A 56,415-nucleotide genomic window follows, 5' to 3' on the forward strand; every position below is an offset into this window, starting at 1 on the left:
CGGCGAGCGCGGTGAGCGAGAGCGACTGCCGCCACACCGCGTCGTAGGTCGGGTCGCCCTTGCCGTACAGGCCCTCGGGGAGCGCGGTGGCACCGGCGCCGGGGGTGGGGGTGTCGGCGAGCGCCGGGGCGGCGGCGGTGCCGGTGAGCAGCGCGGCGGTCAGGGCGGCAGCGCCCAGGCGGGCGGCGGTGAGCATGGTGGGAGGTGTGCCTTTCGGTGAGCGGTGTCGGCCTGGACAGGCCGTTCCGTAGCCCTCGACGGTGCCCGGCGGTGGTCCGCCCGGCTGGGCCGCTCGCCTCTCCCCGGGCGCTCCGACTCGCCCGGCAGTCGTGGTGCCGGGCTCACGGTTGCGGGGTCAGTGCCGGATTCGCACCGGCTTTCCCCGGAGGAGAAACGGGATGGAATTGTCCTGCATGCCGACTTTAGCCGCCGCGCCGGGCGGGGTGGATCCGGCGGGGCGAGAACACGTTCCAGTCCTGGAGGGGGTGGAGGGGGCGTGGGGGGAGAGCGGGCGGAGAACGAGGAGGCGGCGGAGGGGGAGCGTGAAGGGAGGGTGTGCGGAGGGGCATGAGGGTGGAGGGGGCGGGTGGAGCGGGGGCCGCCCCGGGGCGGGGCGCCGAGCCCTCAGGGCAGGGTGAGCAGCCGGGCCGCCGTGTGCAGGTCGGCGCGGACCTCGGCGATCGAGGCGCGGCCGGAGAGCCAGGCGACGAGCGCGGCGTGCCAGGTGTGCTCGATCACCCGGACGGCCGCGCGCTGGGCCTCGGTCGGTGGTTCGGACTGGCCGATGGCATCCAGGATCAGCCGGCCGGTGGCGACCGAGACCTGGTCGACCTCGGCGCTCACGGAGCGGTCGGCGAAGGAGAGCGCGCGGACCATGGCCTCGGCGAGCAGCGGTTCGCGCTGGAGGGCGTGGAACGCCCGGGTGAGCGCCTCGGCGACCCGCGGGGCGGGTTCGCGCTCGGCCGGCGGGTGCCGTCGGACCTGCTCCTGGAGGCCGCGCAACTGCTCCAGCATGACCGCCACCAGCAGGTGCACCTTGGACGGGAAGTACCGGTACAGCGTGCCGAGCGCCACCTGGGCGCCCTCCGCGACCTCCCGCATCTGGACCGCCTCGTACCCGCCGCGGGCCGCCAGCGCGGTCGCGGTGCGCAGGATCCGGCGGCGCCGTTCGGCCTGCCGGGCGGTGAGCGGCGGTGTCGGGCCGGCGGCGGTCGCGGGCACGTCGGAGACCGGTGCGGCAGGCGGCGCACCGGGCGGCGTGACGGTCGGCGGGGCGGGGGCGGCGGGGGCGGTGGACGTGGGCGGAGGCATGGCGGACGACGGCAAGGGGGCTCCCGGGGCGCGAGAGTGACGGGCTGCTCCGGCGGTGCCCGGCGGCTCCGGGCGGTGTCCGGGCAGTGCCCGGGCGTCCGCTTCCACGGCCGCTCGGGCGACTGTTCGGGCGGGCTGCTCGGGCATGGTGCTCGGGCGTGGCGTGAATCACCAGCCCTGGCTCCTGAGTGGAAGCTACGGGCCGGTATCTTCGAGGTCTCTCATTGTTCACCTGGTTTCCGGCGAACTCCACACCACACTGAAACCTGATCTACTTTAGCGACCGGCAGCACCGACAGCAGCAGAGACGAGGGCCGACGATGACCGCGCAACCGCTGCGGATTGCCCTGCTCTCGTACCGGGGCGACCCGTTCTGCGGTGGCCAGGGCGTGTACGTGCGGCACCTGTCCCGCGAACTGGCCCGCCTAGGCCACCACGTCGACGTGATCGGCGCCCAGCCGTACCCCGTGCTGGACGAGGTCGAGGGACCCGGTTCGGTCCGCCTGGTCGAGCTGCCCAGCCTGGACCTGTACCGGACGGACGACCCGTTCCGCACCCCGGCGCTGGACGAGTACCGGGGACCGGTGGACCTCCTGGAGTACGCCACCATGCGCACCGGCGGGTTCCCCGAGCCGCTGACCTTCTCGCTGCGCGCCCGCCAGTACCTGGCCCGGCACCGCGGCCGCTACGACGTCGTGCACGACAACCAGACGCTCGGCTACGGCCTGCTCGGGCTGGCCCGGCACGGCTTCCCGCTGGTCACCACGATCCACCACCCGATCACCGTCGACCGACGGGTCGAGCTGGAGGCGGCCACCAGCAGGATCAGGCGGCTGTCGCTGCGCCGCTGGTACGCCTTCACCCGGATGCAGCGCCGGGTCGCCGCCAGGCTGGACCACATCATCACCGTCTCCGGCACCTCGAAGCGTGAGATCGCCGAGCACCTGGGTGCCGCGCCGGGCGCCGTCTCGGTGGTGCCGATCGGCGCCGACACCCGCCTCTGGTCCCCGTCGGCGACGGTGGACCGGGTGCCCGGGCGGATCGTCACCACCTCCAGCGCCGACGTGCCGCTGAAGGGCCTGGTGCACCTGGTCGAGGCGCTGGGCAAGGTCCGCACCGAGCGGGACGCGCACCTGGTCGTGGTCGGCAAGCCGCAGAAGGGGGGCGGGCCGATCGCCGAGGCGGTGCGCCGGTTCGGGCTGGAGCGGCACATCGAGTTCCGGCACGGCCTGACCGACCGGGAGCTGGTCGACCTCTACCGCTCGGCCGAGGTGGCCTGCGTGCCGTCGCTGTACGAGGGCTTCTCGCTGCCCGCCGCCGAGGCGATGGCCACCGGCACGCCGCTGGTCGCGACCACGGGCGGGGCGATCCCCGAGGTGGCCGGCCCGGACGGCGAGACCTGCCTCGCGGTGCCGCCGGGCGACGCGGGCGCGCTGGCGGCGGCGCTCGGGCGGCTGCTGGACGATCCGGCGCTGCGCGCCTCGCTCGGTGCGGCCGGACGCGAGCGGGTGCTCGCACGGTTCACCTGGGAGCGCGCCGCCGAGCTGACCGTCGAGGGTTACCGGGCGGCCATCGCCACCGGGGCCGGCCGGAACGCCCGGTCCGGTCCGGGCTGGCGCTACGTCGCCTGACGGGCGGCCGTCGGGCGGGTCCGCCGGGCCGCCGGTCCGGCGGCGGGTCGGTCTCCGTCGGTGAGCCGGTCCGTCGGTGAGACGGTCCGGGGGTGGGCCGATCGGCCGGTGGGTTCGCCCGACGGCCGCCCGGTTCGTGCAACGCGATATCTCTGACTCGGCGTCAGAAACGTTTCCTACCAAGGAATGGGAGCCCGCAGTGCTGACCGTTGATTTCTCGCGCTTCCCGCTCGCCCCCGGCGACCGGGTGCTCGACCTGGGCTGCGGCGGGGGGCGGCATGCGTTCGAGTGCTACCGGCGCGGTGCCAACGTGATCGCCCTCGACCAGAACGCCGAGGAGATCGCCGAGGTCAGGAAGTGGTTCGCCGCCATGGAGCAGGCCGGCGAGGCCCCCGAGGGCGCGTCCGCGGTCGCGGTGGAGGGCAACGCGCTGGCCCTGCCCTTCGAGGACGAGTACTTCGACAAGATCATCATCTCCGAGGTGATGGAGCACATCCCGGACGACAAGGGCGTGCTCAACGAGATGTTCCGGGTGCTCAAGCCCGGCGGTCTGCTCGCCGTCACGGTGCCGCGCTGGCTCCCCGAGAAGATCTGCTGGGCGCTGTCCGACGAGTACCACGAGGTCGAGGGCGGCCACATCCGGATCTACCGGGGCGACGAACTGCTCGGCAGGCTCAAGGACGCCGGCCTGGAGCCGTACGGGACCCACCACGCGCACGCGCTGCACTCGCCGTACTGGTGGATCAAGTGCGCGGTCGGCGTGGGCAACGACAAGGCGCTGCCGGTCAAGGCCTACCACCAGCTGCTCGTCTGGGACATCGTCGGCACCCCGGTGATCAGCACCCTCACCAAGGCCGCCGAGCGGGCGCTCAACCCGGTCATCGGCAAGAGCTTCGTCGCCTACGCCTCCAAGCCCCGCCGGTCCGGCGTGACCGCCTCCGCCGCTGCGGGCGCGAACACGGACACGGGCGCGGGCGCGGCGGGCGGCTCGGAGTGACCGCCGCCGTCCCCGAGGTCCTGCTGCTCGACGGCGTGCTCGACGCCGAGCAGGCCGCCGGCACCGTCCGCAGCATCCTCGCCGAGCAGCAACCCGACGGCGCCATACCGTGGTTCACCGGCCACCACCTCGACCCGTGGGACCACACCGAGGCCGCGATGGCCCTGGACACCGCGGGCGAGCACGCCGCCGCCGAGGCCGCCTACCGCTGGCTGGCCGCCCGCCAGAACCCGGACGGCTCCTGGTACGCCGCCTACGCGTACGGCCAGGGCGCCGGGGGTGCGGAGACCGCCGCCGGCGGCTTCGCGGACGGGGAGGTGTGCAACGCCGCCAAGGAGACCAACTTCTGCGCCTACGTGGCCGTCGGCGTCTGGCACCACCACCTCTCCACCGGTGACGACGCCTTCCTGGACTGGATCTGGCCCACCGTCCGGCGGGCCCTCGACTTCATCGTCGCCCGGCGGCTTCCCGGCGGCCCGATCTCCTGGCGGCTCGACGAGCACGGTGAGGCCGCAGGCGAGGCGCTGCTCACCGGTTCGTCCAGCATCCTGCACGCGCTCCGCTGCGGGCTGGCCGTCGCCGACTACCTGGAGGAGCCGCAGCCCGACTGGGAGCTCGCGGCCGGCCGGCTCCGGCACGCCATCTCCCACCACCCCGAGCGGTTCCTCGACAAGGACCGCTACTCGATGGACTGGTACTACCCCGTCCTCGGCACCGCGCTGCGCGGCCCGGCCGCGCTGGAGCGGATCGAGCGGGACTGGGACCGGTTCGTCGTGCCCGGCCTCGGTGTGCGCTGCGTCAGCGACCGCCCCTGGGTGACCGGCGGCGAGAGTGCCGAACTGGCCATGGCCCTCTGGGCGATCGGCGAGTCCGACCGCGCGGTGGACATCCTGCGCTGGATCCAGAAGCACCTGCGGCACACCGACGGCTCGTACTGGACCGGGTACGTCTTCGAGGACGACGCGATCTGGCCGGAGGAGCGCACCACCTGGACGGCGGGCGCGCTGCTGCTGACGGTCGCGGCGCTGGGCGGGGACCCGGCGACGGTGGCGGTGTTCGGTGGTGACGACCTGCCGACCGGGCTGGTGGTCCAGGACTGCTGCTGAGCCCTGAGCCCCTCGGGGCCGGGGCCTGAGTCGGGCCGGGGCCCGGCCGGTGCTCGGACCGACGACATGCCGAAGGGGCGGGACCGGATCGCGCCGGTCCCGCCCCTTTCGGTGTCGTGCGGGGTGTTCCCGTGTCGCACGCGGGGCGTGCGGCCGGGTCAGCCGCGCTGGATGCCGGCGGTGTCGACCAGCAGGCCCTGGGTGCCGTCCTGGAGCTGGGCGACCAGCGCGGTGCCGCGCTGCTCGACCGCCAGGTACCAGGTGCCCGGGACGAGGTCGCCGACCGGAGCGCCGACCGGGTTGTCCTTCGGGGCCAGCTGGCGCGGCGCCGGGACGGCGAACCAGAACGGCGCGAAGTCGGACGCGGGCGCCTGCTGGGCGGCGGCCTGCGCCGGCCGGGCCTGCTCGGTCTGCGCCGCGTGCTGGGCGGCGAGGTCCTGCGGCTGACCGGCCTGGGACTGGCCCGGAAGCGGCTGGCCGGGCTGGCCCGCCTGCGCGGCCGGGTAGCCGTAGCCGCCGGGCTGGCCGCCGAACGCCGGAGCCTGCGCCTGGTTCGGGTCCTGGCCGGGGCCCGGGTAGCCGTAGTGGCCGACCGGCTGGCCGGGCTGGCCCGCCTGCGGGGCCGGGTAGCCGCCGCCCGGGTAGGGCTGCACGGCCGGCTTGTCGCTGACCAGCGGGGTCTTGAGCACCGGGATCAGCTGACCCCCGGCGGCCGCACCGGCCAGCACGATCAGCGCGATGACGGCGAGCCAGGCACCGAAGCCGTGGCCGATGCCCTCCAGGCCGCCACCGAGGGACCAGAGCGCAGCCCAGAGCGCCGCCACCGAGAAGGCGATGCCCCACTGGTCCAGCCGCAGGCCGAGGATCTGGCGGTTGGCGGCGGCCTGGCCCTGGAAGCGCTGCACCAGGATCAGGGCGGCGGCCACGAGGCCGAGCAGGAAGACCGAGGGCAGGACGGGGAACAGGACGCTGTCCCAGGCGTTCGTCGAGGTGTCGCCGCAGTACTTGCCCTTGCACTCGACGGTCCAGTAGGGCAGGAAGGATGCGATGAAGAGCAGGACGGCCGCACCTGCGACGGCGGCGTCTCCCTTGGTGAGAGCGCGCAGATTCACTAACGTTCCCCTCGTTGGTGTGTCGTGGTCGGCGGGTTTCGTGTCGGCGCCCGACGCGGTCGGCTGACCGGCCGGAAAACCCCGAACGGACCAGAAGCCTAGGGCCAACCGCCCGGCGGGTGCACGGCGGGCTCGGCAATGGGGCGAAGTCGTTGCAAACTGCGCGGTTCCGACCCCTGCCGTCCACCGGCCCGCCCACCGGCTGTCGACTCCTCAGGACGCCTGTTGTGCGGCGTACCTCACAGTGTGCTCCACGGCGCGTTCTCGGGGAGCTGCCTGCCGGGTCGCCGCCGCGCTGTTCGCGGCGTCGCCTACCGGGTGGTCAGAAACGTCGTCAACGCGTCGGCGATCCCCTGGGCGGCCTGCTGGCGCCACTGAGGGTCCGTCATTCGACGGGCGTCCGTCGGGTTGCGCATGTTACCGCACTCGATGAACACCTTGGGTACGGTCGACAGATTGAGCCCGCCGAGATCCGAACGGGTGTCCAGCCCCTGGCTCGCCGTGTAGTCGGCGTAGGGCTCGCCGGTGGCGGCGCGGAAGCCGTCGCGCAGCAGGAGGCCGAGCCGGTGCGAGGGGGCGACGATCGCCGAGGTGTCCGCCCGGCCGGCGACCACCTTGGCGGGCATGATCACGTGGAACCCGCTGCCGCTCGCCGGGCCGCCGTCGCCGTGCACCGAGACGGCCGCGTCGGCGTGGGCGGTGGTGCCGGCCCTGGCGCGCTCGTCGATGCACGGTCCCCACGGGCGGTCGCCGTCGTGGACCAGCACCACCGTCGCACCCCGTGCGGCGAGGATCGCACGCGCCCGGCGGACCACGTCGAGGGAGTACTCGGCCTCGGTGTAGCCGGCGTTGGTGGAGGTGCCGGTGGTGTCGCACTCCTTGCGGGCGTTGCCGATGTCGACCTGCCGGTTGATCTCGGCGGTGTGCGAGAAGTTGCCGGAGTTGTGGCCGGGGTCGAGCAGGACGGTGCGGCCGGCGAGGGCGGTGGAGGAGACGGGGGCGGCGCCCGCCGCGGGGGTGGTGGGGGCGACGGTGGTGGCCGGGGCCGTCGCCGGGGCGTCGGTGACGGCCGGGGTCGTCGCGGGGGCGCCCGTCGCCGGGGCGAACGGAGTGGCGCCGGACGCGTCGGGAGCGGGTGGTGCGGCGCCGGCCGGTGCCGGGGCGGCGGTCGCCGGGGCGGTCGGGGCCGAGGCGTGCGTGCCGCGGTCGGGGGAGCCGACCGCCTGCCAGCCCAGCCAGCCGGCCAGACCGAGGGGGCCCAGCACGCCGATCACGGTGACGGTGCGCAGCAGGGCGGAGCGCCTGCGGGGCCCGGTCTGCCCGGTCGGTTGAGCCGGTTCAGCCGGTTCGGTCGGTCGAGCCGGCCCGGCAGGGTCGGACGGCCCGGTGGGCGGAGCCGGGTCGGTGGGCGGAGCCGGGTCGGTGGGGCCGGACGGGCCGTGGGCGGTGCGGGTCACGGGTGGTTCTGGTCCTGTTCCTGTGCCGTACGGGGTGGTTCAGATCCGGTCCTGGGTCCGGACGGTCAGGCCGAACTGGTCGGCGATCGTCTTCCACTTCGCCACGAAGTCCTTCTTCGCCTGGGTGGCCCGCGGGTTGAGCTCGTCCGCGCGCTTCTTGTCGGCGGTGTTCGGGGCCGTGCCCGAGCAGCCCTGGGTGGCGACCGCCCGGGCCCAGCTCGCGTACGCCCGGTCGACGTCCGCGGACAGCTGCCAGGCGGACGTCAGCGACTGCACCGCCTCCGCGCCGCCGGGCAGGTCGGTGAAGCTCAACGCGGCCAGCTTGGTGAGGAGTTGGTCGCGCTGCTTGGCGCCGTTGTCGAACACCTGGGTGGCGGCGTCGATGTCGGGCTTGGACGGGCAGCTGCTCACCTTCGCGACCGCACTGCCGATCGGCGCCTTCGCGCCCTCGCCCTGGGTCAGCAGCTCGTCCAGCGCCTTGGCCTGCGGCTGGGCGTTCGGGCCGCCCCCGGCGGTCGGGCTGGGGGTCGCGCTCGCGCTCGCCGAGGGGGTGTCGGTCGGGGTCGGTGCGCCGGTGCCGCCGGTGGGCGCCGGGGCCGGCTGGGGGGCCCCGGACGGGGCGGCGCCGTCGGCGGTGGCGGAGGTCGGGGACGGGGCGGCCCGGTCGGTCGTGGAACCGTCGTCCCTGATGGCCCAGAGGATGCCGCCGCCCAGCGCCAGGACGAAGAGCAGGGCGAAGGCGATCAGCAGCGGCGCGCGCTTGCCGCCGCGGTCGTCCTCGTCGTCGACGTCCTCGTAGCCGGTCGGGTAGTCCGGCGGGGGGTAGCCCGGCTGCGCGTAGTTCGGCGCGTAGTCCGGCTGCGGGTGGTGCTGCGGGTGGCCCTGCGGCGGTTGGCCAGGGTACGGAGCGGCGCCGGGGCCCTGGCCGTACGGCGGCGGGGGCGGCTGCTGCCCGGGCTGCTGCGGCTGCTGGTACGGCGTGCCGTACGGCGGCACGGACCGGGGTGGGGCCGGCTGGGGCGGGACCGGCAGGGGGATGCGGGCCGTCGGGGCGTCGTAGCCGGGCGCGGGGTCCGGGGCGGCGGCCAGGTACGGGCGGGCGCCCAGCGGCGGTCCCTGGTCGCCGACGGCGCCGGCGGAGGGCTGCTGCTGCGGGGCGGCGGGCGGCTGGGGGTGGCCGGCCGGAGCGACGGGGCCGGTGGGCGGTCCTGTCGGCGGCGTGGGGGGCGGGCCGGCGGGTGCGGCCTGCTGCTGAGGTCCGCGCACCCAACCGCCGGCGCCACCGCGGGCGGTCGGGTCCCAGACCGCCGGAGCGGTGTTCTGCTGGTCCGTCATTGCGCTAGCCCCCACGGTCTGCCCGGATGCTCTGCTGTGTCGTGCGGCCGTGCCGCGGTCGCGGGCGCCCGCGACCGCGCGGACACCGTACCGTCCGCGCCCCCGCCCGACAGCCCCGGCACGACGTTAGAGCATCCGTGATCGGCCGTGGGACGGCTCGGCCGATTCCCGGCCGCGCCGCGGGTTCCCCGCCCGGGCTCCCCGCCCGCGTTCCGGTCCGCGTTCCCCGGGCCCTCCGGCCGCACCCGCCAGGTCCGCCCGCAGATCAGGGCGGGCGACTCAGGCGGCGGCGCGGCGCAGCACCCGCAGCGATCCCGTCACCGAGACCTCCTCGAACCCTTCGGCGAGTGCCCGCAGGTACACCCGGTAAGGGGCCTGGCCGCCGTCGGCCGGGTCCGGGAAGACGTCGTGCACCACCAACAGGCCCTCGGGCGCCAGGTGGGGCGCCCAGCCCTCGTAGTCGCCGGTGGCGTGCTCGTCGGTGTGGCCGCCGTCGATGAAGACCAGGCCGAGCCGCCCGCCCCAGAGGGCCGCGATCTGCGGGGAGCGCCCGACCAGGGCCACCACGTGGTCCTCCAGGCCCGCCGCGTGCAGGGTCCTGCGGAAGCGGGGGAGGGTGTCCATCCGGCCGACCTCCGGGTCGACCAGGGTCGGGTCGTGGTACTCCCAGCCGGGCTGCTGTTCCTCGGAGCCCCGGTGGTGGTCGACGGTCAGGGCGACCGTGCCGGTCTCCCGGGCGGCGGCGGCCAGCAGGACGGCCGAACGGCCGCAGTAGGTGCCGATCTCCAGCACCGGCAGGCCGGTGCGGCGGGCGGCGGTCACGGCGGCGGCGTACAGCGCGAGGCCCTCGTCCACCGGCATGAACCCGGTCGCGCCCTCGAACGCGGTCAGCACCTCGGGCCGGGGGCGCGCGGTCTCCAGGAGGTCGGACATGGTGCTGCTCCTCGGCGGGGTGGGGGGTGGCGGGGGTCCTGCTCGCCGTCGGACCCTACTGGACGGTACGGCGCCGGCCGGCCCCGGGACCCCGCGCGCCACCGGGTGGAACGTGTTCCACTCCGCCCCGGCGCGTCGTGCCAGAATCGGCCCGACCGTCGATCCGAGGAGAACCGGAGCAGCCGCATGCGCGCAGCCGTCCTGCACAAGACCGGCCAGGACACCCTGGACGTCCGCGACGACGTGGTGGCGGTCGGTTTCGGCCCCGGCAAGGTGAGGGTCCGGCTCCGGGCGGCCAGCCTCTGCCACTCGGACCTGTCGGCGATGAGCGGGGTGCTGCCGCACCCGGCACCGTTCGTGCCGGGTCACGAGGGCACGGGAGACGTGGTCGAGGTCGGCGAGGGGGTGACGGACGTCGCCGTCGGCGACCGCGTGGTGCTCTGCTGGATGGCGCCGTGCGGCCGCTGCGCCCACTGCGAGCGCGGCCGGGGCCACCTGTGCGTGGCCAGCCTGCGGCGCCTCGGTGCGCCCGGTTTCCGCTTCGGCGCGGAGGGCGGGTTCGTGGAGGCGTCCGGCTTCTACGGCACCGGCACCTTCGCGGAGGAGGTGGTGGTCGACCGGGACGCGGTCGTCCCCGTGCCGGCCGACCTGCCGTACGAGCCGGCCGCGCTGATCGGCTGCGGTGTGACCACCGGCATCGGCGCCGCCGTCCACACCGCCCGGGTCGAGCCCGGCGCGTCGGTCGCGGTGATCGGCGCGGGCGGGGTGGGCGTCTCGGCGGTGCAGGGCGCGCGGGTCTGCGGTGCCGGCCGGATCGCGGTGGTCGACCCGGTGGCCTCGCGCCGGGAGCGGGCCCTGGCCTTCGGTGCCACCGAGGCGCTCGCCCCCGAGGAGCTCAAGGCGGCGGCGAAGGCCCTGCCGGGCGGCGGGTTCGACTACGTCTTCGAGGCCGTCGGCCGCTCGGCCACCGTCCGGGCGGGGTACGACGCGGCTCGGCGCGGCGGCGCCGTGGTGGTGATCGGTGCCGGGGCCCAGGACGATCTGGCGAAGTTCAGCATGGGGGAGCTGTTCTTCAACGAGAAGCGGCTGCTGCCCTCGCTGTACGGCGGGGCACCGGTGCCGCGCACCGTCGCCCTGGTGGTGGAGCTGTGGCGGGCCGGGCGGATCGACCTGGCGGGGATGATCACGCACCGGGTGGGGCTGGCGGACGTCAACGAGGCGCTCGCGCAGATGCGGGGCGGCGAGGCGCTGCGGACGATCGTGACGCTGGACTGACCCTCCGGCGGGTGGCCCCGCCGGATGCGGCCCAGGGCCCGCCGGAGTGTCCGGCGGGCCCTGGCGCGCGTGGTGCGGGTGCGAGTGGTGCGAGTCGCACGGGGGCGCGGGGTCGGTGCGGGTCAGCCCCGGCCTGCGGCGGCGCGGTGCCGGCCGTGCGGGTCGGCCTCGGGCACGTCGTCGGAGGCGGAGCGGCCGCGGTGGCGACCGTGCGACGCGGCGCCCTCGGCCGTGGTCTCGTCGGCGTCGGTCCCGTTGGCCAAGGGTCCGGTGGTGTCGGTGAGGGTGGACATCAGAATCGTCTTTTCCGTGCGGAGGTGAGGGTGTTTCGGCGCCCGGCCGTCACCGCCGGCGCGGTCGGGGCCCGGTCGGGCACTCGACCCGGGCGGCGGCGCCGGGGCGTCTCCGGGCACGCACGGCCGGTGATCGCGGCCCGTGCCCCGGTCACCTTAACCGCCGGAGCGGGCGAGATCCTAGCGAGGTCACGACGAGCACCGCACCGGCTCCACGGCCCCGGACGGCCGTGCCTGAGCGCGGGTCGGACGGCGGGACGGTCGGAGCGGGGACGTGTCCCGGACCGGAGCCGGGGACCTGTCCCGGACCGGACCGGGGACCTATCCCGGACGGCCGGTGCGCAGGAACGCGGCGAGCAGCTCGTGCAGCACCGCGCCGCCCTCCTCGGCCAGGACCTCGTGACCTGCGCCGGCCGCCTCCACATACCGGAAGTCGGTCCCCTCGGTGCGTCCGATCCGCAGCAACTCGTGGCGCAGCGACCTCGATTGGCTGACCGGCGCCACCTCGTCCCGGTCGCCGTGCACGATCAGCAACGGGGCGCCGATCCGGTGGGCGAGCTGGAGCACGTCACGCGGCCCGCGGGCGTCCGCGATCGGTTCTCCGCCGCCCAGCCGGGTGGTCAACGCCCTTACCGGGGTGGCGGCTTCGGCCAGCAGCCGGGCTCCGGACAGGAACGGCGCGACGACCGCGCAGCGGGCCACGTGCTCGGCCGGAGCGTGCGCCGCCGCCAACAGGGCCAGGAAGGCCCCGTAACTGACCCCGAACAGGGCCGGCGGCTCCAGACCGAGCGCGGCGCGCTGCCCCGCGATGCCCTCCAGCAGGGACAGGACGTCGTCGAGGTCCGGGCCGCCCCAGGCGCCCCGGATGGCCATCGCGTGCGCCAACCCGTAGCCGGTGGAGCCGCGTTGGTTCGGCGCCAGCACCGCCAGCCCTTCGGCGGCCATCCGCTGCAGCGCCGGGTCGAACTCCAGTCGCCACGCGTCCGCCGGGCCGCCGTGCAGCGCGAGTACCAGGTGCGGGCTGCTCAGCCAGCCGTCCCCGCCGTACACCACGGCCTCCAACGGTCCGGCCGGGCCCGCCAGTTCGAGGCTCTGCGCGGGGTGCCAGCGCCCGCCCTCGCCCGGCGGGGTGGAGCCGTCCAGGCGCCAGCCCGGCTGCGGGGTCCGCGGGCCGGGGCGCGGGGCGCCGGGGTACCAGGGCAGGACGGTGTCCCGCCACGGCCCGGGCAGACCGGTGCCGAGCGGTGCCAACTGCAGGGGCAGCGGCGTCGCACCGGACGCGGCGGGCGCCGGGCCGTGCGCCAGCAGCGCGTCCACGTCCAGGGTGGCGAGCGCCGTCGGGTGGTCGGGCGCCGAGTACGGCATCCGCAGCCCCGCCGCCGACCAGTGGCCGACCGCGCCGAGCCGCCCCGGCGGGACCGGCAGTTGCTCCAGCCGCCCGGCGGCCGGCTGCCACAGCGCGAGCGAGGAACCGGCGCCGTGGTCGACCTGGAGCACCACCCGGGCCCCGCCCGCGGTCGGACGCAGCGCCACCGGGCGCAGGAGCATGCCCGCGACGTGCAGGCACTCCGGGAACCTCAGCGGCGCGTCGCCGCCCAGCACGCCCCAGCCGATCCGGTCGGTCCCGGGCGCGTCGCTGCGCACCATCGCGAACCGGCTGTCCGGGTCGAACAGCACCAGCCGGTCGTTGCTCCGCTCGCCGATCTCCAGCAGCGGGGTGACCGCTCCCGTGCGCAGGTCCAGCACCACGGTGCGGACCAGGCCGCCGCCCACCCGGTCGAGCGCCAGCAGGGCGCCGGTGTGGTCCAGCCAGACCCCGCCGCCGTGCAGCCCCGGGAACTCGGCGACCTGGTGCGGCGCCGAGCCGTCGGCCCGGACCAGCCAGACCGTGGTGGCCGGGCGGGTGTCGGTGCCCAACGCCAGGGCGACCGGGGCCCGGGGGCCGGTCGGGGCGCCGGCCGGCAGCGGCAGGAGGCGCAGCCCGGGTGCCCGCAGGGTGGCCAACGGCCTTTCGGCGGTGACGAGTCGGCCGTCCTGGTCGGTGGTGTGGGACAGCGTCACCAGGTCGTGCCGGTCGCCGTCGTGCCGGCAGACCAGCACCGAGCCGTCCGGCGGCGCGACCAGCTGCGACCGGGGGTCCTCCGAGCGGTTGCCGGGCAGCCGGAGCCCGGCCGCCGAGGCGGGGCCGTCCGGGGGCAGGCGCCAACTCTCCACGTACCAGCCGCCGTCGGCGGCGGACGCGAGACAGGCGGCGTGGCTGCCGTCGGTCGCGAAGGTGAAGCCGAGCCGGCGCAGCGCCTGCGTCGCGGTCCGGGTGGCCACGTTCATGTCGTCCTCGCCTCCGCCGGTTCGACCGTGTGCCCGTCCGCCGGCCCGTCCGCCGGCCCGTTCGTCTGCCCGTCCGCCGTTCGGCCCGAGGTCGCGGTAGTGGTCGCGGACGGGAGCGGTGCCGGGTCCGTCCAGAGCCGGGGCCCGCCGTACCGCAGCCGCAGCAGGAAGGCCAGCGCGCCCGCCGTGCCGGTGCCGTACGCCGCGGCGCACCCGGTGCCGGTCTCGTCCGGCAGGACCAGCAGGCCGTCCCGCAGGGCCGGACGGGCCGCGAGCAGTGCGCCCACCTCGTGGGCGGAGGAGAGGAACTCCGGATCGCCGGTGGCTTCGGCGAGGTCGAGCAGGTACTCGCCGTCGCCGGCCAGGCCGTGGCAGGCGGTGATGCCGCCGTGCCACCGCGCTGCGGCCGCCGCCCGTCCGGCGGCCAGGGCCAGCCGGTGGGCGTCGGGATCCCCGGTGGCCCGCCAGAGCCGGAGCAGGAAGGTGCCCGCGCCGGAGGATCCGCTGCACCAGTGCGCCAGCCGGACGTGCTCGGGATCGTCGGCGCTCTGCGGCCACCACGCGGTCTCCCCGGAGCCGGCCCGGTCGAGGCGGGCGGTCGCGGCGAGCGTGCGTCCGGCGGCCGTGGCGCCGTCGAGCAGCGCGCCGTCGCCGGTGGCCTCGGCGGCTGCCAGCAGGAAGGCGCCGACGCCCGCGACGCCGTGGGCGAAGCCGAGGTGGGTGACGCCGGCGAGCACGGAGTCGAAGTCCTCCGGCACCGGCCACACCGTGCCGTACGGGGCCTGCCGAGCGGTCGCCAGCAGCCCGTGTCCGCAGCGGGCGGCCCGGTCGAGGAACGCCGCGGTGTCCGGTGCGAGGCCGTCCCGCGGCCCGCCGACCGGGGGCCCGCCGACCGGGGGCCCGCCGACCGGGGGCCCGCCGACCGTCGGGTGGGGCGGCACCCCGGTGGCGAAGCGGAGTTGGAGGTAGCCGGCCCCGGCCGCGCCGTGGCAGACGTCGGGGTTGGGCCACGTGACGGGTATCCGCGCGGCCAGCTCCGCCGCCCGCCCGGCCAGGGCGCGGTCGTCCAGCGCGTCGGCGGCGTCCAGCAGCGCCCAGGCGGCGCCGGACCGGCCGAAGTGCAGGCCGGGCAGCACCACCGGCTCGGCGGCGCAGCGGCGTTCGACCCACTCGGCGGCCGTCCGTGCGGTCGTCCGGGCCACGGTCCGGACCTCGGCCGGTAGCCCGTGGGTCGCGGCCGCCCGGGCCAGGACGGCCAGCACGCCCGCCGCACCGTGCTGGACGTTGCACGGATCCGACCGTTCCCCGGCCGGTACCACCGGCCAGAGGCGGTCGCGCCGCAGCGGCGTCGCGGTGGCGGCGAGGTGGCGCAGGCCGTCGTGGAGCACCCGGTCGACGGCGGCGCCGCCGTCGGGGTCGGCCTCGTCCCCGCCCGGTCCTGGCAGGTGCGGTCGGGCGGCGGGCAGGGCGGTACCGGTGCCGGTGCCGATGCCGGTGTCGCCGCCGTACACGGACGCGAAGCGCGGCGCCCCGTCGTCGGGGACCGGACGGCCGCCCGGTGCGCGGGCACCGCCATCGCCACCACCGGACTCCGCGCCCGCGCCGGACCCGCGCCCGGCCGCCTCCGCCCCGGCCGCCGTTCCCGCCAGCACCTCCCGGACGCGGGCCACGCTCCACCGCCGCCGGGGCTCCTGGGCGCGGAGCCCGAGGACGGCCGGGGCGAGGCGGCGGGCGGTGGCACCGGAGCGCGCCGCGAGGGCGAGCCAGCGGCCCAGCCGGTCGGCGACCGGGCGGGCGCACGGGAGGTCCTCGGGCAGCAGCGGGTCGTGGCCGGTGGCGAGCAGGAAGAAGAGCCCGCCGAGCGCGTAGAGATCGCTCTCCGGGTCCGCGGTGGAGGCGCCGCCGGTGACCAGCGTGAGCCGCCCGGGGCCCTGTTCGGGGGCGCGGTACCCGGGGGCGCCGGCCGAGCCGGCCCGGCTGCCGGCCTCGGCGGCGAGCTCCAGGCCGACCAGCCGCAGCGAGCCGTCGGGCAGGACGAGGACGTTGCCGGGGGAGAGGTCCCGCAGGACGAGTCCCTGCTCGTGCACCCGCTCGACGAGGTCGAGCAGGGCGTGGGCCACCGGTCCGGCCTCGGCCCAGTCGACGTCGGGGCTGCCGTCCCGGCGCAGCCGGGCCGCGACCCAGCTGCCGAGCGGCTGTCCGGCGAGCCGTTCCTGGACGAGGAAGAGGGAGTCGTCCTGTTCGACCAGTTCGACCGGTCGGGGGGCCAAACCCTGGCCGTCGAGCCGGGCCAGTAGAGCGGCCTCGTGCCGCAGTGCGGTGCGGGCGTCGGTGCCGGCGCGGTCCACCTCGATGTGGGCGCGCGCCTGCTTGACCACGACCTCGGTGCCGCCGTCGGTGTCCCGTCCGAGGAAGACGCCGCCCTCGGCGCCCTTCCGGAGGGTGCCGGTGATCACGTACCGCCCGGCCAGCAGGACCCCGCCGCTGCCGCGCCGCCGCGCCGGGGGCCGGCCCGCGCCGGGCCCGTCCCCGGCGGGATCGCGCACCAGCGGGTCCCGGGCCCACGGCGGGCAGCGGTACGCGGCCTCGCTGACGTCCTCGACCCGTTCGCCGCCGGGCCCGCGCAGCATGGACCGGTAGCCGCCGTCGTTGCCCAGCTCGGCGCGGGCCGCGATGGCGCCGTACCGGTAGTGGACGAGGCTGCCCGGCCGGTACGGGCGGTCGGAGAGCACCACCGGCCCGGGCAGGCCCTCGGTGGCGCGGTGCAACGCGGCGGCCAGCCGCCGGAACTGCGGCTCGCCGTCCGGGTAGACGGTGATGAACTTGCCCGCCGAACCCCGTTCTCGGTGGCGCGAGTTGATCTCGTGCAGTTGGGCCGACCCGGTGGCGAACCGGAACGTGCACGGGTCTTCGGCCAGGATTTCGGTGACGGCGGCGAGCACCACACCGCCGACCGCCGAGGCGGCGCTGACGTGGAGCTTCCAGCCCTCGTCCGCGAGTTCGCCCGCGGGCGGCCTGGCCGTGCACCAGGGGCCTTCGGCGGCGATCCGCCAGTCGCCGTCTCCCCGGCCCCCGGCTCCGGCCAGCACCGCCCGCGTCATCTCCGGCCACGGGCCGACCGCATCCGGCCCGTGGTCCGCCGAGTCCGTTCCCCCGGCCGTACGCAGCGATGTGCCCGCTTCCATCCGCCACCACATCCCTTCGTCTGGGCCGGTGCCCGCCGGTGCCCACTGCTCCGGCACCCGGGCACCCGGCCGCGGCCTGAATCGGTCCCTCGGTGGGCGCGGGAGTTCGGCCCCGGCCGCGTCCGCCCCGGGCCCGCGGTCCGGCGGTCTCCTGCCGGTGGTCCGTACGGGTCCGCGCGGGTCCGTGCCCGCGGCCGGGCGGGGCGTCCGCCCGACCTCGGGGGCGGTGCAACTCCCTTTCGCAGGAGTGAAGTTACTTTCAGTAGTGAGGGATGCTCAACGCGAAGCCGGTCACTTCACTCGTAAGGGTGATCCGGGCGCCGTTTCGCATGTGTGCGAGGCATCCCGTGTGCGGGACCCGGGCCGTGCGGCCCGGCGCGTACGGCCCCCGAGCGCCCTCCGGACGGCGCGCGCCGGCCGCCCGCGCACCCCGAACCACAGGTTGACGCCCGTCCGTGCACCGGACGGCCCGGGCGCCCGTGCGAACCGGGAGGCCCGGCCGCCCCCGCGCGCACGGTAGTCTCGACAGGTGCCGAAACTGTCCGACGTCATCGCTGCCCTCGAAGAGCTGTACCCGCCGCAGTGGGCGGAGTCCTGGGACGCCGTCGGCCTGGTCTGCGGAGACCCTCAGGCCGAGGTCCGACGCGTGCTGTTCGCCGTCGACCCCGTGCAGGCGGTCGTCGACGAGGCCGTCGAGTGGGGGGCCGACCTGGTCGTCACCCACCACCCGCTCTACCTGCGCGGCACCACGACCGTCGCCGCCACCGGCTTCAAGGGCCGTGTCGTGCACACCCTGATCCGCAACGGGATCGCCCTGCACGTGGCCCACACCAACGCCGACCACGCCGACCCGGGCGTCTCGGACGCGCTCGCCGAGGCGGTCGGCGTGACCGTCACCGGCCCGCTGGTCCCGGACCCGACCGACCCGCTGGGCCGGCGCGGCACCGGACGGGTCGGCCTGCTGGAGCCCCCGCTGCCGCTCGCCGCGTTCGCCGCGAAGGTCGCCGCGGGCCTGCCGGCGACCGCCGCCGGCGTCCGGATCTCCGGTGACCCGAACCGCCTGGTGAGCCGGGTCGCGGTGTGCGGCGGCTCCGGCGACAGCCTCTTCGCCGAGGTGCGCGCGGCCGGCGTCGACGCCTACCTCACCGCAGACCTGCGCCACCACCCGGCCTCGGAGGCCGCCGAGACGGCGCCGATCGCCCTGGTCGACGCCGCGCACTGGGCCACCGAGTGGCCCTGGCTGACCCTGGCCGAGCGGGCGCTGAACGGCGCCGGCGAGAAGCGCGGCTGGGCCGTGGAGACGAAGGTCTCCCACACGGTCACCGACCCGTGGACCGCGCACGCCCCCATGTCCTTCCCCGCCTGACCCGATTCACAGGAGCTCTCCGCTTGAACGCCGCGCCCGCCGACCAGATCCGCCTGCTCGACCTCCAGGCCATCGACTCCAAGCTCGACCAGCTGGCCCACCGGCGGCGCAGCCTGCCCGAGCACGCCGAGATCGAGAAGGTCAACGCCGACCACATCGCGCTCAAGGACCTCGTGATCGCCGCCCAGGCCCAGCTCGGCGACACCACCCGCGAGCTGACCAAGGCCGAGCAGGACGTGGAGCAGGTCCGCGCCCGGTCCGCCCGCAACCAGCAGCGCCTGGACTCCGGTGCGATCAACTCGCCGAAGGACCTGGAGAACCTCCAGCACGAGATCGGCTCGCTGGCCAAGCGCCAGGGGGACCTGGAGGACGTCGTCCTGGAGATCATGGAGCGGCTGGAGTCCGCCCAGACCCGGGTCACCGAGCTGACCGCGCGGCTGGAGCACTCCACCGTCGTGCTGACCGAGGCCGAGGGCCGCCGGGACGCCGCGTTCGCCGAGATCGACGGTGAGGTGGCGAAGATCCGGCGCGACCGCGAGACCGTCGCCGCCGTCGTCCCGGCCGACCTGATCAAGGTCTACACCCGCCTGCGCGAGCAGCAGGGCGGCGTCGGCGCGGCCCGCCTCTACCAGCGCCGCTGCGAGGGCTGCCGCACCGAGTTCTCGATCACCGAGCTCAACGCCATCAAGGCCGAGCCGGTCGACAAGGTGGTCCGTTGCGAGAACTGCGGGCGGATCCTGGTCCGCACCGCCGACTCGGGCGCCTGAGCCGGTGGCGGGGCGCAGGTTCGTCGTCGAGGCGGACGGCGGGTCCCGGGGCAACCCGGGGCCGGCCGGCTACGGTGCGGTGGTCCGCGACGGCGACACCGGCCGGATCATCGCCGAGGCGGCCGAGTTCATCGGCCACGCCACCAACAACGTCGCCGAGTACAAGGGCCTGATCGCCGGACTGAAGGCGGCCCGGGACCTCGACCCGGACGCCTCGGTGGACGTCCGGATGGACTCCAAGCTGGTCGTCGAGCAGATGTCCGGGCGCTGGAAGATCAAGCACCCGGACATGCAGCCGCTCGCCGCCGAGGCCCGGACCGTCCTGCCGCGCGGGCAGGTCAAGTACACCTGGATCCCGCGCGAGCGGAACAAGGACGCCGACCGGCTCGCCAACGAGGCGATGGACGCGGGCAAGGCCGGCCGCCAGTGGGAGCCCAAGGCCCCCAAGGCCGCCGCCGCCGTCGTCGAGGAACCGCCGCTGGAGACCGCCGCGCCCAAGGCCGGCTGGGCCGGCGACGCCGACCTCGGCACCCCGACCACCTTCGTCCTGCTCCGGCACGGCGAGACCCACCTCACCCCGGAGAAGCGGTTCTCCGGCAGTGGCGGCACCGACCCGGAGCTCTCCGAGAAGGGCCGTTGGCAGGCCGAGCGGGCCGCCGAGGCGCTGGCCGCGCGCGGCTCGGTCCAGGCCGTGGTCGCGTCGCCGATGCTCCGCACCCGCCAGACCGCCGAGACCGTCGCCGCCCGGTTCGGCCTCGACGTCCGGTACGAGGACGGGCTGCGCGAGGTCGACTTCGGGGCCTGGGAGGGACTGACCTTCGGCGAGGTGCAGGAGCGCCACCCGGAGGACCTCACCGCCTGGCTGGGCTCCGCCAAGGCCAGGCCGACCGGCGGCGGCGAGAGCTTCACCACCCTCACCCACCGCGTCGGGGTGGCCCGGGACAAGGTCCTCGCCCGCTACCCGGGGAAGACCGTGCTGGTCGTCTCGCACGTCAGCCCCATCAAGACGCTGGTCCGGCTGGCGCTCGGCGCACCGCCGGACGCGCTCTACCGGATGGAGCTGTCCGCCGCCTCGCTCTGCGCCGTCCAGTACTACGCGGACGGCAACGCCTCGGTGCGGCTGCTCAACGACACCGGGCACCTGCGCTGACCGTGCGGGCTCGCGGAACCGCGCGCACCCGCGCCGGGGACCGCCGGGAACCACGGAAGGGCCGGTCGGGAACGACCGGCCCTTCGACGTGCGGTACGCGTGCCGGCGGACTCGGTGGACCTCAGTGCACCTCGGTGACCACCACGTCCAGCTGCCACGGCTTGCGCGCGGTGCCCTCGGCGGCGACCTCCACCCGGTAGCCGAGCCCCAGCAGCGCGTCCACCAGCTCACCGGGCGCCTTGGGCGCCGCGTCCGTGACCAGCAGGTCGCGGACCAGCCGGCCCTTGGTCGCCTTGTTGAAGTGGCTGACCACGGTGCGCCGGCCGTCCCGTTCCTGGAGCACCCGGACGGTCGCCGTCCGGGACACCACCTCGCCGGCAGGCTTCCAGGCGGCCGCGTACGCGGCGGAGCGCAGGTCCAGCACCAGCCCGTCGGCCACCTCCGGCAGCACGGGCGCCATCGCACCCCGCCAGTACGCTCCGAGCGCCCCCAGGCCGGGGAGTTTCACGCCCATCGAGCAGCGGTAGGGCGGGATCCGGTCGTCGATCCGCACAGCGCCCCAGAGCCCGGAGAAGACCAGCAGCGTCCGCGCCGCCCGGTCGTACGCGGCCTCGTCGAGCGTCGCCAGTCCGAGGTTGTCGAAGAGCACCCCGGTGTACACCTCCCCGGCCGGGAGCGCGCCCGTCGTCGGCAGACCGGCGTTCCTCGCCACCTCGCCGCGCAGGCCGGGACTCAGGCCGAGCACCTCGGCGGCCGCGTCGCCGTCGCCCCGGCAGAGGTCGACCAGGGTCTCCAGCACCCGGGCCCGGGCCGCCGTCAGCCCGGGCAGCGACAGCCCGTCGAGCGCCAACGGCACACCGTCCCCGGACGCGGCCTTCCCCTCCGAAGGCGGCAACAGGACCAGCACGGCGTACTCCTCAACACTTCGTGGCGGCGGACCCGGCCACCCTACGCAACCGGCCCCCGCTCCCGGTAACCCGTCGCCGCGACCGCCGCGGCCCCGGCGCCGAGCGCCAGGCAGAGCGGCGAGTAGTACCGGGTGTCCAGGCGCCGGAACCGCTCCGAGCGCCCGAGCAGCCCACCACCGAAGAGCAGCAGCCCGCCCGCACCGCGCGCCAGCATCACCGCAGACACCGCCCGCACCCCCACCCGGCGCAGCCGCGCGGGCCCGACCGCCGGCACCACCCCGGCCTCCGCAGCCACCAGGTACGCGGCCGAACCCAGCAGCCCCGCCACCGCCGCGCACGCCGCGGCCGGGGGCACCCCCTCGCCGGTGCCGACCACGGTGTCCGCGAACTCCTCCGGCGTCCGCAGCGGCCACGGCGTCACCGTCCACAGCGCGTGCAGCGCCCCGGTCCCCGCCAGTACCCCGGCCACCGCCGACCCCACGACCTTCGACCCACGCATCGCCCGATCCCCCTCCTCCGTTGCGATCACCAGCTCCCCCCACGCTACGACCCCTTACACCGCCACCCCGGCACCCCACCGGCCCCGCCACGACGACGACGTGGCCGCTGCTGCCAAGGACTTCAGGTCGCTGCTGGGCCGCTGAGCCCCCGCCTCGCGGCCGTCGCAGGACCGGCCGGACGTCGGCACGCCGCCCGCGGGCGACGTCCGGCCGGAACCACCCGGCCGGCCCTACGCTGCCTCCATGCCCCGCCGAAAACTGCGTGTCAAGGCCGCCGACTCCGCCCGGATCAACGCCGAACTGGCCGAGTTGCGGGCCCGACCGGAGATCCGCACCGAGTGGCCCGAGGCCGTCCTGGCGGAGGCCGAACAGGCCGCCGAATGCCCGCGCCTGCCCGAGTACGACGCCACGGACCTGCCGCTGTTCACCGTCGACCCGCCCGGCTCCCGCGACCTCGACCAGGCGATGCACCTCGCCCACCGCCCCGGCGGCGGCTACCGGGTGCACTACGCCATCGCCGACGTCGCCGCCTTCGTCCGCCCCGGCGGGGCGATCGACGAGGAGGCCCGCCGCCGGGGCGAGACCCTCTACTTCCCCGACCGGCGCGTCCCGCTGCATCCGACCCGGCTCTCCGAGGACGCGGCCAGCCTGCTGCCCGGAGAGCTCCGCCCGGCCCTGCTCTGGCAGCTCGACCTGGACGCGGACGGCGCCGTCGTCCTCGCCGACCTCCGGCGCGCGGTGGTCCGCTCCCGGCGCCGGCTCGACTACGCGACCGTCCAGCGCGCCGTGGACGCCGGCGGAGCCGACGAGCAGCTCGGCCTGCTCGCCACCGTCGGCCGGCTCCGCGAGGAGCGGGAGCGCGAGCGCGGCGGGATCAGCCTCCCCGTCCCCGAGCAGGAGATCGAGGAGACCCCGCGCGGCTATGCGCTCGGCTACCGCGCGCCCACCCCCGCCGACGGCTGGAACGCCCAGATCTCGCTGCTCACCGGCATGGCCGCGGCCGAGCTGATGCTCGACGCGGGCGTCGGCCTGCTGCGCACCCTGCCCGCCGCCCCGCCCGCCGCGTACGAGCGGCTGCGCCGCACCGCCCGCGCGCTGGACGTGGACTGGCCGGACGGCCTGCCGTACCCGGAGCTGATCCGCTCCCTCGATCCGCAGCGCCCGCTGCACGCCGCGTTCCTCGACGAGTGCACCGGCCTGCTGCGCGGGGCCGGCTACGCCGCCTTCGACGTGAGCGGCGGCGTGCCCGCGCCCGCCGACCCGGTGCACGCCGCGCTCGCCGCGCCGTACGCGCACTGCACCGCGCCGCTGCGCCGGCTGGGGGACCGGTTCGCCCAGGAGGTGTGCGCGGCGGTGGCGGCGGGGGAGGAGGTGCCGGCCTGGGCGCGCGAGTCGCTGCCCGGGATCCCGGCGCTGATGGCGGCGGGGGACCGCCGTTCGGGTGAGGTCGAGCGGGCCTGCATCGACCTGGTGGAGGCGGAGCTGCTGGCCGGCCGGGAGGGCGAGGACTTCGCCGCGGTCGTGGTCGACGTCGACGGCAAGCGGCCCGGTCGCGGCACCGTCCAGCTGCGGGATCCCGCCGTCCGGGCCCGCTGCGAGAGCCCCGACGGCGCGTCAGGCGGCGGGGGTCTGCCGCTCGGCGAGCTGGTGCGGGTCCGGCTGGTCGTCGCCGACCCCGCCACCCGTACGGTCCGCTTCACCGCCGTCTGACGGCCCGGCCGGTGGGAGGATCGACCCGTGGCCGAAGCGACCTCCCCCAGTCCACCGCCCGCCGCCCCGCACCCGGGCCCGTCCGCCGATCCCGGCCGGCGCCGCCGCCTGCTGATCCTGGCGATCTGCTGCCTGAGCCTGTTCATCGTCGGGCTCGACAACACCGTCGTGAACATCGCCCTCCCGGAGATCCAGAAGGACCTGGACGCCCCCGCCTCCGGCCTGCAGTGGATCATCGACGCCTACACCCTGGTGCTGGCCTCGCTGCTGATGCTGTTCGGGTCGGTGGCCGACCGGTTCGGCCGCCGCCGGGTGTTCCAGACGGGTCTGCTGCTCTTCGTGCTCGGCTCGCTGCTCTGCAGCCTGGCGCCGAGCCTGGAGTGGCTGGTCCTGTTCCGCGCGGTGCAGGCGGTCGGCGGCTCGATGCTGAACCCCGTGGCGATGTCGATCATCACCAACACCTTCACCGAGCCGCGCGAACGGGCCCGGGCGATCGGTGTCTGGGGCGGCGTGGTCGGCATCTCCATGGCGCTCGGGCCGCTGCTCGGCGGCTTCCTCGTGCACGCCGCCGGCTGGCCGGCGATCTTCCTGATCAACGTCCCGGTCGGCCTGGTCGCCTTCCTGCTGACGGCGCGCTACGTCCCCGAGTCGCGCGCCCCCCGCGCCCGACGGCTGGACCCGGTCGGACAACTGCTCATGGTGGCGCTGCTCGGCTGCGGCACCGCCGCGATCATCGAGGGCCCGGAGCACGGGTGGACGTCCCCGCTGATCCTCGGCCTGGCCACGACGGCGCTGGTCGCGCTGGTGGCCTTCCCGCTGTGGGAGCGCCGGGTCGCCGAGCCGCTGGTCGACCCGCGGTTCTTCCGCAGCGCGCCGTTCACCGGCGCCACCCTGACGGCGGTCTGCGCCTTCGCCGCGCTTGGCGGCTTCCTCTTCCTCAACACCCTCTACCTCCAGGACGTCCGCGGCTACAGTCCGGTCGAGGCGGGCCTGTGGACGCTGCCGATGGCCGGGATGATGCTGGTGTGCGCGCCGCTCTCGGGCCGGATCGTCGGCAGCCGGGGCCCGCGCGGCCCGCTGGTGCTGGCCGGGATCGGCCTCACCGGCAGCGGCCTGCTGCTCACCCGGCTGGCCGCCGACTCCCCGCCCGCCCTCCTGCTGGCCGCGTACGCGCTGTTCGGCTTCGGCTTCGGCATGGTGAACGCGCCGATCACCAACGCCGCGGTCTCCGGCATGCCCCGCGCCCAGGCCGGTGTGGCGGCGGCCGTCGCCTCGACCAGTCGGCAGGTCGGCCAGTCGCTCGGTGTCGCGGTGATCGGTACGGCGGTCACCGCGGCGGTGATCGGCCCGGTCGTCACGGGCTTCGCCCCGGCCAGCCACGTGGGCTGGTGGATCGTGACCGGTCTCGGCCTCGCCATCCTGGTGATCGGGCTGGTCACCACCACCGCCTGGGCCACCGCGACCGCGGCCGGGGTGGCCGCCCGGCTCGGCGGCGAGCCGCCCGTCGCCCGGGCCGCGGTGCGGGAGGCGCCGCCCGAGCGGCTACGATGACCACTACGGCGGAAGAGCCGGCCGGGCGGCCGCGACGGGTCCCAGGACCCGCCGAGGAACGTCCGGGCTCCACAGAGCAGGGTGGTGGGTAACGCCCACCCGGGGTGACCCGCGGGACAGTGCCACAGAAAACAGACCGCCCGCCGCTTCGGCGACGGGTAAGGGTGAAACGGTGGTGTAAGAGACCACCAGCGACCGGGGTGACTCGGCCGGCTCGGTAAACCCCACCTGGAGCAAGGTCAAGATCGGCGCCTCCGGGTGCCGTGCGCGGATGACCGAGGGCTGCTCGCCCGAGTCCGCGGGTAGACCGCACGAGGCTGTCGGCAACGGCAGCCCTAGATGGATGGCCGCCTCCCCGGCTCGCGCAAGCGGCCCGGGAGACAGAACCCGGCGTACAGGCCGACTCTTCCGCCGCCGACTTGGGGAAAGGCCCCCCGACCTGCGAAACGGCAGGTCGGGGGCCTTTTTCGCTACCTCGAACCCCGCCGGAGCGCTCACGTGCCGGCCGGCCCGGGTGGGGCGGGTCTACGAGGACGGGCGGGTGCCGACCGCGTCGCGGATCTGTTCGCCGAGGCCGCCGTTGACGCGGGCGCAGTTGGCGCAGCAGAAGAACATGCCGGCGACCTCGACGCCGTGGCCGACGATCCGGACCTGGCACTGCTCGCAGCGCGGGGCCAGCTTCTCCATCGCGCACTCGAAGCTGTCGAAGGTGTAGACGTCGCCGGTGACGGTCTTGATCTCGAAGGCGAGCCAGTAGTCGTTGCCGCACGTGACACAGGTGGCCATGGTGGCGCACTTCCTTCCGGGGCGGGTCCAAGAGGGGCGGGGCTGACCGGTCGGGCGGGTCGCCCGGTCCTTCCAGTCTCGGAGCCCGCCCGGGGAGCGGCCACCCGGTGCACCCGGTCAGGCGGGCCGGTCGGCGAACCCCTCCAGGGCCCGGACGGCGCGGTCCGCGTCGTCGGCGGCGACGAAGAGGTGGTCGTGGTAGAAGCCGGCCACCACGTTGCAGCTGATCCCCTCCTCGGCGAGCCGCCCGGCCACCGCGGCGGTGAGGCCGACGGCCTCCAGCGCGGAGTGGATCTGCAGGGTGATCCAGGCGGCCACGTACTCGTAGCGAAGGCCGAGCGCGTCGGCCTCCTCCTGGGCCACGACCACCGTCACCCCCTCGGGTTCGGCGACCGTGACCACCGGCCGCATGCCGGCGGGCACCCTGGCGGGCAGCGTGCAGTACACGTACCGCCCCGGGTTGAGTTGTGGGCGCATTCCGCGCAGCAGTGTCGCGAGGTCTCGTTCTCCGGCCATGCCCGTCACCGTAGTGGCACCGCCGCAGGTCGCGGCCTCGCCGGGGGCATGTCGGACCGAGATGTCGGGCGGAGTGCCGGGCGGGGTGTCGGACCGGCCGCCCGGGGCGCGGGTCGCAGCGATGCGCGAACGCAGCCGGAGGCCCGATCCGGTGTCACCGTTCGCGGCGGACCGGTTCGCGCACCGGCTCAGCTCGGTCGACGGCGCACCCGGTAGCGCAGGTGGAGCACCCGGTTGCCCTGAACCACCACGTCCGGGCCCTCCAGGAGGTGCTGCGCGTGGACCGACCCGAAGAAGCGCCTGCCGGACCCGAACACGACGGGTACGACGTCCATGCGCACCTCGTCGACCAGGCCCGCGGCAAGCACCTGGCCGCCGACGTCGCCGGCGGCGACCTCGACCGTGCGGTCTCCCGCGAGTTCCTGTGCCTTGGCCACGGCGGCCTCGACGCCGTCGACGAAGTGGAACGGCGCCCCGGGGTCCCAGCCCTCGGGCGCCGGCCGGTGCGTCACGACGACCACGTGGTCGATCCCGCCCGGAGGCGTCCCGTCCCAGCCGTCCGTCATGTCGAAGACGCGGCGGCCGACGATCGTGACTCCGATCTGGTCCCAGTACGGCCGGGTGTGGTCGTAGGACGCCCGCGAGACCTTCAGCGCGCCGCTCTCGTCCAACGGGACGTCACCGTTGGACAACCAGTCGAACAGTGGTCCGGGCTGGTCGTTCTCGTCCGCGACGAAGCCGTCCACCGACACCGAGCTGTACATGACCACCTTGCCCACGGGGCTCTCCTCTGCTCTGGGGTGCCCCAAACTAGCGCGTCGCGAGCTCTCGCTCCTCCCCGTGCTCCTTTTGGGCCCACTTCGGCTCGGCCCCTGGTGAGCCGCAGCCCCGGGACCTGACCTGGGGCGGTCCGACGTCGACGGCGATCGGTCCGGGTCGCCTGTCGCAGGACATCGGCGACCGTGTCGGTAGCGTTGACGGACGACAGTCGGCGATATATCGTCGAAGTATCGAGACAGTAACTCGACTGTCTTGAACGATCGTCTGTGCGGCCGCGTTCCCGCGGCCGGTACGGGAGGTGGGTGCCATGCGTCCAGGACGATTCCGCGAAGAGGGCCCGTACGGCGGACGCCGTCGGGGGCCGGACTTCGCCGGGGGTCCCGGAGAGTGTTTCGAGGGCCGCGAGGCGTTCGGCCCGTTCGGGCCGCCGCCGTTCGTCGGCGGGCCCGGACGGCCGCCCGGGCCGCCGTGGGGCCGCGGCTTCGGCGGGCCCGGAGGGCCCGGCGGGTTCGGCCCGCGCGGACGGCGCGGCCGGGCTCGGCGGGGGGACGTGCGTGCCTCGCTGCTGGCGCTGCTCAAGGAGCGGCCGATGCACGGCTACGAGATGATCGCCGAGATCGCCGAGCGGTCCGGCGGGGCCTGGCGGCCCAGCCCGGGTTCGGTCTACCCGACCCTCCAGCTGCTGGAGGAGGAGGGCCTGATCACGGCGGAGGAGCTCGGCGGCAAGCGGCTGGTCTCGCTCACCGAGGCGGGCCGGGCCGAGGCCGACGCCGGGCCGGACGAGCCGTGGGCGGAGGCCGGTCAGGACGTCGACTGGGCCGCGGTCCAGGAGGTCGGCCAGGCGCTCGGCGCGGTGGAACACGCCGTCCGGCAGGTCATGGCGACCGGGACGGAGGCGCAGCGGGTCAAGGGCCTGGCCGTGCTCACCGAGGCCCGGAAGAAGCTGTACCTGATCCTGGCCGAGGACGACTGACCGTCGGTGACCGCCGGTGCCGTCGGCGCCGGGTGAAGGCGGCCCGGCGCCGACGGTCGGCCGGGTGGCTGTGGGCGGTGCCGCTGCTCGCGGCCCGGAACGCCGGAACGGCGGGACGGGTGACGGGGGTGCGGGGCGCGGGAGGGACCGGAGGGCTCAGGCCCGAACGGCGAACAGCGCCACGCAGGCGAGCAGCAGCACCGTCCAGCCGAACCAGAGCCAGCCGTTGGATCCGAGCACCGCGCTGTAGGCGCTGATCAGTACCAGCAGTCCGGCGGTGACCCCGGCCACCTGCCGGTTGTGGTGCGCCACCGACTGGGCGCGGGTTCGGGGGTGCCGTACGGTCCTCGCCATCGCCGTCCTCCCACCAGGAGGGCGGCCGTCACCCGGTAGCGCGGGTGGTGGCCGCCTCGTCGTACTCGTAGCGCCAGTACCAGCGGGTGCCCCGCTGCTGCTTGGCCCGGACGTACACCAGTGTGCGCGCCGGAGTGTCCCCGTGCGAGGGGACCGGCACGGTGTACTTCTTGGGCACGCCGTACATCGGCCCCAACGGGATGGGGAGGATCCGGCCGTCCAGGGGGCCGCCGACGAATTCGGTGTCCGCGCTCTTCACCCCACCAGGGTCTCATCCCGCCGCAGGTGGCGGACCGCGTACGGGTGCCGGGCGGAGGTGCTGTGACGGTCGGGTGCCGGGAGTGTGACCGGAGAGGCACCGCCCCCGGTCAGCCGGAGGGTCCGCGCACCCTTATCCTTCCTGTTACGCCCTCGGGGTCCACCCGGGTCAGCGGGCCCGTACGGGCCGGGCGAGGCGCACTTGACCGTGCCCGCCGGGCCGCCGAGCCGCAGCCGTCGTGCTGCCGTGACTCCGTACCGTGACCCCGGCGTCGGCCGTCCGGCAACCCCGGCACCGGTCGGCAGGGCGCGGGACTGCAGGGCCGAGCACCACCCGGGGAAGCAGCGGGGGGCGCCGTGCGTTGCGTCGGAGTGGTACGTCGAACGCTGTGTCACACCAGGCACGGCGACGCACGGAAGGGGCCCGATGGAATCCGGCAGCAGGTGGACGACCTGGTGGCAGAAGCGTGACCGTGAGCGGGCCCGGGCGGCGGACACGGACAGTCCCGCCGCCAGACTGGACCAGCTGCTCGGCGCCGTCCGCGCCGGCTTCCCGTTGGCGCCCGCCGCGCATCCGGCCGGCTACCGATGTTCCTGTGACCGGGTCGCCTGTCCGGCGCCCGCCCGGCACCCGGTCTCGTTCGCCTGGCAGACCCAGGCCACCACCGACCCGGAACAACTCGCCCGCTGGCTCTCCCGAGACCCGCAGGCCAACTTCATCACCGCCACCGGCCGCGCGCACGACGTCCTGGACGTGCCGGCCGAGGCCGGGCGGCTCGCCCTGGAGCGGCTCACCGCGCTCGGCGTGGACGGCCCGGTCGCCGCCGTCGGCGAGGACCGCTACCTGTTCTTCACCGCCACCCGGGGTACCCCGGTGGACGAGGACGAGTGGTGGCCGAGCGCCCTGGACTCCACCCCGGACACCATGTCCGAACACCCCGGCCTGCGGTGGCACTGCCGCGGCTCGTACACCCTGCTCCCGCCGGCCGCGCTGCCGGACGGCTCGGAGGTGCGGTGGCTGCGCGGGCCCGAGCAGCCGCTGCCGGACTCGCTGCGCGTGCTGGACGTGCTGACCGACGCCTGCACCGAGGTGGGCGCGGTCGCCGAGGAGCAGTGGCTGATCGGGTAGCCGGCCCGCCGAGCCCGTCCCCGCCCACGTTCTGCCCCGCCCGGACCGCGCCCCTTCGGCGCGGCCCCGGCGGGAACGCCTTCCCCGCTACGGAAGGGTGAGGACCTCGGCGCCGTCCGCCGTGACGACCAGCGTGTGCTCGAACTGGGCGGTCCGCTTGCGGTCCTTGGTGACGACGGTCCAGCCGTCCGGCCAGATCTCGTAGTCGTAGGTGCCCAGCGTGAGCATCGGCTCGATGGTGAAGGTCATCCCCGGCTTGATCACTTCGGTGGCCCGCTCGCTGTCGTAGTGCGGGATGATCAGGCCGGAGTGGAACGACGTGTTGATGCCGTGGCCGGTGAAGTCCCGCACCACGCCGTAGTCGAAGCGCTTGGCGTAGGACTCGATGACGCGGCCGATCACGTTGATCCGGCGGCCGGGCTTGACCGCCTTGATCGCCCGGTCGAGCGACTCCCGGGTCCGCTCGACCAGCAGCCGGGACTCCTCGTCGACGTCGCCGCAGAGGTAGGTGGCGTTGAGGTCGCCGTGCACCCCGTGGATGTAGGCGGTGGCGTCGATGTTGACGATGTCGCCGTCCTGGAGGACGGTCGAGTCCGGGATGCCGTGGCAGATGACCTCGTTGATCGAGGTGCAGACCGACTTGGGGAAGCCCCGGTAGCCGAGGTCCGACGGGTAGGCCCCGTGGTCGCACATGTAGGTGTGGGCGACGGCGTCGAGCGCGTCCGTGGTGACTCCGGGCGCGATCAGCTTGGCCGCCTCGGCCATCGCCTGTGCGGCGATCCGGCCGGCGATCCGCATCTTCTCGATCGTCTCGGCGGTCTGCACCTCGGGCCCGGTGTACGGCGTCGGAGCGGGCTTCCCGACGTACTCGGGGCGCGCGATGTTCGCCGGGACCTTGCGGGTGGGGGACTGGATGCCGGGTACGAGAGCCATGGCCGCGAGTCTATGGCAGCACCTGTCGCCGGGTGTGCGGACGGAGTCCGGCCGGGGAATGATCGCTACGACGCAGCCGCCGAACGGAAGTGACCGCCATGCCTCTGGGATTCCACCGCAACAAGCCGACCGGCAAGCCCGGTGAGTGGTTCTACTGCATCAAGCACGGCAAGGTCGAGGAGGGGCCGGAGTGCCCGGCCAAGGACCGCCTCGGCCCGTACGCCACCCGCGAGGAGGCGGCGCACGCGCTGGAGACCGCCGAGCTCCGCAACCGGGAGTGGAAGAACGACCCGCAGTGGAACGACCGGCCGCAGGGCGGGACCGGGAGCGCCGCGGACGCCGGGGACGCCGACCGGCCGTAGGCCCGCTCCTCCGGATCCCGCCGGGCCGGGCGGCAGCGCGGTGCCCCGGGGTCCTGCCGGCGCGGAGGCCGCGCGCCCCGCGGTCCCGGCGCGACGGCAGGGCGGACGGCCTCAGGCGCCGGCGGCCCCCTGCCGCGCCGGTGCCCGCTCGCTCTCCTCCCGCTGCGCCGCGGCCCGCTCGTGCTCCGCGCGGACGGCGGCGGCGTTCGGGTCGGTGCGGTCGTCGTAGCCGAGCAGGCTGGGCAGGGCCGCGGCGAGTGCGACCACGCCCACCACGCAGGCGACGCCGCCGGCCCAGACCGAGGCGCGGACACCGACCAGGCCGGCCATTCCGCCGGCCCGGACCTGGCCGAGCTGCGGACCGACCGAGTAACTGAGCAGCTCCACCCCGGCCATCCGGCCGCGCACCTCGTCCGGGATGGACTGGTTCCACATGGTGGAGCGCGCGATGCCGCTGATCTGGTCGGCGCCACCGGCCATGGCGAGGCAGAGCAGCACCAGCCAGACCGAGCCGGAGAACCCGGCCAGCGTGATCGCCGCGCCCCAGCCGAGGGCGGCCAGCACCAGCATCCGGCCGTGCCGGTGGATCCGGGACGTCCAGCCGCTGGTCGCCGAGACGGCCAGGGCGCCGACCGCCGAGGCCGCGTACATCGGGCCGAGCGCCCAGTCCGCGGACAGGTCCGAGGCGAGGAACGGGAAGATCGCCACCGGGAAGGCGAACAGCATGGCGACCAGGTCGATGGCGTAGGTGCCCAGCAGGTCCTTGCGGCTCCAGGCGTACTTCACGCCGGTGAGCACCGCCCGGAGGGTCGGCTTCTCGGCACCGGTGGGCGGCGGCACGGCCCGGATCCGGGCGAGCAGCAACAGCGAGGCGCCGAAGGTCAGCACGTCCAGCGCGTACGCGGTCTGCACCCCGGCGAACGCCACGATGACGCCGGCCAGCGCCGGGCCGGCCACGGAACCGACGTTGCGGTACAGGGAGTTGAGCGCGAAGGCGGCGGTCAGCTGGTCGTGCGGGACGATCCGCGGGGTGAGCGAGTCCAGAGCCGGGCGCTGCAGGCCGTCGGCGGCGGCGACCAGCGCCGCCACCAGGTAGATCGGCCAGAGCACGGGCGTCGGCAGCAGCGCGTTGAGCAGCAGCAGGGCGCTCAGCACCCCGAGCCCGGCCTCGGCGAAGAGGACCAGCCGGCGACGGTCCAGGGCGTCGGCGAGGGCGCCGCCCCAGAGGCCGAAGACGATCAGCGGGACCAGCTCGAAGGCGCCGATCAGGCCGACCGCGACGTAGGAGTCGGTCAGTTCCTTGATCTGCACAGGGAGGGCGACGTACGTCAGGAAGCTGCCCAGACTGGTCACACAGCCGGAGAACCAGAGCAGGCGGAAGTCCCGGGAGGAGCGCCAGGGGGTGAGGTCGGGGGCGACCGAGCGCAGCAGGGAGCGCGCCCGACCGCTCGGAGGATGGTCGGCATCGTTCACGAACGACCATCTTCGGCGGGTGATCCGCCGCGTCGCAACAGGTTTTCGCCCGGCCTGACGCGCCCCGGACGTGCCCCGGACGTGCCCCGGACGTGGCCCGGGCCTCCCCGGAGTCTCCCTGCGGGGCGACGTCTCCCGGGGGCGGGCCGCTGTGGCGCGGCCGTGGCGCTCACCAGCGGCTGATCGCGGGGCCCTCCGTGAGCCGGCCGGCGAGGGCGGCCAGCCGGTCGAGCGCCGACCGCCGGGCCCGGGCCTGCCCCGCGGCGGCGCTGACCAGGTGCTGGGCCAGGTCGAAGGGCTCCTCCTCGGCGGTGCCGACGGCCAGCCGCCGGTGCGCCAGGGCGGCGAGGTCGGCCAGGCCGCTCGCGCCGGCGAGGCCGCTCGTACCGGCCGGACCGCTCGTACCGGCCGGACCGGGGAGGCCGGGGACCACGCCGTCGGGGCCACCCGGCCCGCCCCGCAGGGCCCGGTCCGGCGCCCCGTCCATCGCCCCGTCCATCGTCAGCACCGTGGCGCCCTTCCGGCGGGCGTCGTGCACCCGCTCCAACAGCGGCGCGCCGGCCGTCGTCGGGGCGACCACCAGGACCGTCGCCCCGCGACCGGCCTCGGTCAGCCGGCGCAGGCCGTGCGCCAGGTGGGCCGGCGCCCGGTCCGGCACCCGGTGCCGCAGCAGGGTCGGGGCCAGCCGGGGGACGTCCGACCAGGCGGCCTCGTCCTCCAGGTGGGCCGCCAGGTGCCAGGGCTCGTACCCCTCGGTGCCGACCAGTAGCAGCCCGTCGGCGCCGCGCCGGGAGACCGCCTGCCGCAGCGCGCCGGCGAAGCCTCCGACCGCTTCCAGCCAGCCACTTCCGGCCAGCCGCTCCCGGAGTGCCGAAACTCTCACCGCGTCCATGGCCGACAGGATGTCGCGGCGGGCCGCCGGTTTGGCAGGATCGGCCCATGACTTCCCTCGATTCAGCGACAAACCCGGCCCACGAGTTGCCGGACGTCTCGCAGCTGGTGGTCGGTGTCCTCGGCGGCACCGGCGACCAGGGGCGGGGGCTGGCCCACCGGCTGGCCAAGGCCGGTCAGCAGGTGATCATCGGTTCGCGTGACGCGGCCCGCGCGGAGGCCTCGGCGGCCGAGCTCGGCCTCGGAGTACGCGGCGCCGACAACGCCACCACCGCCCGGGAGAGTGACATCGTGATCGTCGCGGTGCCCTGGGACGGCCACGCCGCCACGCTCACCGCGCTCCGCGAGGAGCTCGTCGGCAAGATCGTGGTGGACTGCGTCAACCCGCTCGGCTTCGACAAGCAGGGCGCCTTCGCGCTCGTCCCGGAGGAGGGCAGCGCCGCCCAGCAGGCAGCCGCCCTGCTTCCGGACTCCCGGGTCACCGCCGCGTTCCACCACCTCTCGGCGGTGCTGCTGCAGGACGAGTCCGTCGAGCAGATCGACACCGACGTGATGGTGCTCGGCGAGGAGCGGGCCGCCACCGACATCGTGCAGGCGCTGGCCGGGCGGATCCCCGGTATGCGCGGCATCTTCGCGGGCCGGCTGCGCAACGCGCACCAGGTGGAGTCGCTGGTCGCCAACCTGATCTCGGTCAACCGCCGGTACAAGGCGCACGCGGGTCTGCGGATCACCGACGTCTGATCGCCGGGCGCCCCGGCCCCCCGGTCCCCCAGGCGCCCCGGCGCCCCGGTCCCGGGGTCCGGTCCTCGGCGGGCCGGCCGCCGGGGTCCGGCCCGCCGGAGTGGCCTGCGGTCGGCTCGTCGTACCGCCCGCCCGTCCTACCGTCCTACCGTCGCACCGGAGCGTCGGCCTCACCCCTGGACCCGGTCCGGAGGTGAGGTCGGCGACAATGGGGGCCGTCCGTCCCCCGGTCCTAGGAGACCCCCGCCATGCCCCGCACGTCCCTGCTCGCCTCGATCGTCGTCGTCCTCGCGCTGGCCGCCTCCGTGGTCTCCCTGGTGCAGGGGTGGTGGCTGGGCCTGATCTGGCTCCCGCTGGCGGGCATCGCCAGCAACGTGCTCTGGATGAACCTGCGCCGCGAGAAGCAGACCCGGGCCGCCGCCGAGCGGGCCGCCCAGGGCGCGTAGGCGCGGGCGGCGGCTCCGGGCTCCCGGGCGCTGTCGGCCCCGGGTGCTGTCGGCCCCGGGCGTCAGTCCTTCCAGAACATGAACAGCTCGTGGCCCAGCTGCGGGTAGATCCGGTCGACGCCGAGCAGCTCCATCACGCCGTAGACGGCCTCGAAGAACCAGTGGTTCACCTCGGGCTGCCAGAGCAGGGCGAAGACCGCCAGCATGCCGTACGGCGCGAAGGGCTCGATGGCCCGCCGCGTCTTGTGCGAGAGCCAGGGTTCGAGGATCCCGTAGCCGTCCAGGCCGGGGATCGGCAGCAGGTTGAGCAGGGTCGCGCTCAGCTGCAGCATGCCGAGGAAGCCCAGCCCCAGCGCCAGCGGCGAGACGTTCAGCTCGTAGCCGTTCCAGACCGCGTGCACCTTGGGGTCGTCCAGCCAGCCGGCGCCCACCGGGACCAGCAGCAGCACGGCGGCGGCCAGGTTCACCAGCGGTCCGGCCGCCGAGATCAGGCTGTGCTTGAGGCGTCCCTGGATCCGGTGCCGCTCGATCCAGACCGCGCCGCCGGGCAGGCCGATGCCGCCGAGCAGCACGAAGACGATCGGCAGCACGAAGCTGAGCAGCACGTTGGCGTACTTGAGCGGGTTGAGGGTCAGGTAGCCCTTGGCGCCGACGGTGAGGTCGCCGCCGTGCAGCGCGGTCCGCGCGTGCGCGTACTCGTGGAGGCAGAGCGAGACCATCCAGCCGGCCACCACGAACAGGAAGACGCCGAACCGGGCGTTGCCGTACCCCTGGGAGACCGCCCAGCCGGAGGTGACGAGGATCGCGAGCAGCACCCAGAACACCGGGCTGATCCGGCGGTCCTCGCTGCGTGAGCGCTGCGTGGCGGCGAAGGTCATGGCGTGGGAGCTCCGGGAGTCTGGGGACGGGGTGCGCGGGTCCGGAATGCGGGCAAGGGTCGATCATGCCGGGCAGGCCCGCCGCCGGACAAGCCGTTCCGAGTGAACGAACGGAGCCCCGCGTCGGGTTCCGCGCGCAGGGACGCAAGGTGGAGGGAAGGCGGGGGAAAGGCGGAGGAGGCGGGCGGGCGGAGGGGCGGGACGGGCGGCCCCGGACAAATGTGCGTGGGCGCGGCGCCGATCGACCAGAATGGTGCGGTGCACTACGGCATCCTCGGCACCACCACCGCCCACCACGACGACGGCACCCCGGTTCCACTCGGCGGTGCGCGGCTGCGCGCGCTCCTCGCGGCGCTCGCGCTGCGGCAGGGGCGGCCGGTGCCGGCCGACCTGTTGGTGGACGAGGTGTGGGACGCCGAGCCGCCGCAGGACTCCTCGGCCGCGCTGCAGACCCTGGTGGGCCGGCTGCGCCGGACCATCGGCCGCGACCAGGTCGGATCCGGCCCGGCCGGGTACTGGCTGACCGACCCGGACACCGACCTCGCCGAGTTCCAGCGGCTGGCCGGTGAGGGCCGCGGCGCCCTGGAGCAGGGCGACCACGTCTCGGCCGCCGAACGGCTGCGGGCCGCTCTGGCGCTCTGGCGCGGCCCGGCCCTCGCCGACCTGCCGGACCGCAGCGGCCCGGCCACCCGGCTGGAGGCTCAGCGCGAGGAGGCCCGCCGGCACCGGATCACCGCCGACCTCGGCCTCGGCCGGGCCGCCGAGCTCGTCGCCGAACTCGCCGAGCTCACCGAGCGGCAGCCGTTGGACGAGCCGGTGCAGTACCTGATGGTCCGGGCGCTGCACGAGAGCGGCCGGACGGCCGAGGCGCTGCGCCACTACGACCACACCCGCCGCGTGCTGGCGGACGAGCTCGGTGTCGACCCGGGCCGCCAACTGCAGTCCCTGTACGCCGAGTTGCTGACTCCTGCCGAGGCCGTCAGATCACCCGCCGGCGGGCCCGCCGGGGCAGCGGACGCGACTCCCGTGTCCGGCGCCGTGTCCGGCGCCGCCTCCGGCCCTGCCGCCGGGGCAGGCCCCGCGACCGGTGCCGAACCGGCGCCGCCCGTCCGCAGCGCCGGCAACCTGCGCGGCCGGCTCACCAGCTTCGTCGGCCGGGAGAACGACCTCGCCGCCCTGCGGGCCGCGCTGGGGGCCAGTCGGCTGGTCACCCTGACCGGCCCCGGGGGCTCCGGCAAGACCCGGCTCTCGATCGAGGCCGGCCGGCTCGAACAGGGCGTCGGACACTGGCCGGACGGCGTCTGGCTGGCCGAACTCGCCCCGCTGGAACGCCCGGACGCGGTACCGGGCGCGGTGGTCTCGGCGCTCGGACTGCGCGAGACCGTCCTGCACACCGCCGGCAGCATGGTCGCCGACGTGATCGAGCACCGCGGCGACGACCCGGTGCGCCGGCTGGTCGAGCACTGCGGCCGCCGCCGGATGCTGCTCGTCCTCGACAACTGCGAGCACCTGATCCAGGCAGCCGCCGACCTCGCCGACACCCTGCTCGCCGAGTGCCCCGGCCTGACCGTGCTGGCCACCAGCCGCGAGCCGCTCGGCGTGCCCGGCGAGACCGTCCTGCCGGTCGAGCCGCTGCCCGACCCGGTGGCGCTGCGGCTGCTGGCCGAACGCGCCGCCGCCGCCCGCCCCGGCTTCGACCCGCGGAGCGACCCGGAGGCCTGCGCCGAGATCTGCCGGCGCCTGGACGGCCTGCCCCTCGCCATCGAACTGGCCGCCGCCAGGCTGCGGGTGATGACGGCCCGGCAGATCGCCGACCGGCTGGACGGCCGGTTCGCGCTGCTCACCGCCGGGAGCCGCACCCTGCTGCCGCGCCAGCAGACGCTGCGCGCGGTCGTCGACTGGAGCTGGGACCTGCTCGGCAAGCGCGAACGCGCGGTGCTGCGCCGGCTCGCGGTGTTCGCCGGCGGCTGGACCCTGGAGGACGCCGAGGAGGTCTGCTCGGACGAGACCGAGGTGCCCCGCGAGGAGTTCGCCGACCTGCTGTTCTCGCTGGTCGACAAGTCGCTGCTGGTCGCCGACCTCGGCGGGGACGGCCCGCCGCGCTACCGGATGCTGGAGACCATCCACGAGTACGCGGACGAGCGGCTCGCCGAGGCGGGGGAGGCGGAGGCGACCGAGCGCCGCCACGTCGCCCACTTCCGCGAGCTGGTCCGGATCGCCGACCTGAGCATCCACGGCCCGGAGCAGCTGAGCTGGCTGACCGTGCTGGAACGGGAGCACGACAACATCCGGGCCGCGCTGCGCCGGGCCGTCGACCGGCAGGACGAGGGCGAGGCGCTGGTCCTCGCCCTGGGCATGAGCTGGTACTGGTCGCTGCGCGGCTTCAGCCTGGAGGCCCGGGGCTGGTACGACGCGGTGCTGGCGATCGGCCCGGACCCGTTCGCCCCGGACGCCCCCGCACCGGTGCCGCTGGAGCTGCGGGTGCTGGAGTACTCGCCGCCGATGCCCGAGAAGGCCGTCGCGGAGGCCCGCCGGGCGGTCGTCATCTACCGGCTGGCCAGCCTGTTCGAGGGGAGCCTGGACGTGCTGGCCGATCCGGTGGCGATCTCCTCCGCGCGCCGGATCACCGAGGTCTACACCCCGGACCTCCCGCAGTCCTACCGCTTCCCCGGGCTGATGCGGGTCTTCGGCGCCTTCCTGGTCGGCGAGCTCGGCCGGCTGAAGACGATGCTGGACGAGGCGGTCGAGGGCTGCCGGGTGTACGGCGCGGCCGGCGACCTGGCGTTCATCCTGCAGATCCGGGCCAAGATGATGAACGACTGGCCGAACGGCGCCGAGCAGAGCGTCCGGGACGGCGAGGAGTCGCTGGAGCTGTTCCGCCGGGCCGGCGACCGCTGGGGGATGTCCCAGGCGCTGGCCGCGCGCGGCGAGTCGCTGGCCAACGAGGGCCGCGCGGAGGAGGCCGTCGAGGCCTACCGGCGGGCGATCGAGCTGGCCGAGGAGCTGGGTGCGCCGCAGGAGGTGCCGATGCTCCGGGTCCACATGGGCTCCGCCATGCTGGGCAGGGACCTGGCCGAGGGGGAGCGGCTGATCCGGTCGACGCTGGCCGGGGTCGAGCCGGGCCAGAACCAGGCGGCCAACGGCGCCCTGCTGTTCGGCCGGATGATGCTCTGCGGCCTCGCCACCCATCGCGGCGCCTACGACGAGGCCCTCGCGGAGCTGGACCAGCTGAACTGGAGCAGGCTCGGCATGTTCGCCCCGGACGTGATGGGCGGGATGCTGGCGGTCACCCGTGGCTGGATCACCGCGCTCGCCGGGGATCCGGAGCAGGGGATCGACCTCGTCTCCCAGGGGCGACAGCTGCTCCGTACGGTGCAGGACCGCGCGAGCGGCTTCATCGAGCAGATGTCGGTGATGATGATGCCGCCCGTGATCGGGGTGCTGGACGCCTTCGCCCAGCGCGACGGGGACCACGAGCCGGCCCGCCGGGCGGCGACGCTGCTCGGCGCGCACGCCGGGCTGAGCGGGCCGAAGGGCGGCTACCTGGACCGGGTCGAGCGGGTGCGGGCCGAGCGGAGCCTGCGCGGGATGCTCGGTGACGAGGCGTTCGAGGCGGCCTTCGCCGAGGGGCACGGGCTGTCGGTGACGGAGAGCGGAGAGCTGCTCGACCGGTTGGCCCTCTGGCCCGACGACGGAGCCGGCGGGCCGGTCCGCCCGGCCGGCTGATCCGACCGGCCGGCCGGACCGGCCGGTTCGGCCGACCGCGCCGGGGGTTCCGTCCCGTCCCCCCGGCCCGGCCGGCCTGTCCTGTGGCGCGGCCCCGGGGAGGTCCCCCCGGACGTCCCCGGGCCGCATCGGGTGCGCCGCTCAGGTCCGCTTGCGGAAGCGGGCCACGGCGAGCGGCGCGAAGACCGCGGTGATGCCGACCGACCAGGCCAGCACGATGAGCACCGGGTGGGCCACCGGCCCGTCGCCGTTCAGCAGGTGGCGGCAGGCGTCGGCCAGCGCGGAGAGCGGGTTGACCTTGGTGAAGGACTGCAGCCAGCCGGGCATGGTGTCGGTCGGCGCGAAGATGGAGCTGCCGAACTGGAGCGGCATCAGGACCAGCATGGAAACCCCCTGGACGGCCTGGGCGCTCTTCAGCGCCATGCCGAGCAGCATCGAGATCCAGACGACGGACATCCCGAACAGCAGCGACAGACCGATCGCGGCCAGGACCTCCAGCGGGCCGGTCTTCACCTCGAACCCGAGGATCAGCGCGAACCCGATCAGGATGGTGAAGGAGACGAGCGCCCGGCAGGTCTCCGCGCCGATCTTGGAGAGCAGCACGGACGAGCGGCCGATCGGCAGGGTGCGGAACCGGTCCATCACCCCGGTCTGGAAGTCGCTGTTCAGACCGGTGCCGACCGCCATCGCCAGGGTGATGCCGGTCTGCCCGAGCAGTCCGGGGATCATGTACTGCTTGTAGGCGTCCTGGCCGCCCGAGATGGCGCCGCCGAAGACGTAGACGAACAGCACGGTGAAGATGATCGGCATCAGCACCGCGTCGAACATCGACTCGGGGTCGGCCTTGATCCGCATCAGGTTGCGGCGGGTCAGCGCGCCGACGTGCCGCAGGTGGCCGGAGAGGCCGATCCGGGTGTCCTCCGCCCGGGAGGGCGTGAGCGTGGCGGTGGTCATGCGACGGGCTCCTTGGCGAGGCTGGGGACGGAGTCCACGCGGGCCGGACGGTCCGCGGGCTTGCCGGTGATGGCGAGGAAGACCTCGTCGAGGCTGGGCACCTTGGTGTCGATGCCGGCGATGGCGAACCCGCGGGTGCCGAGGACCCCGACCACGGCGGTGAGCTGCTCCTCGCCGGTGATCGGCACGGAGAGAAGGCCGGTGTCGGTGGAGAAGGTGGCGGTGGCTATGCCGCTGTCGTGCAGGCAGCGGGCCATCTCGGGCAGCTCGGCGCGGTGCGTCGGGCGGACCTGGAGGGTCTGGCCGCCGACCTGGGCCTTGAGCTCGGCCACCCCGCCGGCCGCGATCACGCGGCCGCGGTCGATGACGGTCAGCTCGTCGGCCAACTGCTCGGCCTCCTCCATGTACTGGGTGGTGAGCAGCACGGTGGAGCCCTCGGAGACCATCCGCTGCACCTCGTCCCAGACCTCGTTGCGGGTCCGCGGGTCCAGGCCGGTGGTGGGCTCGTCCAAGTAGAGCACCCGGGGGCGGCCGATCATCGAGGCGGCCAGGTCGAGGCGGCGGCGCATGCCGCCGGAGTACGTCTTGGCGACCCGCTTGGCGGCGTCGGTGAGCGAGAACCGCTCCAGCAGTTCGGCGGCGCGGGCCTTGGCGTCCTTGCGGGAGAGGTCGAGCAGCCGGCCGATCAGGTAGAGGTTCTCGTAGCCGGAGAGCATCTCGTCGACGGAGGCGTACTGGCCGGTGAGGCCGATCGTGCGGCGCAGCTGCTTGGGCTGGCGCAGGACGTCGAAGCCGCCGACGAAGGCGGTGCCGGCGTCGGGCTTGATCAGGGTGGAGAGAACGCGGACCAGGGTGGTCTTGCCGGCGCCGTTGGGGCCGAGCACGCCGAGCACGGTTCCCTCGCGGACGGTGAGGTCGACACCGTCGAGCGCCTTGGTGGCGCCGAAGTGCTTGACGATGCCGCGGACCTCGACGGCATTTCCCGCGGCGGGCCCCCGGTCGTTCGGGGCGGTGGCGATTCGTGTCATGCCCCTAGGTTGTCCGGCCCCGCTGTCAGCCCGCTGTCAGCGTCCGGTCCCTCCCCCCGCGGAGTCCGCCGGCCGCTGTCGGCCTGCTGTCATCCCGCCGGCGGTGCACCCGCGCCGCGGACCCGGCCGGTGTGCCGTCGGCCGGTGTGCCCTCGTGCGGCGTGCCCTCGTGCGGATGCGCCGCGCCCGGGGTCCCGTCGGCCGGCCGACGGGACCCCGGGCGCGGTTCGCGTCAGTGGAAGGTGTGCTCCGGGGCGGGGAAGGCACCGGACTGCACGTCCGCGGCGAACTCGCGGGCGGCCTCGCCGAGGACGGCCCGCAGGTCGGCGTACTGCTTGACGAACTTGGGCACCCGGCCCGCCGTCATGCCGGCCATGTCGGTCCAGACGAGGACCTGCGCGTCGGTGTCCGCACCCGCGCCGATGCCGACGGTCGGGACGGCGAGCTGCTCGGTGACCCGGGCGGCCAGCTCGGCGGGCACCGCCTCCAGGACCACCGCGAAGGCGCCGGCCTGCTGCACGGCCTTGGCGTCGCGCAGCAGCTGGTGCGCCGCCTCGTCGCCGCGGCCCTGGACCGGGTATCCGCCGAGCGCGTGCACCGACTGCGGGGTGAGCCCGATGTGCGCCATCACCGGGATACCGGCCTCGACCAGCAGCTCGATCGCGCGGGCGCTGCGCTCGCCGCCCTCCAGCTTGACCGCGCCGACCCCGGCCTCCTTCATCAGCCGGACCGCGTTGTGCATGGCCTGGGCCGGGGACTCCTGGTACGAGCCGAACGGCAGGTCGGCGACGATCATCGCCCGCTTGGTGCCGCGGACGACGGCGGCGGCCAGCATGACGATCTGGTCCATGGTCACCGGCACGGTGGTCTCGTAGCCGAGGTGGCAGTTGCCGGCGGAGTCGCCGACCAGCAGAACGGGGGTGCCGGCCTCGTCGAAGACGCCCGCGGTGAGGGCGTCGTAGGCGGTCAGCATCGACCACTTCTCACCGCGCTGCTTGGCGCCGGAGAGGTCGCGGACGGTGACGCGGCGATTGGTGACCCCACCGTAGAGGGTGGCGGTCGACGCCTGGTTCTGGGCAGGCGAAGGCGAAGAAGCGTTCATCGAACAGGCTCCTGAAAGGTTGTCGTCTCGTGGCGCCGTGCGGCGTCCCCGGATCCCCTCCATGCTTGCACGCCCCGGCGCGGGCGCAAAGAGGCGCGCAAGCCGTCCGGTGCGATCCAGGACACACCGGACCCCCGGGGGCGGACCGGGCGTGACGGGCGCGTGCCGGGTGCGGAGCTTTGCCCGGTCTTTACGAAACGGATTCGTCTCGTATCGAAAAGGACGCTACGCTGACCGAGGGGGTTACGAGACGTAAGCGGCTCGGAAATACCCGCCAGTGTCACGCCGTACCACGGACGGGAAAACCAATGACCACCGCAGCCGCGCCACCCCGCGTGTCGGAAGCCATCCACCGCCGGCGCTGGGCGATCCTGGGCACTCTCGTGCTCGCCCTGCTCGTCGTCGTGCTCGACAACTCGATCCTCAACGTCGCGATGAAGACCATCGCGTCGCCGGCGCCCACCGGGATCGGCGCCAGCCAGAGCGACCTCGAATGGTCGATCAACTCGTACACCCTGGTCTTCGCCGGGCTGCTGTTCACCTCCGGCCTGCTCGGTGACCGCTTCGGCCGGAAGCGGGCCCTGCTGGCCGGCATGGCGGTCTTCGGGATCGCCTCGCTGCTCTCCGCGATGGCCAGCACGCCGGCCGAACTCATCGGCTACCGCGCGCTGATGGGTGTCGGCGGTGCGCTGGCGATGCCCGCCACGCTCGCCATCATCATGAACGTCTTCGAGCGGTCCGAGCAGCCCAAGGCGATCGGCATCTGGGCCGGCGCCGTCGGCCTGGCCATAGCCATCGGCCCGATCACCGGCGGCCTGCTGATCGAGCACTTCTGGTGGGGCTCGGTCTTCCTGATCAACGTGCCGGTGGTGATCGTCGCGCTCGTCGCGATGGTGCTGCTCGTCCCCGAGTCCAAGGACCCGAAGCCGGGCCGGCTCGACCCGATCGGCGTGCTGCTCTCCATCATCGGCCTGGTGGCGCTGATCTACGGCATCATCAAGGGCGGCGAGCTGGCCGACTTCACGGTCGTCGAGGCCTGGGGACCGGTCCTGCTCGGTGTGGTGGCGCTGGCCGCCTTCGTGGTCTTCGAGAGCCGCACCGAGAGTCCCGCGCTGGACATCAGCTGGTTCCGCAACAGGGTCTTCAGCGCCTCCGTGGTCGTCATCGGCGTGGTCTTCTTCGGGCTGATGGGCGTCTCGTTCTTCGGCGTCTTCTACATCCAGAGCGTGCGCGAGTACACCGCGCTGCAGGCCGGCCTGCTGATGCTGCCGCTGGCGGTCGCCCAGCTGCTGTTCGCCCCGCGGGCCCGCCTGGTGGTCGACCGGTTCGGCGTCCGCGCCACCTGCGCCGGCGGCATGGTCCTGATGACGGCCGGCTTCCTCGGCTACATGCTGCTGAGCGCCACCACCCCGATCTGGGTGCTGGTCGTGCTCGGCCTGCTGATGGGCACCGGCATGGCGCACGTCATGCCGCCGGTCACCGTCGCGATCATGGGCTCGCTGCCGCGCGAGAAGGCCGGTGCCGGCTCGGCGGTCAACAACACGTTCCGCCAGGTCGGCGGTTCGCTCGGGGTCGCGGTGCTCGGCGCCGTGCTCTCCGCCGTCTACCGCGACGGCATGTCCGACCGGCTGGCGCAGCTGCCCACCGAGGAGCTGCGGGAGAAGGCGGGCGAGTCGCTGGAGGCCACCCGGGCCGTCGCCGGGAGGCTCGGGGAGAAGGGCCAGGACCTGATCGGCCCGGCGAACGACTCCTTCATCCACGCCATGCACGTGGTGGCCGGGCTCTCGGCCGGGATCCTCGCCGTCGGGGCCCTGCTGGCCTGGTTCCTGCTCCCCGGCCGGGTGCCGGCCGGCGGCCCGGCGGGCGGGCCGGCGGGGCAGGACGGTCCGGGCGCGGCGGCGGCCGGCGGGCAGCGGCTCCCCGGCCAGAGCGGCCCGGACCGGAAGTCCGCCGTCGCGGACGCCTGACCGTTCCGGCGGGTGCCCGCCCGTGCCGGTGGGCTCCGGACCGTGCCGGTGGGCGCCCGGCCGTAACGGCGGGCGTCTGACCTGCGGCACCGCTGAGCGAGAATGGGGGCCCTGCCCGCTTCGGAACGTCCGGAGCGGCGGGGCCGCCGTCCGTACCGGGGTCTCGGCCCGTCCCGGTCGTGGGCGGGAGAACCGGGAGTGGAGCGACGTCGTGTGTCCGCGAGGAGCCAGGGAGAAGAGCGGGATGAAGACGGACCCCACGGCCGAGCCGGCCTCCGTCGGGCCGCGGCGCGGCCGACCCCGCAGCGAGGCCGCCGAGCAGGCCATCTTCGCCGCGGTCGAGGAGCTGATGGCGGCCGGCACCAGCCTGTCCGCGCTGACCATCGAGGGCATCGCCACCGCCGCCGGCGTCGGCAAGGCCACCATCTACCGGCGCTGGCCCAACAAGGAGGCCCTGCTGGTCGACATGCTCCACCGGATGGAGGCGCCGGTCCCCGAGTCGAGCGGCGGCTCCGCGCGCGACGACCTGATCGCGATGGTCGAGTACATGCGGATGCGGGGCCTGGCCAAGCGCTCCCGCTGGGTGCTCAAGGTCGCGCTCGGGCAGATGCAGAGCTGGCCCGAGCTGCACACCGCGTACCGCGAACGGGTGATCGGCCCGCGCCGGGAGCTGGCCCGGCAGGTGGTCCGCCGGGGAGTCGCGGACGGTCTGCTCCGGTCCGACCTCGACGAGGAGCTGCTCGGCGACATGCTGCTCGGGCCGATCCTCGCCCGCAGCATCCTCTGGGACGACTCCGACCTGGAGGACCCGGAGCTGGCGGTCCGGATGGTCGACGCCGTCCTGGAGGGACTCGGCGGCCCGGCGTTCCGCGCCGGGGGTTCCTGAACCACCCCGGCGGGGCCGGGGCGGGCCGTGACCCGGCCGCCGTCGGTCCGGTCACCGGCCCGCGTCGCCGGTCCGCCCGGGTCGACGTGGCATGGCTCACCAAACCCGGCCGCGCCGGAACCCCGGTCCATCGGCCGGACGTCTGTCCCGGCATAGGCTGAGCCGGGAATCCGACCAAACCGGCACCAGTCCGGCACGTCGCCCGCCGCTCGGCGGCGGCGGACATCGGACCGGACAGACGGCGTGAAAGACGGGAGCCACGGTATGGCGCAGGCGGACAGGACGGATCTCATGGCGGCGGCGGAGGCCGGTGACCAAGGGTCCGCCCGGCGCCCGGCGCCCGGCTTCCTCGCCCTGCGCGGCTGGGGCCGGGACGCCCGGGGGAGCCGTACCTGGCGACGCGGCCTGGTGGTCGCCGCCCTGGCCCTGCTGACCGCGGCGCTGCTGGCGTTCCACGCCGAGGTGCCGAACAGCGTCGGCAACCTGGGCAGCCTGCTGGAGACCTTCCTGCCCTGGCTCGGCCTGGCCGTGCCGGTGCTGCTCGTCCCCGCCCTGCTGCGGCGCTCGGCCACCGCACTGATCGCCCTGCTGCTGCCGGTGGCGATCTGGGTCAACCTGTTCGGCGGCCTGCTCACCGACAAGAGCGGCGGAGCCGGCGACTGGACGGTCCTCAGCCACAACGTGGCCGCCGGGAACACCGACCTGCCGAGCACCGTACGGCTGCTGGAGGAGTCCGGCGCGCAGATCGTCGCGCTGCAGGAGCTGGAGTCGAAGGCGCGGCGCACCTTCGAGAACGAGCTCGCCGACACCTACCCGTACCACGCGGTCGAGGGCACCGTCGGCCTCTGGTCGAAGTACCCGATCGGGGAGGTCGCGGTGGTCGACATCAAGATGGGCTGGACCAGGGCGTTCCGCGCGCAGGTCACCACCCCGCAGGGCCCGGTCGGGGTGTACGTCGCGCACCTGCCGTCGGTCCGGCTCAGGGCCGAGGGCGGCTTCACCGTCAACCAGCGGGACGCCAGCGCCCAGGCCCTCGGCGACGCCATCCAGGCCGACCCCCTGAAGAAGGTCCTGCTGCTCGGGGACCTCAACGGCACCATGAACGACCGCAGCCTGGCCCCGATCACCTCGCAGATGCGCTCGGCCCAGGGCGCCGCCGGCGACGGGTTCGGCTTCAGCTGGCCGGCGGCCCTCCCGATGGCCAGGATCGACCAGATCATGAGCAAGGGCGGCCTGAAGCCGACCGACTCCCGCACCCTGGACCGGGACGGCAGCGACCACCTCGCGGTGGCCGCCACCTACCGGTACCGGTAGGCCACCTACCGGTACCGGTGACCCGGTCCCGCCGTGCCGCTCCCGGTCAGCCGCGCCGCCACCGGTTGGTGATCGGGAGGCGGCGGTCCCGGCCGAAGCCCTTGACCGAGATCTTCGGGCCCGGCGGGTACTGCCGCCGCTTGTACTCGGCGGTGTCGACCAGCCGGACCACCCGGTCGACCACCGCTGGGTCGAAGCCCGCCGCCACGATCGCGTCCCGGCCCTGGTCGCCCTCCACGTAGAGGCCGAGCACGGTGTCCAGCAGGTCGTAGTCGGGCAGCGAGTCGGTGTCCTTCTGGTCCGGCCGCAGCTCGGCGGACGGCGGCTTGCTGATGGTGTTCTCCGGGATCGGAGGCACCTCCCCGCGCCGTTCGGCCTCCTCGTTGCGCCAGTGCGCCAGCCGGAAGATCAGCGACTTGTAGACGTCCTTGATCGGGCCGTACGCGCCCACCGAGTCGCCGTAGAGCGTGGAGTAGCCGACCGCGAGCTCGCTCTTGTTGCCGGGCGCGAGCACGATGTGCCCCTCCTGGTTGGAGATCGCCATCAGCAGGGTGCCGCGCAGCCGGGACTGCAGGTTCTCCTCGGCCAGACCGGTCAGGTCGGTGGCCGCCAGGTAGGCGTCGAACATCGGGGCGATCGAGACCGTCCGGAAGTTCAGGCCGGTGCGGCGGGCCAGCTCGGCCGCGTCGTCACGGGAGTGCTGCGACGAGTAGCGGCTCGGCATCGAGACGCAGTACACGTTCTCCGCGCCGATCGCGTCCACCGCGAGGGCCGCCACCAGCGCCGAGTCGATGCCGCCGGAGAGACCGATCAGCACCGAGCGGAAGCCGTTCTTGCGCACGTACGCCCCGGTACCGGCGACCAGCGCCGCCCAGATCTCGGCCTCGTCGCTCAGCCGCGGCGCGACCTCGGCCCGGGGCGCCGGCGCGGCGCCGGCCGTCCCGGCCGTCCCGGCCAGCTCGGTGCGGACCAGGTGCAGGCCGTCGGCGAGCAGCAGCCCGTCGGTGTGGTCGCTGCTGGCGGCCGGCAGGTCGAGGTCCAGGACCAGCAGGTGCTCCTCGAACTGCGGCGAACGGGCCAGCACGTCGCCGTCCGTGCCGACCACGATCGAGTCGCCGTCGAAGACCAGCTCGTCCTGGCCGCCGACCATGTTCACGTACGCGAGCGCGCAGCCCGCCTCGGCGGCCCGGCGCCGCACCAGCTCCAGCCGGACGTCGTCCTTGTTCCGCTCGTACGGCGAGCCGTTGATCACCAGCAGCAGACCGGCCTCGGCCTCGCGGGCCGCGGTCACCCGGCCGCCGTCCTGCCAGATGTCCTCGCAGATCGCGAGCGCGACGTCCACGCCGTGCAGGCGCAGCACCGGCAGCTGGTCGCCGGGGACGAACCAGCGGAACTCGTCGAACACGCCGTAGTTCGGCAGGTGGTGCTTGGCGAAGCGGGTGACCACCTCGCCGTGGAACAGCACCGCCGCGCAGTTCTGCGGCGACCCCGCCGGCCGGCCGAACCGGGGCGAGGCCTGCTCGGACCGCCCGAGGTACCCCACCAGCACCGGCACCTCGCCGAGCCCCTCGCCGGCGAGCCGTTCGGCCAGTTCGACCAGTCCGGACCGGGACGCCTCCACGAACGAACGGCGCAGGGCGAGGTCCTCGACGGGGTATCCGGTGAGGGCCATCTCGGGGAACGCGACCAGCTGGGCACCGGCCTCGACGGCCTGCTTGGTCCAGTGCACCACCTCATCGCTGTTGCGTGCGATGTCACCGACCCACGGGTCGGTCTGGCAGAGGGCGAGACGGAGATTGGGCATGCCCCCGAGTGTAATCGTCGATCTGACGCAATGTCTCGGCCGGGGTTGCCGCTGCCTTCGGCCGCGGCGATCCGCCATGATGGGGGTCAGTCGCTGTCGGGGTGGTTTCCGGGCGTAACACGAACGTAAAGAGCAGAGGTGAGACTGTCCCCATGGGCAAGCAGCAGGAGTTCGTGCTTCGGACGCTCGAAGAGCGTGACATCCGGTTCGTCCGGCTGTGGTTCACCGACGTGCTGGGGTTCCTGAAGTCGGTCGCGGTGGCGCCGGCCGAACTGGAGCAGGCGTTCGAGGAGGGCATCGGGTTCGACGGCTCGGCGATCGAGGGATTCGCCCGGGTCTACGAGTCGGACATGATCGCCAAGCCGGACCCGACCACCTTCCAGATCCTGCCGTGGCGCTCGGAGACGCCCGGCACGGCCCGGATGTTCTGCGACATCCTGATGCCGGACGGCTCGCCCTCCTTCGCCGACCCGCGGTTCGTGCTGAAGCGGACCCTGGAGAAGGCCTCCGCCCAGGGCTTCACCTTCTACACGCACCCCGAGATCGAGTTCTTCCTGCTGAAGAACCTGCCCGGCGACGGCACCGCGCCGATCCCCGCCGACCAGTCGGGCTACTTCGACCACACCCCGCGCGGGGTGGGCCACGACTTCCGCCGCCAGGCGATCACCATGCTGGAGTCGATGGGCATCTCGGTCGAGTTCTCGCACCACGAGGGCGCGCCCGGCCAGCAGGAGATCGACCTGCGGTACGCCGACGCACTCTCCACCGCCGACAACATCATGACCTTCCGTCTGGTGATGAAGGAGGTCGCGCTGGAGCAGGGCGTGCACGCCAGCTTCATGCCGAAGCCCTTCTCCGACCACCCGGGCTCGGGCATGCACACCCACCTCTCGCTGTTCGAGGGCGACCGCAACGCCTTCCACGAGTCCGGTGCGGAGTACCAGCTCTCCAAGGTCGGCCGCTCCTTCATCGCCGGCCTGCTGCGGCACGCCGCCGAGACGGCCGCCGTCACCAACCAGTGGGTGAACTCCTACAAGCGGATCTGGGGCGGCTCGCAGCGCACCGCCGGCGCCGGCGGCGAGGCCCCCTCGTACATCTGCTGGGGGCACAACAACCGCTCCGCGCTGATCCGCGTCCCGATGTACAAGCCGGGCAAGCAGGGCTCCACCCGGGTCGAGGTCCGTTCGCTGGACACCGGCTGCAACCCGTACCTCGCCTACGCGGTCACCCTGGCCGCGGGCCTCAAGGGCATCGAGGAGGGCTACGAGCTCCCGCCCGGCGCCGACGACGACGTCTGGGCGCTCACCGACGCCGAGCGCCGGGCCCTCGGCATCCAGCCGATGCCGCAGAACCTCGGCGAGGCCATCGACCTCATGCAGCGCAGCGAGCTCGTCGCCGAGACCCTGGGCGAGCACGTGTTCGACTTCTTCCTCCGCAACAAGCGCCAGGAGTGGGAGGAGTACCGCTCCGAGGTCACCCCCTTCGAGCTGCGGAAGAACCTCCAGGTGCTCTGAGGCTGACGCCGAGTCAAGGACCCCCGGGCCCGCTGTCGTTCGAATGGATGACGGCGGGCCCGCCGTTCGGGTGGGTGCGAACCCCGATGGCGGAATGTGAGGAGAGTGTGACGGTGGGTTGTGATCCGATAAGCGTGATCAACCCCTCCCACCTGAAGAGGACCGCATGCCCTCCTCCATCGTCAGCCGCGCCGCCGCCTCCCGTCTGATCGCCCGCCGGATCGGGATCGCGGGGGTCGCCGTCGCCGCCGTCGCGGGACAGTTGCTGTCCGGCCCGGTCGCCGACGCCCGCGGGTCGGGCCCGAAGGGCCCGGAGCTGCGCGCCGACACCATCGCCTCGAACCCGCTGCCCTTCACCACCCGGTTCCAGGGAGACTTCCACGGGTCGGTCACCCGCATCAGCAACTCGCTGATGACCTGTGACGAGAGCCAGCCTCCGGTCGACCCGGCGCAGCCCGCCTGCGCGGACGCCCGCACCGGGGCGGGCAGCCGCCCGATCAACAACAACTACCAGATGAAGTACATCAACATCGATCCCGGTTCGGTCGGCCCGCTGGGCGACCCCATCTACTCGGCCAGCTCCGCCGACCTCGGCCTGCTCGAAGGCTCCCAGGTCAAGTACGCCCGGCTGTACTGGGGCGGCACCCGGGGCATCGGCGACACGGTGCTGCCGGAGAGCCAGATCGACGAGATCTACCTGAAGTTCCCGGGCGAGAGCCAGTACCGGAACATCGAGAACGACCAGCCGTCCATCGGCTACATCACCACCACCGAGGAGAGCAGCTACCAGGCCTCCGCCGACATCACGGACCTGGTCAAGCAGCACGGCAACGGCACCTACACCGCGGCCAACATGGACTCCGTGGTCAAGCCGCACAGCTGGGGAGGCTGGACGATCGTGGTCGCGTACGAGAACCCGTGCAAGCCGCTGCGCCACGTCCACCTGTGGGACGGCTTCCAGGTCGAGCTGCCGGACAGCCCGCCGCGCGAGTTCACACTCGGCGGGCTGCGGACCCCGGCCACCGGTCCGGTCGCGGGCAAGCTCGGCTTCGTGGTCTACGACGGTGACCTGAAGTGGACCGGCGACACCCTCGCCATGAAGTCCACCAACGGTCCGCTGACACCCTTCCAGGACGTGAACCACCCGGTCGACGACTCGTTCAACTCCACCATCGAGGAGCTGGCCCCGGCCGACCAGTTCGCCCGGAACCCGTACAACCGCAACAACTTCGGCTACGACTCCAACCGGTGGGACATCTCGCCCTACCTGCGCAACGGGGACACCGACATCTCCATCAAGTTCGACACCGACAAGGACGGCTACGACCTGGGCGTCTTCTACGCCTACGTGAACCTGGACGGCTCCGCGGAGGGCTGATCCCGCGTCACCGGCGAGCGCCGCTGCCGCACCACCCGCACCGGGTGGCGCGGCAGCGGCGCTCCGCCGTGCCGGGGCGTGCCGCGCAGCAGGCGCTCGCAGGGGCGCTCGACCCCGTGGTACAGCGCACCGGCGGCCAGGAGCGAGACACCGGCCAGCAGCAGCCAGACGGCCGCCGTCGCCGCCACGGCCCCGGGCGCGGGCCGGCCGGCCGCGTGCAGCCAGCAGCGGATGCCGATCTCGTGCACCAGGTACCAGGCGTACGACCACTCGCCGAGCCGGACCGCCGTCCGCCCGGCCAGCAGCCGCGGCCCGCCGGCCGGCCCGATGTCCCGCTGCGCGGCGGCCGTCAGCAGGACGGCGAACAGCGGGGCCGGGAAGAGCTGTGCGGCGCTGTACGGGCCCCACCAGACGGAGTCCGGCGCGGCCGTGTGCCACGGCACCAGCAGCAGGTGCCAGCCGGCCACCGCCGCCGCGGCCGGGGCGAGCGGGACGCGGGGGAGCAGCCCGTGCCGGACGGCCAGCCCGGCGACCACGCCGAGTACGAACTGCGGGGTGCGGGTCAGCGGCAGGTAGTCGAGCAGCCAGCCGCGGACGGCCGGGTCGGCCGGCAGCAGCGGACCGGCCAGCCACAGCGCCGGGCCGGCCGCCGCGCAGAGCGCGGCGAGCGGCGTCCAGAGCCGGCGGCGCCCGGCCAGGGCCCGCAGGAGGAAGGGGAAGAGCAGGTAGAACCAGGCCTCGGCGCCCAGCGACCAGGCGGCCGGGTTGCCGCCGAACACCGTCCCGGGGGCCCAGGTGTGCAGGAGCGGCAGCGACCAGAGGACCGCCGCGAGCGGCAGGACGGCGCCGAGGGCGGCGCCGGCACCGAGCGAGAGCGCGGTGGTGAGCGCGTGCAGCGGCCAGATCCGGGCGAACCGGCGGCGGGCGAAGCGGCCCGGGGCGGTCGGCACGCCGTCGTACGTCCAGGCGAGGACGAAGCCGGAGAGGACGAAGAAGAAGGTCACCCCGCTCCGGCCGTACCAGCCGAGAGGGCCGAGGACGGGCACCTCGCCGACCTTGCGGGCCAGGTGGTAGACGACGACCAGCAGCGCGGCCCAGAACCGGAGCCCGGTGAGCGAGGGCAGGCGGGCGGGCATCGGGGCTCCGGAGGGGCGGGGAGGAGGTGGGGAGGAGGAGGACGGGAGGAACACGCAGGAACGGACGGGAACGGACGGGAACGGACGGGGACGAGGGCGGGCCGGGTGCGGGAACGGCTCGACTCCGGTTCCAACGATCCGGGGCGGGTCCGGGACACGCGCCCCGAACCCGCCCCGGGCTCGGCGCAGCAGACCGGTGCTCCGGTCGAACCGGACCGTGCCGTTCGCGAAGGCGGCCTCCACCCCGCCGAGCGTCCGTCGGACGCAGGAGACCCGGAGCCCCCCGGCCCGGGCCCGCACACGTCCGGCGAGACGCCGAGCAGCAGCCGGAAAGCGGCGCCGGCGGCCGGAACCGGTGGCGCCGGGGCGCGCCCCGGCGGGCCCGGCCGCGTACGCTGCTGTGGCGGGCCCGCCCTGTGGCCGGGAGGGCCGGAAAGCCGGAGGGGCGATGGCGGTGGAGGAACAGCGGGCCGGGAGCCGGGTCAGCCGGCCGGAGGTCAGGCTGGTGCGGCGCGGGTTCACCGACCCCGAGCGGGCGCTGCGGCTGCTCGCCGAACCCGCGCTGGACGGGCTCGCCGGGGACCCGGTGCTGCTGGACGCGCTCGGCGCCACCGCCGACCCGGACCTCGCCCTGCTCGGCCTGGCCCGACTGCTGGAGGCCGCCGACGCGACCGACCGCCACACCCTGCGCGACACCCTGACCACCTCGAAGCCGCTGCGGGACCGGCTGCTCGGCGTGCTCGGCGAGTCCACCGCGCTCGCCGACCACCTGGCCCGGCACCCGCACGACTGGCACATCCTGGTCACCTTCGAGCTCCGCGACATGCACCCCGGGCCGGAGGACTTCCGCCGCGCGCTCCACCAGGGCGTCTGGGAGAACGACGCGGGCGCCCGCAGCCGGGCCGACGCGCTGCGGATCGCCTACCGCCGCTGCCTGCTGGCCATCGCCGCCCGCGACCTCACCGGCACCACCGACCTCGCCCAGACCGCCGCCGAGCTCGCCGACCTGGCCGGCGCCACCCTGCAGACGGCCCTCGACATCGCCGCCGAACAGGACCCGGACGCCGCCGCGGTCTGCCGCCTGGCCGTCATCGGCATGGGCAAGTGCGGCGGGCGCGAACTCAACTACGTCTCCGACGTGGACGTCATCTACGTCGCAGAGCCGTGCGAGGGCGCCGACGAGCACGAGGCGCTCAAGGCCGCCACCCGACTCGCCGCCGCGCTGACCCGGCTCTGCGCCGACACCACCGGTGAGGGCACGATCTGGCCGGTCGACGCCAACCTCCGCCCCGAGGGCCGCAACGGACCGCTGGTCCGCACCCTGGCCAGCCACCTCGCGTACTACCAGCGCTGGGCCAAGACCTGGGAGTTCCAGGCACTGCTGAAGGCCCGCCCGGTGGCCGGGGACACCGAACTCGGCGAGGCGTACGTGGCGGCGCTGGCCCCGCTGGTCTGGCAGGCCGCCGCCCGGGAGAACTTCGTCACCGACGTGCAGCAGATGCGCCGCCGGGTGATCGAGTCCATCCCCGCACCCGAGCTGGACCGCCAGCTCAAGCTCGGCCCGGGCGGCCTGCGCGACGTCGAGTTCTCCGTCCAGCTGCTCCAGCTGGTGCACGGCCGCACCGACCCGGCCCTGCGCAGCGGCAACACCCTGGAGGCGCTGGCCGCGCTCTCCCGGGGCGGGTACGTGGGCCGGGCCGACGCCGCCTCGCTGGACGCCGCCTACCGGTTCCTGCGCTCGCTGGAGCACCGGATCCAGCTGCACCGGCTGCGCCGCACCCACCTGATGCCCACCGGTGAGGAGGACCTGCGCCGGCTGGCCCGCTCGCTCGCGCCGCTGATCAACGGCGACACCCGGGCCGATCCGGTCGCGGCCCTCCAGCGGGACTGGAAGCGGCACGCCGTCGAGGTGCGGCGGCTGCACGAGAAGCTGTTCTACCGGCCGCTGCTGGACGCCGTCGCCGAACTGCCGGTCGGCGCGGCCGGCCTCACCCCGGACGCGGCCCGGGCCCGGCTGGAGGCACTCGGTTACGCCGACCCGGCCGCCGCCCTGCGGCACCTCTCGGCGCTCGCCTCCGGGGTGAGCCGCAAGGCCGCCATCCAGCGGACCCTGCTGCCGGTGCTGCTCGGCTGGTTCGCCGACTCCGCGGACCCGGACGCCGGGCTGCTCAACTTCCGGCAGGTCTCCGACGCGCTCGGCCGGACGCCGTGGTACCTGCGGCTGCTGCGGGACGAGAGCGCCGCCGCCGAGCAGCTGGCCCGGGTCCTGTCGGCCGGCCGGCTCGCCCCCGACCTGCTGCTACGGGCCCCCGAGGCGGTGGCCATGCTCGGCGACCCGCAGGGGCTGGTGCCGCGCGGGCGGGCCGCGCTGGAGCAGGAGGTGCTGGCCGCCGTGGGCCGGGCCGACTCGACCGCCGCGGCGGTGGCCGCCGTCCGCGCGGTGCGCCGCCGGGAGCTGTTCCGGACCGCCGCCGCCGACGTCCTCGGGCGGCTCGGTGACGATCCGGCCGAGGCGCTGGACGCCGCCGGGGAGGCGCTCACCGTGCTCAACGCCGCCACCCTGCAGGGCGCGCTGCGGGCCTGCGTCGCCGGCTGGGAGGCCCGGAACGGGGCGCTGCCGACCAGGATCGCGGTGATCGCGATGGGCCGCTTCGGCGGACGCGAGCTCGGCTACGGCTCCGACGCCGACGTGCTCTTCGTCCACGAGCCGCTGCTCGGATCACTGGAGGAGGACGCGGCCCGGGCCGCCCAGGCGGTCTGCAACGAGCTGCGCTCGCTGCTGGCCGCGCCGTCCACCGAGCCGCCGCTGGAGGTCGACGCCGACCTGCGTCCGGAGGGGCGCCAGGGTCCGCTGGTGCGCACCCTCGCCTCGTACACGGCGTATTACCGGCGCTGGTCGCACGTCTGGGAGAGCCAGGCGCTGCTGCGGGCCGAGCCGGTGGCCGGGGACGAGGCGCTGGGGGAGCGGTTCCGGCAGCTGATCGACCCGATGCGCTACCCGGGCGCGGGGGTGGCGGAGCGGGACCTGGTGGAGATCCGCCGGATCAAGGCCCGGATCGAGGCCGAGCGGCTGCCGCGCGGCGCCGACCCGACCACCCACACCAAGATCGGCCGGGGCGGGCTGGCCGACGTGGAGTGGACCGTCCAGCTGCTCCAGCTCCGGCACGGGCACGGGCTTCCGGCGCTGCGCACCACCCGGACCAGGGCGGCGCTGGCGGCGGCGGTGGAGGCGGGGCTGGTCGAGGAGGCGGACGCGGAGGTGCTGGACGCGGCCTGGGTGCTGGCCTCCCGGGTGCGGTCGGCGGTGATGCTGGTCCGCGGCCGGCCGGGGGACTCGTTCCCCGCGGACGCCCGGGAACTCGCGGGGGTGGCCCGCTACCTGGGGTACGGCGCCGGGCACAGCGGGGAGCTGGTGGACGACTACCGGCGGACCACGCGGCGGGCCCGGGCGGTGGTGGAGCGGCTGTTCTACGGGTGAGACCCGGGCCGACCCGGCACCCCGGGCGACCCTCAGGGGTCGCCCCGGACGGACGGCGAAGGGCCCCGCGAAAGATCGCGGGGCCCTTCGGAAGGTCGGGGGGTCAGCGCCGTCCGGCGGTCACCGAGGACTCGCTCCACTGCTCGGGGACCGTGACCGGTTTCTCCTCGGCCGTCTCCCGGGCGGGCACCCTGGGCAGCCGGTAGGGCCAGGCGTGGTAGATCAGCCGGGCGGCGGCGAAGCCGACCGCGAGGCAGACGACGCCGCCCACCGCGTCCATCCAGAAGTGGTTGGCGGTGGCGACGATCACCACCAGGGTGGCCACCGGATAGAGCAGGCCGAGCACCCGGACCCAGGTCGCACGGGCGAGGAAGAAGATGGTCAGCCCGCACCAGAGCGACCAGCCGATGTGCATCGAGGGCATCGCCGCGTACTGGTTGGAGACGTGGGTGGCCGGTCCGGAGGCCATCGAGCCCCAGGTGCCGTGCGTCTTCACGGTGTCGATGAAGCCGCCGTCGGTCATCAGCCGGGGCGGCGCCAGCGGGAAGAAGTAGAAGCCGACCAGCGCGATGCCGGTGGTGATGAACAGCACCGTGCGCGCCGCGCCGTAGCGGCCCGGCTGCCGGCGGTAGAGCCACACCAGCACGCCGATGGTCACAACGAAGTGCAGTGTCGCGTAGTAGTAGTTCATCC

47 protein-coding genes, 1 other RNA gene and 1 riboswitch (2 of these 49 cut by a window edge) are annotated in these 56,415 nt (G+C 74.7%); of the genes, 22 read left to right on the plus strand and 26 right to left on the minus strand.

The features are described 5' to 3' along the window. Both PUR56_RS32790 and PUR56_RS32795 read right to left on the minus strand, forming a co-directional pair. Window positions 1–196, minus strand: the start of a protein-coding gene (locus tag PUR56_RS32790) for a hypothetical protein (RefSeq protein ID WP_329951617.1). It extends 1,082 nt beyond the left edge of the window; only the first 196 of its 1,278 coding nucleotides appear in the window; its start codon is at window positions 194–196; its stop codon lies off the left edge, out of view. 88 nt (window positions 197–284) lie between these two features. Next, a riboswitch (cobalamin riboswitch) is annotated at window positions 285–406 on the minus strand. A gap of 218 nt (window positions 407–624) precedes the next feature. Further along, on the minus strand, window positions 625–1,311 hold the full coding sequence (locus PUR56_RS32795; RefSeq protein ID WP_329951618.1) for a TetR family transcriptional regulator: 687 nt from the start codon (window positions 1,309–1,311) through the stop codon (window positions 625–627). A gap of 320 nt (window positions 1,312–1,631) precedes the next feature. Between PUR56_RS32795 and PUR56_RS32800 the strand changes: the two genes are divergently transcribed. The 3 genes from PUR56_RS32800 to PUR56_RS32810 all read left to right on the plus strand — a co-directional run bounded on the left by PUR56_RS32800 (window position 1,632) and on the right by PUR56_RS32810 (window position 5,045). Further along, a complete protein-coding gene (locus tag PUR56_RS32800) occupies window positions 1,632–2,942 on the plus strand; it encodes a glycosyltransferase family 4 protein (protein ID WP_329951619.1) in 1,311 nt (436 codons plus the stop codon). Window positions 2,943–3,141: 199 nt separating this feature from the next. Further along, on the plus strand, window positions 3,142–3,939 hold the full coding sequence (locus PUR56_RS32805; RefSeq protein WP_329951620.1) for a class I SAM-dependent methyltransferase: 798 nt from the start codon (window positions 3,142–3,144) through the stop codon (window positions 3,937–3,939). Further along, complete coding sequence (locus PUR56_RS32810) at window positions 3,936–5,045, plus strand: prenyltransferase (RefSeq protein WP_329951621.1); 1,110 nt, start codon at window positions 3,936–3,938, stop codon at window positions 5,043–5,045. Before PUR56_RS32805 ends, PUR56_RS32810 begins: the two co-directional genes overlap by 4 nt. A 158-nt stretch (window positions 5,046–5,203) precedes the next feature. On the opposite strand, the gene PUR56_RS32815 is transcribed toward PUR56_RS32810, so the two are convergent. The 4 genes from PUR56_RS32815 to PUR56_RS32830 all read right to left on the minus strand — a co-directional run bounded on the left by PUR56_RS32815 (window position 5,204) and on the right by PUR56_RS32830 (window position 9,882). Beyond that, complete coding sequence (locus PUR56_RS32815; RefSeq protein ID WP_329951622.1) at window positions 5,204–6,157, minus strand: hypothetical protein; 954 nt, start codon at window positions 6,155–6,157, stop codon at window positions 5,204–5,206. A 311-nt stretch (window positions 6,158–6,468) separates the two neighbouring features. After that, window positions 6,469–7,614: an N-acetylmuramoyl-L-alanine amidase gene (locus PUR56_RS32820; protein ID WP_329951623.1), complete on the minus strand. Its 1,146-nt coding sequence runs from the start codon at window positions 7,612–7,614 to the stop codon at window positions 6,469–6,471. Between the two features lie 39 nt (window positions 7,615–7,653). After that, entirely contained in the window at window positions 7,654–8,949 is a 1,296-nt protein-coding gene (locus PUR56_RS32825) for a hypothetical protein (RefSeq protein ID WP_329951624.1), read from the minus strand. Window positions 8,950–9,228: 279 nt separating this feature from the next. Next, window positions 9,229–9,882 carry a class I SAM-dependent methyltransferase gene (locus tag PUR56_RS32830; protein WP_329878862.1) on the minus strand — a complete coding sequence of 218 codons (654 nt, stop codon included), beginning with the start codon at window positions 9,880–9,882 and terminating at the stop codon, window positions 9,229–9,231. Between the two features lie 186 nt (window positions 9,883–10,068). Between PUR56_RS32830 and PUR56_RS32835 the strand changes: the two genes are divergently transcribed. After that, window positions 10,069–11,157 (plus strand): alcohol dehydrogenase catalytic domain-containing protein, encoded by a 1,089-nt coding sequence (locus tag PUR56_RS32835; RefSeq protein WP_329951625.1) that lies wholly within the window; start codon window positions 10,069–10,071, stop codon window positions 11,155–11,157. 122 nt (window positions 11,158–11,279) lie between these two features. On the opposite strand, the gene PUR56_RS32840 is transcribed toward PUR56_RS32835, so the two are convergent. From PUR56_RS32840 to lanL, 3 genes are all read right to left on the minus strand, one after another. Continuing rightward, on the minus strand, window positions 11,280–11,450 hold the full coding sequence (locus PUR56_RS32840) for a hypothetical protein (RefSeq protein ID WP_329878860.1): 171 nt from the start codon (window positions 11,448–11,450) through the stop codon (window positions 11,280–11,282). Window positions 11,451–11,771: 321 nt separating this feature from the next. Continuing rightward, window positions 11,772–13,778, minus strand: a complete 2,007-nt coding sequence (locus PUR56_RS32845) for an alpha/beta fold hydrolase (protein WP_329951626.1) — start codon at window positions 13,776–13,778, stop codon at window positions 11,772–11,774. Beyond that, the gene (lanL, locus tag PUR56_RS32850; protein WP_329951627.1) at window positions 13,775–16,963 is read right to left on the minus strand and encodes a class IV lanthionine synthetase LanL; all 3,189 of its coding nucleotides are present in this window, start codon (window positions 16,961–16,963) and stop codon (window positions 13,775–13,777) included. The genes PUR56_RS32845 and lanL overlap by 4 nt, the downstream gene beginning before the upstream one ends. 529 nt (window positions 16,964–17,492) lie before the next feature. Between lanL and PUR56_RS32855 the strand changes: the two genes are divergently transcribed. From PUR56_RS32855 to PUR56_RS32865, 3 genes are read left to right on the plus strand one after another with little or no spacing between them, the layout of a single operon-like run. Next, complete coding sequence (locus tag PUR56_RS32855; RefSeq protein ID WP_329878856.1) at window positions 17,493–18,329, plus strand: Nif3-like dinuclear metal center hexameric protein; 837 nt, start codon at window positions 17,493–17,495, stop codon at window positions 18,327–18,329. 23 nt (window positions 18,330–18,352) lie between these two features. Then, entirely contained in the window at window positions 18,353–19,096 is a 744-nt protein-coding gene (locus PUR56_RS32860) for a zinc ribbon domain-containing protein (RefSeq protein ID WP_329951628.1), read from the plus strand. 4 nt (window positions 19,097–19,100) lie between these two features. Then, entirely contained in the window at window positions 19,101–20,246 is a 1,146-nt protein-coding gene (locus tag PUR56_RS32865; protein WP_329951629.1) for a bifunctional RNase H/acid phosphatase, read from the plus strand. A gap of 121 nt (window positions 20,247–20,367) precedes the next feature. On the opposite strand, the gene yaaA is transcribed toward PUR56_RS32865, so the two are convergent. Beyond that, window positions 20,368–21,153: a peroxide stress protein YaaA gene (yaaA, locus tag PUR56_RS32870; RefSeq protein ID WP_329878850.1), complete on the minus strand. Its 786-nt coding sequence runs from the start codon at window positions 21,151–21,153 to the stop codon at window positions 20,368–20,370. Window positions 21,154–21,194: 41 nt separating this feature from the next. Beyond that, entirely contained in the window at window positions 21,195–21,653 is a 459-nt protein-coding gene (locus PUR56_RS32875) for a DUF3995 domain-containing protein (RefSeq protein ID WP_329951630.1), read from the minus strand. A 244-nt stretch (window positions 21,654–21,897) separates the two neighbouring features. On the opposite strand from PUR56_RS32875, the gene PUR56_RS32880 reads away from it, so the two are divergent. From PUR56_RS32880 to rnpB, 3 genes are all read left to right on the plus strand, one after another. After that, window positions 21,898–23,364: an RNB domain-containing ribonuclease gene (locus PUR56_RS32880; protein ID WP_329951631.1), complete on the plus strand. Its 1,467-nt coding sequence runs from the start codon at window positions 21,898–21,900 to the stop codon at window positions 23,362–23,364. Window positions 23,365–23,472: 108 nt separating this feature from the next. Continuing rightward, on the plus strand, window positions 23,473–24,915 hold the full coding sequence (locus PUR56_RS32885; protein WP_329951654.1) for a DHA2 family efflux MFS transporter permease subunit: 1,443 nt from the start codon (window positions 23,473–23,475) through the stop codon (window positions 24,913–24,915). A 13-nt stretch (window positions 24,916–24,928) separates the two neighbouring features. Then, window positions 24,929–25,326: RNase P RNA component class A (gene rnpB / locus PUR56_RS32890), an RNA gene on the plus strand. Between the two features lie 114 nt (window positions 25,327–25,440). Here rnpB and PUR56_RS32895 read toward each other — a convergent pair. From PUR56_RS32895 to PUR56_RS32905, 3 genes are all read right to left on the minus strand, one after another. Next, window positions 25,441–25,701: a Prokaryotic metallothionein gene (locus PUR56_RS32895; protein ID WP_329951632.1), complete on the minus strand. Its 261-nt coding sequence runs from the start codon at window positions 25,699–25,701 to the stop codon at window positions 25,441–25,443. A gap of 117 nt (window positions 25,702–25,818) precedes the next feature. Beyond that, window positions 25,819–26,217 carry an ACT domain-containing protein gene (locus tag PUR56_RS32900; protein ID WP_329951633.1) on the minus strand — a complete coding sequence of 133 codons (399 nt, stop codon included), beginning with the start codon at window positions 26,215–26,217 and terminating at the stop codon, window positions 25,819–25,821. 188 nt (window positions 26,218–26,405) lie between these two features. Further along, window positions 26,406–26,996: a dihydrofolate reductase family protein gene (locus tag PUR56_RS32905; RefSeq protein ID WP_329951634.1), complete on the minus strand. Its 591-nt coding sequence runs from the start codon at window positions 26,994–26,996 to the stop codon at window positions 26,406–26,408. Window positions 26,997–27,304: 308 nt separating this feature from the next. On the opposite strand from PUR56_RS32905, the gene PUR56_RS32910 reads away from it, so the two are divergent. Further along, window positions 27,305–27,970 carry a PadR family transcriptional regulator gene (locus PUR56_RS32910; RefSeq protein ID WP_329878838.1) on the plus strand — a complete coding sequence of 222 codons (666 nt, stop codon included), beginning with the start codon at window positions 27,305–27,307 and terminating at the stop codon, window positions 27,968–27,970. A 156-nt stretch (window positions 27,971–28,126) separates the two neighbouring features. Here the strand turns inward: PUR56_RS32910 and PUR56_RS32915 are convergent, their stop codons facing one another. Continuing rightward, on the minus strand, window positions 28,127–28,324 hold the full coding sequence (locus tag PUR56_RS32915) for a hypothetical protein (protein ID WP_329878836.1): 198 nt from the start codon (window positions 28,322–28,324) through the stop codon (window positions 28,127–28,129). A gap of 28 nt (window positions 28,325–28,352) precedes the next feature. Beyond that, entirely contained in the window at window positions 28,353–28,583 is a 231-nt protein-coding gene (locus PUR56_RS32920; RefSeq protein ID WP_329951635.1) for a hypothetical protein, read from the minus strand. Between the two features lie 426 nt (window positions 28,584–29,009). On the opposite strand from PUR56_RS32920, the gene PUR56_RS32925 reads away from it, so the two are divergent. Then, window positions 29,010–29,711: a bifunctional DNA primase/polymerase gene (locus PUR56_RS32925; protein ID WP_329878832.1), complete on the plus strand. Its 702-nt coding sequence runs from the start codon at window positions 29,010–29,012 to the stop codon at window positions 29,709–29,711. An 87-nt stretch (window positions 29,712–29,798) separates the two neighbouring features. Here PUR56_RS32925 and map read toward each other — a convergent pair whose 3' ends face one another. After that, the gene (gene map / locus PUR56_RS32930) at window positions 29,799–30,644 is read right to left on the minus strand and encodes a type I methionyl aminopeptidase (RefSeq protein ID WP_329878830.1); all 846 of its coding nucleotides are present in this window, start codon (window positions 30,642–30,644) and stop codon (window positions 29,799–29,801) included. 98 nt (window positions 30,645–30,742) lie between these two features. Here map and PUR56_RS32935 point away from each other — a divergent pair, with 98 nt between their 5' ends. Continuing rightward, complete coding sequence (locus tag PUR56_RS32935) at window positions 30,743–31,006, plus strand: hypothetical protein (protein WP_329878828.1); 264 nt, start codon at window positions 30,743–30,745, stop codon at window positions 31,004–31,006. 111 nt (window positions 31,007–31,117) lie between these two features. On the opposite strand, the gene PUR56_RS32940 is transcribed toward PUR56_RS32935, so the two are convergent. Together PUR56_RS32940 and PUR56_RS32945 are read right to left on the minus strand one after the other, a co-directional pair. Then, window positions 31,118–32,479, minus strand: coding sequence for an MFS transporter (locus PUR56_RS32940; protein ID WP_329878826.1), 1,362 nt, complete (start codon window positions 32,477–32,479; stop codon window positions 31,118–31,120). 169 nt (window positions 32,480–32,648) lie between these two features. After that, window positions 32,649–33,371 carry a hypothetical protein gene (locus tag PUR56_RS32945; protein WP_329951636.1) on the minus strand — a complete coding sequence of 241 codons (723 nt, stop codon included), beginning with the start codon at window positions 33,369–33,371 and terminating at the stop codon, window positions 32,649–32,651. A gap of 47 nt (window positions 33,372–33,418) precedes the next feature. On the opposite strand from PUR56_RS32945, the gene npdG reads away from it, so the two are divergent. Continuing rightward, window positions 33,419–34,111, plus strand: coding sequence for an NADPH-dependent F420 reductase (npdG, locus tag PUR56_RS32950; RefSeq protein ID WP_329878822.1), 693 nt, complete (start codon window positions 33,419–33,421; stop codon window positions 34,109–34,111). Window positions 34,112–34,359: 248 nt separating this feature from the next. Next, on the plus strand, window positions 34,360–34,557 hold the full coding sequence (locus PUR56_RS32955; RefSeq protein ID WP_329878820.1) for a hypothetical protein: 198 nt from the start codon (window positions 34,360–34,362) through the stop codon (window positions 34,555–34,557). Window positions 34,558–34,619: 62 nt separating this feature from the next. On the opposite strand, the gene PUR56_RS32960 is transcribed toward PUR56_RS32955, so the two are convergent. Beyond that, entirely contained in the window at window positions 34,620–35,435 is an 816-nt protein-coding gene (locus PUR56_RS32960) for a site-2 protease family protein (RefSeq protein ID WP_329951637.1), read from the minus strand. Between the two features lie 258 nt (window positions 35,436–35,693). On the opposite strand from PUR56_RS32960, the gene PUR56_RS32965 reads away from it, so the two are divergent. Further along, window positions 35,694–39,161, plus strand: a complete 3,468-nt coding sequence (locus tag PUR56_RS32965; protein ID WP_329951638.1) for an AfsR/SARP family transcriptional regulator — start codon at window positions 35,694–35,696, stop codon at window positions 39,159–39,161. 141 nt (window positions 39,162–39,302) lie between these two features. On the opposite strand, the gene PUR56_RS32970 is transcribed toward PUR56_RS32965, so the two are convergent. From PUR56_RS32970 to panB, 3 genes are all read right to left on the minus strand, one after another. After that, complete coding sequence (locus PUR56_RS32970) at window positions 39,303–40,115, minus strand: ABC transporter permease (RefSeq protein WP_329878813.1); 813 nt, start codon at window positions 40,113–40,115, stop codon at window positions 39,303–39,305. Next, complete coding sequence (locus PUR56_RS32975) at window positions 40,112–41,143, minus strand: ATP-binding cassette domain-containing protein (protein ID WP_329951639.1); 1,032 nt, start codon at window positions 41,141–41,143, stop codon at window positions 40,112–40,114. The genes PUR56_RS32970 and PUR56_RS32975 overlap by 4 nt, the downstream gene beginning before the upstream one ends. 232 nt (window positions 41,144–41,375) lie before the next feature. Further along, on the minus strand, window positions 41,376–42,245 hold the full coding sequence (gene panB, locus PUR56_RS32980; RefSeq protein ID WP_329878810.1) for a 3-methyl-2-oxobutanoate hydroxymethyltransferase: 870 nt from the start codon (window positions 42,243–42,245) through the stop codon (window positions 41,376–41,378). 308 nt (window positions 42,246–42,553) lie between these two features. On the opposite strand from panB, the gene PUR56_RS32985 reads away from it, so the two are divergent. From PUR56_RS32985 to PUR56_RS32995, 3 genes are all read left to right on the plus strand, one after another. Further along, the gene (locus PUR56_RS32985) at window positions 42,554–44,212 is read left to right on the plus strand and encodes an MFS transporter (RefSeq protein ID WP_329951640.1); all 1,659 of its coding nucleotides are present in this window, start codon (window positions 42,554–42,556) and stop codon (window positions 44,210–44,212) included. Between the two features lie 244 nt (window positions 44,213–44,456). Further along, window positions 44,457–45,098, plus strand: coding sequence for a TetR/AcrR family transcriptional regulator (locus PUR56_RS32990; RefSeq protein ID WP_329878806.1), 642 nt, complete (start codon window positions 44,457–44,459; stop codon window positions 45,096–45,098). A 264-nt stretch (window positions 45,099–45,362) separates the two neighbouring features. Next, entirely contained in the window at window positions 45,363–46,412 is a 1,050-nt protein-coding gene (locus tag PUR56_RS32995) for an endonuclease/exonuclease/phosphatase family protein (RefSeq protein WP_329951641.1), read from the plus strand. A 46-nt stretch (window positions 46,413–46,458) separates the two neighbouring features. Here PUR56_RS32995 and PUR56_RS33000 read toward each other — a convergent pair whose 3' ends face one another. Next, on the minus strand, window positions 46,459–48,216 hold the full coding sequence (locus PUR56_RS33000; protein ID WP_329951642.1) for an NAD+ synthase: 1,758 nt from the start codon (window positions 48,214–48,216) through the stop codon (window positions 46,459–46,461). A gap of 152 nt (window positions 48,217–48,368) precedes the next feature. Here PUR56_RS33000 and PUR56_RS33005 point away from each other — a divergent pair, with 152 nt between their 5' ends. Both PUR56_RS33005 and PUR56_RS33010 read left to right on the plus strand, forming a co-directional pair. Then, window positions 48,369–49,730, plus strand: a complete 1,362-nt coding sequence (locus PUR56_RS33005) for a glutamine synthetase family protein (RefSeq protein ID WP_329878801.1) — start codon at window positions 48,369–48,371, stop codon at window positions 49,728–49,730. 166 nt (window positions 49,731–49,896) lie between these two features. Beyond that, the gene (locus tag PUR56_RS33010; RefSeq protein WP_329951643.1) at window positions 49,897–51,108 is read left to right on the plus strand and encodes a hypothetical protein; all 1,212 of its coding nucleotides are present in this window, start codon (window positions 49,897–49,899) and stop codon (window positions 51,106–51,108) included. On the opposite strand, the gene PUR56_RS33015 is transcribed toward PUR56_RS33010, so the two are convergent. Further along, window positions 51,075–52,244: an acyltransferase family protein gene (locus PUR56_RS33015; RefSeq protein ID WP_329951644.1), complete on the minus strand. Its 1,170-nt coding sequence runs from the start codon at window positions 52,242–52,244 to the stop codon at window positions 51,075–51,077. The two genes, PUR56_RS33010 and PUR56_RS33015, sit on opposite strands and share 34 nt — an antisense overlap. 448 nt (window positions 52,245–52,692) lie before the next feature. Here PUR56_RS33015 and PUR56_RS33020 point away from each other — a divergent pair, with 448 nt between their 5' ends. Beyond that, window positions 52,693–55,722 carry a bifunctional [glutamine synthetase] adenylyltransferase/[glutamine synthetase]-adenylyl-L-tyrosine phosphorylase gene (locus tag PUR56_RS33020; protein WP_329951645.1) on the plus strand — a complete coding sequence of 1,010 codons (3,030 nt, stop codon included), beginning with the start codon at window positions 52,693–52,695 and terminating at the stop codon, window positions 55,720–55,722. Window positions 55,723–55,825: 103 nt separating this feature from the next. On the opposite strand, the gene PUR56_RS33025 is transcribed toward PUR56_RS33020, so the two are convergent. Further along, window positions 55,826–56,415, minus strand: the 3' portion of a protein-coding gene (locus tag PUR56_RS33025) for a phosphatase PAP2 family protein (RefSeq protein ID WP_380363346.1). Its footprint extends 322 nt past the window's final position; only the last 590 of its 912 coding nucleotides appear in the window; its start codon lies off the right edge, out of view; it ends in the stop codon at window positions 55,826–55,828.

It is taken from the genome of Streptomyces sp. BE303 (assembly GCF_036290945.1).
GTDB lineage: Bacteria > Actinomycetota > Actinomycetes > Streptomycetales > Streptomycetaceae > Kitasatospora.

Coding starts and splice junctions, on each gene's coding strand:
- PUR56_RS32795 (WP_329951618.1), bottom strand. CDS start 1,311: ATGCCTCCGCCCACGTCCACCGCCCCCGCCGCCCCCGCCCCGCCGACC.
- PUR56_RS32800 (WP_329951619.1), top strand. CDS start 1,632: ATGACCGCGCAACCGCTGCGGATTGCCCTGCTCTCGTACCGGGGCGAC.
- PUR56_RS32825 (WP_329951624.1), bottom strand. CDS start 8,949: ATGACGGACCAGCAGAACACCGCTCCGGCGGTCTGGGACCCGACCGCC.
- PUR56_RS32830 (WP_329878862.1), bottom strand. CDS start 9,882: ATGTCCGACCTCCTGGAGACCGCGCGCCCCCGGCCCGAGGTGCTGACC.
- PUR56_RS32835 (WP_329951625.1), top strand. CDS start 10,069: ATGCGCGCAGCCGTCCTGCACAAGACCGGCCAGGACACCCTGGACGTC.
- PUR56_RS32840 (WP_329878860.1), bottom strand. CDS start 11,450: ATGTCCACCCTCACCGACACCACCGGACCCTTGGCCAACGGGACCGAC.
- PUR56_RS32845 (WP_329951626.1), bottom strand. CDS start 13,778: ATGAACGTGGCCACCCGGACCGCGACGCAGGCGCTGCGCCGGCTCGGC.
- lanL (WP_329951627.1), bottom strand. CDS start 16,963: ATGGAAGCGGGCACATCGCTGCGTACGGCCGGGGGAACGGACTCGGCG.
- PUR56_RS32875 (WP_329951630.1), bottom strand. CDS start 21,653: ATGCGTGGGTCGAAGGTCGTGGGGTCGGCGGTGGCCGGGGTACTGGCG.
- PUR56_RS32880 (WP_329951631.1), top strand. CDS start 21,898: ATGCCCCGCCGAAAACTGCGTGTCAAGGCCGCCGACTCCGCCCGGATC.
- PUR56_RS32895 (WP_329951632.1), bottom strand. CDS start 25,701: ATGGCCACCTGTGTCACGTGCGGCAACGACTACTGGCTCGCCTTCGAG.
- PUR56_RS32900 (WP_329951633.1), bottom strand. CDS start 26,217: ATGGCCGGAGAACGAGACCTCGCGACACTGCTGCGCGGAATGCGCCCA.
- PUR56_RS32910 (WP_329878838.1), top strand. CDS start 27,305: ATGCGTCCAGGACGATTCCGCGAAGAGGGCCCGTACGGCGGACGCCGT.
- PUR56_RS32915 (WP_329878836.1), bottom strand. CDS start 28,324: ATGGCGAGGACCGTACGGCACCCCCGAACCCGCGCCCAGTCGGTGGCG.
- PUR56_RS32925 (WP_329878832.1), top strand. CDS start 29,010: ATGGAATCCGGCAGCAGGTGGACGACCTGGTGGCAGAAGCGTGACCGT.
- map (WP_329878830.1), bottom strand. CDS start 30,644: ATGGCTCTCGTACCCGGCATCCAGTCCCCCACCCGCAAGGTCCCGGCG.
- PUR56_RS32935 (WP_329878828.1), top strand. CDS start 30,743: ATGCCTCTGGGATTCCACCGCAACAAGCCGACCGGCAAGCCCGGTGAG.
- PUR56_RS32945 (WP_329951636.1), bottom strand. CDS start 33,371: ATGGACGCGGTGAGAGTTTCGGCACTCCGGGAGCGGCTGGCCGGAAGT.
- npdG (WP_329878822.1), top strand. CDS start 33,419: ATGACTTCCCTCGATTCAGCGACAAACCCGGCCCACGAGTTGCCGGAC.
- PUR56_RS32955 (WP_329878820.1), top strand. CDS start 34,360: ATGCCCCGCACGTCCCTGCTCGCCTCGATCGTCGTCGTCCTCGCGCTG.
- PUR56_RS32960 (WP_329951637.1), bottom strand. CDS start 35,435: ATGACCTTCGCCGCCACGCAGCGCTCACGCAGCGAGGACCGCCGGATC.
- PUR56_RS32970 (WP_329878813.1), bottom strand. CDS start 40,115: ATGACCACCGCCACGCTCACGCCCTCCCGGGCGGAGGACACCCGGATC.
- PUR56_RS32975 (WP_329951639.1), bottom strand. CDS start 41,143: ATGACACGAATCGCCACCGCCCCGAACGACCGGGGGCCCGCCGCGGGA.
- panB (WP_329878810.1), bottom strand. CDS start 42,245: ATGAACGCTTCTTCGCCTTCGCCTGCCCAGAACCAGGCGTCGACCGCC.
- PUR56_RS32985 (WP_329951640.1), top strand. CDS start 42,554: ATGACCACCGCAGCCGCGCCACCCCGCGTGTCGGAAGCCATCCACCGC.
- PUR56_RS32990 (WP_329878806.1), top strand. CDS start 44,457: ATGAAGACGGACCCCACGGCCGAGCCGGCCTCCGTCGGGCCGCGGCGC.
- PUR56_RS32995 (WP_329951641.1), top strand. CDS start 45,363: ATGGCGCAGGCGGACAGGACGGATCTCATGGCGGCGGCGGAGGCCGGT.
- PUR56_RS33000 (WP_329951642.1), bottom strand. CDS start 48,216: ATGCCCAATCTCCGTCTCGCCCTCTGCCAGACCGACCCGTGGGTCGGT.
- PUR56_RS33005 (WP_329878801.1), top strand. CDS start 48,369: ATGGGCAAGCAGCAGGAGTTCGTGCTTCGGACGCTCGAAGAGCGTGAC.
- PUR56_RS33010 (WP_329951643.1), top strand. CDS start 49,897: ATGCCCTCCTCCATCGTCAGCCGCGCCGCCGCCTCCCGTCTGATCGCC.
- PUR56_RS33015 (WP_329951644.1), bottom strand. CDS start 52,244: ATGCCCGCCCGCCTGCCCTCGCTCACCGGGCTCCGGTTCTGGGCCGCG.
- PUR56_RS33020 (WP_329951645.1), top strand. CDS start 52,693: ATGGCGGTGGAGGAACAGCGGGCCGGGAGCCGGGTCAGCCGGCCGGAG.